Source organism: Brevibacillus sp. NPDC058079 (assembly GCF_042885155.1).
Lineage (GTDB): Bacteria > Bacillota > Bacilli > Brevibacillales > Brevibacillaceae > Brevibacillus.
Map to the genome: position 1 here is coordinate 110,020 of NZ_JBHVSO010000010.1, position 56,149 is coordinate 166,168.

The 56,149-nt window shown below is 37.6% G+C and carries 73 protein-coding genes (2 of these 73 running past the window's edge); 66 read left to right on the forward strand and 7 right to left on the reverse strand.

Features of this window, described 5'->3' with window-relative positions; all coding sequences use genetic code 11:
* The 3 genes in view from ACFVS2_RS25760 to ACFVS2_RS25770 are tightly spaced (at most 8 nt apart) and all read left to right on the forward strand, a layout consistent with a single transcriptional unit that may run on beyond the window.
* Positions 1-257 carry the 3' end of a 2OG-Fe(II) oxygenase gene (locus ACFVS2_RS25760; protein ID WP_390239129.1) on the forward strand. 499 nt of this gene lie to the left of the window's left edge, so only the last 257 of its 756 coding nucleotides appear in the window; the start codon falls outside the window, past its left edge; it ends in the stop codon at positions 255-257.
* Positions 258-259: 2 nt separating this feature from the next.
* Complete coding sequence (locus tag ACFVS2_RS25765; protein WP_390239132.1) at positions 260-2,017, forward strand: nucleotidyl transferase family protein; 1,758 nt, start codon at positions 260-262, stop codon at positions 2,015-2,017.
* A gap of 8 nt (positions 2,018-2,025) precedes the next feature.
* Positions 2,026-2,646 carry a hypothetical protein gene (locus ACFVS2_RS25770; protein ID WP_390239135.1) on the forward strand — a complete coding sequence of 207 codons (621 nt, stop codon included), beginning with the start codon at positions 2,026-2,028 and terminating at the stop codon, positions 2,644-2,646.
* Between the two features lie 156 nt (positions 2,647-2,802).
* Here ACFVS2_RS25770 and ACFVS2_RS25775 read toward each other — a convergent pair whose 3' ends face one another.
* The gene (locus ACFVS2_RS25775) at positions 2,803-4,215 is read right to left on the reverse strand and encodes a stalk domain-containing protein (RefSeq protein WP_390239137.1); all 1,413 of its coding nucleotides are present in this window, start codon (positions 4,213-4,215) and stop codon (positions 2,803-2,805) included.
* Positions 4,216-4,414: 199 nt separating this feature from the next.
* Between ACFVS2_RS25775 and arfA the strand changes: the two genes are divergently transcribed.
* The 16 genes from arfA (at position 4,415) to ACFVS2_RS25855 (ending at position 13,044) form a co-directional block, all read left to right on the forward strand.
* The gene (gene arfA / locus ACFVS2_RS25780) at positions 4,415-4,555 is read left to right on the forward strand and encodes an alternative ribosome rescue factor ArfA (protein WP_390239140.1); all 141 of its coding nucleotides are present in this window, start codon (positions 4,415-4,417) and stop codon (positions 4,553-4,555) included.
* A gap of 227 nt (positions 4,556-4,782) precedes the next feature.
* On the forward strand, positions 4,783-5,412 hold the full coding sequence (locus tag ACFVS2_RS25785; RefSeq protein ID WP_390239143.1) for a hypothetical protein: 630 nt from the start codon (positions 4,783-4,785) through the stop codon (positions 5,410-5,412).
* 3 nt (positions 5,413-5,415) lie between these two features.
* Positions 5,416-5,679, forward strand: coding sequence for a hypothetical protein (locus ACFVS2_RS25790; protein ID WP_390239146.1), 264 nt, complete (start codon positions 5,416-5,418; stop codon positions 5,677-5,679).
* A 22-nt stretch (positions 5,680-5,701) separates the two neighbouring features.
* Positions 5,702-6,286, forward strand: a complete 585-nt coding sequence (locus ACFVS2_RS25795; protein WP_390239149.1) for a hypothetical protein — start codon at positions 5,702-5,704, stop codon at positions 6,284-6,286.
* A 109-nt stretch (positions 6,287-6,395) separates the two neighbouring features.
* On the forward strand, positions 6,396-6,812 hold the full coding sequence (locus ACFVS2_RS25800; protein ID WP_390239152.1) for a response regulator: 417 nt from the start codon (positions 6,396-6,398) through the stop codon (positions 6,810-6,812).
* 39 nt (positions 6,813-6,851) lie between these two features.
* On the forward strand, positions 6,852-7,226 hold the full coding sequence (locus ACFVS2_RS25805; RefSeq protein WP_390239155.1) for a hypothetical protein: 375 nt from the start codon (positions 6,852-6,854) through the stop codon (positions 7,224-7,226).
* A gap of 253 nt (positions 7,227-7,479) precedes the next feature.
* Positions 7,480-7,857 (forward strand): hypothetical protein, encoded by a 378-nt coding sequence (locus ACFVS2_RS25810; protein ID WP_390239158.1) that lies wholly within the window; start codon positions 7,480-7,482, stop codon positions 7,855-7,857.
* A gap of 150 nt (positions 7,858-8,007) precedes the next feature.
* Complete coding sequence (locus ACFVS2_RS25815) at positions 8,008-8,307, forward strand: hypothetical protein (RefSeq protein ID WP_390239160.1); 300 nt, start codon at positions 8,008-8,010, stop codon at positions 8,305-8,307.
* Between the two features lie 176 nt (positions 8,308-8,483).
* Positions 8,484-9,239, forward strand: coding sequence for an HAD family hydrolase (locus ACFVS2_RS25820; RefSeq protein ID WP_390239163.1), 756 nt, complete (start codon positions 8,484-8,486; stop codon positions 9,237-9,239).
* 4 nt (positions 9,240-9,243) lie between these two features.
* Positions 9,244-9,852, forward strand: coding sequence for a hypothetical protein (locus ACFVS2_RS25825; protein WP_390239165.1), 609 nt, complete (start codon positions 9,244-9,246; stop codon positions 9,850-9,852).
* A gap of 16 nt (positions 9,853-9,868) precedes the next feature.
* The gene (locus ACFVS2_RS25830; RefSeq protein WP_390239168.1) at positions 9,869-10,459 is read left to right on the forward strand and encodes a hypothetical protein; all 591 of its coding nucleotides are present in this window, start codon (positions 9,869-9,871) and stop codon (positions 10,457-10,459) included.
* Between the two features lie 16 nt (positions 10,460-10,475).
* On the forward strand, positions 10,476-11,063 hold the full coding sequence (locus ACFVS2_RS25835; RefSeq protein WP_390239170.1) for a hypothetical protein: 588 nt from the start codon (positions 10,476-10,478) through the stop codon (positions 11,061-11,063).
* Positions 11,064-11,079: 16 nt separating this feature from the next.
* A complete protein-coding gene (locus ACFVS2_RS25840; RefSeq protein WP_390239173.1) occupies positions 11,080-11,673 on the forward strand; it encodes a hypothetical protein in 594 nt (197 codons plus the stop codon).
* A gap of 113 nt (positions 11,674-11,786) precedes the next feature.
* A complete protein-coding gene (locus ACFVS2_RS25845) occupies positions 11,787-12,425 on the forward strand; it encodes a class I SAM-dependent methyltransferase (protein ID WP_390239174.1) in 639 nt (212 codons plus the stop codon).
* Between the two features lie 52 nt (positions 12,426-12,477).
* Complete coding sequence (locus ACFVS2_RS25850; RefSeq protein WP_390239177.1) at positions 12,478-12,711, forward strand: hypothetical protein; 234 nt, start codon at positions 12,478-12,480, stop codon at positions 12,709-12,711.
* A gap of 27 nt (positions 12,712-12,738) precedes the next feature.
* A complete protein-coding gene (locus tag ACFVS2_RS25855) occupies positions 12,739-13,044 on the forward strand; it encodes a hypothetical protein (protein WP_390239180.1) in 306 nt (101 codons plus the stop codon).
* A 52-nt stretch (positions 13,045-13,096) separates the two neighbouring features.
* On the opposite strand, the gene ACFVS2_RS25860 is transcribed toward ACFVS2_RS25855, so the two are convergent.
* Positions 13,097-13,519, reverse strand: coding sequence for a hypothetical protein (locus tag ACFVS2_RS25860; protein ID WP_390239181.1), 423 nt, complete (start codon positions 13,517-13,519; stop codon positions 13,097-13,099).
* 250 nt (positions 13,520-13,769) lie between these two features.
* Positions 13,770-13,961 carry a hypothetical protein gene (locus ACFVS2_RS25865; protein ID WP_390239182.1) on the reverse strand — a complete coding sequence of 64 codons (192 nt, stop codon included), beginning with the start codon at positions 13,959-13,961 and terminating at the stop codon, positions 13,770-13,772.
* A 329-nt stretch (positions 13,962-14,290) separates the two neighbouring features.
* On the opposite strand from ACFVS2_RS25865, the gene ACFVS2_RS25870 reads away from it, so the two are divergent.
* The 28 genes from ACFVS2_RS25870 (at position 14,291) to ACFVS2_RS26005 (ending at position 32,949) form a co-directional block, all read left to right on the forward strand.
* Complete coding sequence (locus tag ACFVS2_RS25870; RefSeq protein ID WP_390239184.1) at positions 14,291-18,397, forward strand: RCC1 domain-containing protein; 4,107 nt, start codon at positions 14,291-14,293, stop codon at positions 18,395-18,397.
* 117 nt (positions 18,398-18,514) lie between these two features.
* Positions 18,515-19,039 (forward strand): hypothetical protein, encoded by a 525-nt coding sequence (locus ACFVS2_RS25875; RefSeq protein WP_390239186.1) that lies wholly within the window; start codon positions 18,515-18,517, stop codon positions 19,037-19,039.
* A 101-nt stretch (positions 19,040-19,140) separates the two neighbouring features.
* Positions 19,141-19,521, forward strand: a complete 381-nt coding sequence (locus ACFVS2_RS25880) for a hypothetical protein (protein ID WP_390239189.1) — start codon at positions 19,141-19,143, stop codon at positions 19,519-19,521.
* A gap of 31 nt (positions 19,522-19,552) precedes the next feature.
* The gene (locus tag ACFVS2_RS25885; RefSeq protein ID WP_390239192.1) at positions 19,553-19,822 is read left to right on the forward strand and encodes a hypothetical protein; all 270 of its coding nucleotides are present in this window, start codon (positions 19,553-19,555) and stop codon (positions 19,820-19,822) included.
* The gene (locus ACFVS2_RS25890; RefSeq protein WP_390239195.1) at positions 19,819-20,280 is read left to right on the forward strand and encodes a hypothetical protein; all 462 of its coding nucleotides are present in this window, start codon (positions 19,819-19,821) and stop codon (positions 20,278-20,280) included. The genes ACFVS2_RS25885 and ACFVS2_RS25890 overlap by 4 nt, the downstream gene beginning before the upstream one ends.
* 67 nt (positions 20,281-20,347) lie before the next feature.
* Positions 20,348-20,665, forward strand: a complete 318-nt coding sequence (locus tag ACFVS2_RS25895; RefSeq protein ID WP_390239198.1) for a hypothetical protein — start codon at positions 20,348-20,350, stop codon at positions 20,663-20,665.
* Positions 20,666-21,021: 356 nt separating this feature from the next.
* Entirely contained in the window at positions 21,022-21,954 is a 933-nt protein-coding gene (locus tag ACFVS2_RS25900) for a hypothetical protein (RefSeq protein WP_390239201.1), read from the forward strand.
* Positions 21,955-22,033: 79 nt separating this feature from the next.
* Complete coding sequence (locus ACFVS2_RS25905; protein WP_390239203.1) at positions 22,034-22,510, forward strand: hypothetical protein; 477 nt, start codon at positions 22,034-22,036, stop codon at positions 22,508-22,510.
* A 10-nt stretch (positions 22,511-22,520) separates the two neighbouring features.
* Entirely contained in the window at positions 22,521-22,856 is a 336-nt protein-coding gene (locus ACFVS2_RS25910) for a hypothetical protein (protein ID WP_390239206.1), read from the forward strand.
* 25 nt (positions 22,857-22,881) lie between these two features.
* The gene (locus ACFVS2_RS25915; protein ID WP_390239208.1) at positions 22,882-23,334 is read left to right on the forward strand and encodes a hypothetical protein; all 453 of its coding nucleotides are present in this window, start codon (positions 22,882-22,884) and stop codon (positions 23,332-23,334) included.
* A 26-nt stretch (positions 23,335-23,360) separates the two neighbouring features.
* On the forward strand, positions 23,361-23,507 hold the full coding sequence (locus ACFVS2_RS25920) for a hypothetical protein (protein WP_390239210.1): 147 nt from the start codon (positions 23,361-23,363) through the stop codon (positions 23,505-23,507).
* 149 nt (positions 23,508-23,656) lie between these two features.
* Complete coding sequence (locus ACFVS2_RS25925; protein ID WP_390239213.1) at positions 23,657-23,962, forward strand: hypothetical protein; 306 nt, start codon at positions 23,657-23,659, stop codon at positions 23,960-23,962.
* 122 nt (positions 23,963-24,084) lie between these two features.
* Positions 24,085-24,789 carry a phage lytic cycle repressor MrpR family protein gene (locus ACFVS2_RS25930; RefSeq protein ID WP_390239216.1) on the forward strand — a complete coding sequence of 235 codons (705 nt, stop codon included), beginning with the start codon at positions 24,085-24,087 and terminating at the stop codon, positions 24,787-24,789.
* Between the two features lie 155 nt (positions 24,790-24,944).
* Positions 24,945-25,376 carry a hypothetical protein gene (locus ACFVS2_RS25935; protein ID WP_390239219.1) on the forward strand — a complete coding sequence of 144 codons (432 nt, stop codon included), beginning with the start codon at positions 24,945-24,947 and terminating at the stop codon, positions 25,374-25,376.
* A gap of 59 nt (positions 25,377-25,435) precedes the next feature.
* Complete coding sequence (locus tag ACFVS2_RS25940; RefSeq protein ID WP_390239221.1) at positions 25,436-25,780, forward strand: hypothetical protein; 345 nt, start codon at positions 25,436-25,438, stop codon at positions 25,778-25,780.
* A gap of 207 nt (positions 25,781-25,987) precedes the next feature.
* Positions 25,988-27,049 carry an AAA family ATPase gene (locus ACFVS2_RS25945; RefSeq protein ID WP_390239224.1) on the forward strand — a complete coding sequence of 354 codons (1,062 nt, stop codon included), beginning with the start codon at positions 25,988-25,990 and terminating at the stop codon, positions 27,047-27,049.
* 147 nt (positions 27,050-27,196) lie between these two features.
* On the forward strand, positions 27,197-27,514 hold the full coding sequence (locus ACFVS2_RS25950; RefSeq protein WP_390239225.1) for a hypothetical protein: 318 nt from the start codon (positions 27,197-27,199) through the stop codon (positions 27,512-27,514).
* Between the two features lie 20 nt (positions 27,515-27,534).
* On the forward strand, positions 27,535-27,951 hold the full coding sequence (locus tag ACFVS2_RS25955; protein ID WP_390239227.1) for a hypothetical protein: 417 nt from the start codon (positions 27,535-27,537) through the stop codon (positions 27,949-27,951).
* 25 nt (positions 27,952-27,976) lie between these two features.
* A complete protein-coding gene (locus tag ACFVS2_RS25960; protein ID WP_390239229.1) occupies positions 27,977-28,405 on the forward strand; it encodes a hypothetical protein in 429 nt (142 codons plus the stop codon).
* 129 nt (positions 28,406-28,534) lie between these two features.
* Complete coding sequence (locus tag ACFVS2_RS25965; protein WP_390239231.1) at positions 28,535-28,807, forward strand: hypothetical protein; 273 nt, start codon at positions 28,535-28,537, stop codon at positions 28,805-28,807.
* A gap of 25 nt (positions 28,808-28,832) precedes the next feature.
* Positions 28,833-29,183: a KOW domain-containing RNA-binding protein gene (locus ACFVS2_RS25970; RefSeq protein ID WP_390239233.1), complete on the forward strand. Its 351-nt coding sequence runs from the start codon at positions 28,833-28,835 to the stop codon at positions 29,181-29,183.
* Positions 29,184-29,429: 246 nt separating this feature from the next.
* Positions 29,430-29,672 (forward strand): hypothetical protein, encoded by a 243-nt coding sequence (locus ACFVS2_RS25975; RefSeq protein WP_390239236.1) that lies wholly within the window; start codon positions 29,430-29,432, stop codon positions 29,670-29,672.
* A 62-nt stretch (positions 29,673-29,734) separates the two neighbouring features.
* A complete protein-coding gene (locus tag ACFVS2_RS25980; protein ID WP_390239237.1) occupies positions 29,735-30,250 on the forward strand; it encodes a hypothetical protein in 516 nt (171 codons plus the stop codon).
* A 5-nt stretch (positions 30,251-30,255) separates the two neighbouring features.
* Positions 30,256-30,471, forward strand: a complete 216-nt coding sequence (locus tag ACFVS2_RS25985) for a hypothetical protein (RefSeq protein ID WP_390239240.1) — start codon at positions 30,256-30,258, stop codon at positions 30,469-30,471.
* A 77-nt stretch (positions 30,472-30,548) separates the two neighbouring features.
* Positions 30,549-30,722 (forward strand): hypothetical protein, encoded by a 174-nt coding sequence (locus tag ACFVS2_RS25990; protein ID WP_390239243.1) that lies wholly within the window; start codon positions 30,549-30,551, stop codon positions 30,720-30,722.
* Between the two features lie 327 nt (positions 30,723-31,049).
* Positions 31,050-31,238 carry a hypothetical protein gene (locus tag ACFVS2_RS25995; protein ID WP_390239246.1) on the forward strand — a complete coding sequence of 63 codons (189 nt, stop codon included), beginning with the start codon at positions 31,050-31,052 and terminating at the stop codon, positions 31,236-31,238.
* A gap of 190 nt (positions 31,239-31,428) precedes the next feature.
* Positions 31,429-31,929, forward strand: coding sequence for a hypothetical protein (locus ACFVS2_RS26000; RefSeq protein WP_390239249.1), 501 nt, complete (start codon positions 31,429-31,431; stop codon positions 31,927-31,929).
* Between the two features lie 195 nt (positions 31,930-32,124).
* Entirely contained in the window at positions 32,125-32,949 is an 825-nt protein-coding gene (locus tag ACFVS2_RS26005) for a transglycosylase SLT domain-containing protein (protein WP_390239252.1), read from the forward strand.
* A 69-nt stretch (positions 32,950-33,018) separates the two neighbouring features.
* Here the strand turns inward: ACFVS2_RS26005 and ACFVS2_RS26010 are convergent, their stop codons facing one another.
* Positions 33,019-33,588: a hypothetical protein gene (locus ACFVS2_RS26010; RefSeq protein ID WP_390239254.1), complete on the reverse strand. Its 570-nt coding sequence runs from the start codon at positions 33,586-33,588 to the stop codon at positions 33,019-33,021.
* A 247-nt stretch (positions 33,589-33,835) separates the two neighbouring features.
* Here ACFVS2_RS26010 and ACFVS2_RS26015 point away from each other — a divergent pair, with 247 nt between their 5' ends.
* From ACFVS2_RS26015 to ACFVS2_RS26070, 12 genes are all read left to right on the forward strand, one after another.
* Positions 33,836-34,918, forward strand: coding sequence for an SAVED domain-containing protein (locus ACFVS2_RS26015; protein WP_390239257.1), 1,083 nt, complete (start codon positions 33,836-33,838; stop codon positions 34,916-34,918).
* Between the two features lie 13 nt (positions 34,919-34,931).
* Positions 34,932-36,305: a nucleotide-binding domain-containing protein gene (locus ACFVS2_RS26020; protein ID WP_390239260.1), complete on the forward strand. Its 1,374-nt coding sequence runs from the start codon at positions 34,932-34,934 to the stop codon at positions 36,303-36,305.
* Positions 36,306-36,665: 360 nt separating this feature from the next.
* The gene (locus ACFVS2_RS26025) at positions 36,666-36,866 is read left to right on the forward strand and encodes a hypothetical protein (protein WP_390239262.1); all 201 of its coding nucleotides are present in this window, start codon (positions 36,666-36,668) and stop codon (positions 36,864-36,866) included.
* A 77-nt stretch (positions 36,867-36,943) separates the two neighbouring features.
* A complete protein-coding gene (locus tag ACFVS2_RS26030) occupies positions 36,944-37,180 on the forward strand; it encodes a hypothetical protein (protein WP_390239265.1) in 237 nt (78 codons plus the stop codon).
* 131 nt (positions 37,181-37,311) lie between these two features.
* Complete coding sequence (locus ACFVS2_RS26035; RefSeq protein WP_390239268.1) at positions 37,312-38,211, forward strand: SIR2 family NAD-dependent protein deacylase; 900 nt, start codon at positions 37,312-37,314, stop codon at positions 38,209-38,211.
* 22 nt (positions 38,212-38,233) lie between these two features.
* Positions 38,234-38,569 (forward strand): hypothetical protein, encoded by a 336-nt coding sequence (locus ACFVS2_RS26040; protein ID WP_390239271.1) that lies wholly within the window; start codon positions 38,234-38,236, stop codon positions 38,567-38,569.
* Positions 38,570-38,836: 267 nt separating this feature from the next.
* On the forward strand, positions 38,837-39,046 hold the full coding sequence (locus tag ACFVS2_RS26045; protein ID WP_390239274.1) for a hypothetical protein: 210 nt from the start codon (positions 38,837-38,839) through the stop codon (positions 39,044-39,046).
* 222 nt (positions 39,047-39,268) lie between these two features.
* A complete protein-coding gene (gene tnpB, locus ACFVS2_RS26050; RefSeq protein WP_390239277.1) occupies positions 39,269-40,378 on the forward strand; it encodes an IS200/IS605 family element RNA-guided endonuclease TnpB in 1,110 nt (369 codons plus the stop codon).
* 309 nt (positions 40,379-40,687) lie between these two features.
* On the forward strand, positions 40,688-41,146 hold the full coding sequence (locus tag ACFVS2_RS26055; protein WP_390239279.1) for a GatB/YqeY domain-containing protein: 459 nt from the start codon (positions 40,688-40,690) through the stop codon (positions 41,144-41,146).
* A 58-nt stretch (positions 41,147-41,204) separates the two neighbouring features.
* Positions 41,205-41,666, forward strand: a complete 462-nt coding sequence (locus tag ACFVS2_RS26060) for a hypothetical protein (protein WP_390239282.1) — start codon at positions 41,205-41,207, stop codon at positions 41,664-41,666.
* Between the two features lie 45 nt (positions 41,667-41,711).
* Positions 41,712-42,098, forward strand: a complete 387-nt coding sequence (locus ACFVS2_RS26065; RefSeq protein ID WP_390239285.1) for a hypothetical protein — start codon at positions 41,712-41,714, stop codon at positions 42,096-42,098.
* Between the two features lie 134 nt (positions 42,099-42,232).
* Positions 42,233-42,433 carry a hypothetical protein gene (locus ACFVS2_RS26070; protein WP_390239288.1) on the forward strand — a complete coding sequence of 67 codons (201 nt, stop codon included), beginning with the start codon at positions 42,233-42,235 and terminating at the stop codon, positions 42,431-42,433.
* 433 nt (positions 42,434-42,866) lie between these two features.
* Here ACFVS2_RS26070 and ACFVS2_RS26075 read toward each other — a convergent pair whose 3' ends face one another.
* Positions 42,867-44,168 (reverse strand): type IV secretory system conjugative DNA transfer family protein, encoded by a 1,302-nt coding sequence (locus ACFVS2_RS26075; protein WP_390239291.1) that lies wholly within the window; start codon positions 44,166-44,168, stop codon positions 42,867-42,869.
* A gap of 273 nt (positions 44,169-44,441) precedes the next feature.
* On the opposite strand from ACFVS2_RS26075, the gene ACFVS2_RS26080 reads away from it, so the two are divergent.
* On the forward strand, positions 44,442-44,660 hold the full coding sequence (locus ACFVS2_RS26080) for a hypothetical protein (protein ID WP_390239294.1): 219 nt from the start codon (positions 44,442-44,444) through the stop codon (positions 44,658-44,660).
* Positions 44,661-44,861: 201 nt separating this feature from the next.
* Entirely contained in the window at positions 44,862-49,493 is a 4,632-nt protein-coding gene (locus ACFVS2_RS26085) for an RCC1 domain-containing protein (RefSeq protein WP_390239297.1), read from the forward strand.
* Between the two features lie 114 nt (positions 49,494-49,607).
* On the opposite strand, the gene ACFVS2_RS26090 is transcribed toward ACFVS2_RS26085, so the two are convergent.
* The gene (locus ACFVS2_RS26090; RefSeq protein ID WP_390239299.1) at positions 49,608-50,747 is read right to left on the reverse strand and encodes a hypothetical protein; all 1,140 of its coding nucleotides are present in this window, start codon (positions 50,745-50,747) and stop codon (positions 49,608-49,610) included.
* A 564-nt stretch (positions 50,748-51,311) separates the two neighbouring features.
* Between ACFVS2_RS26090 and ACFVS2_RS26095 the strand changes: the two genes are divergently transcribed.
* The 5 genes from ACFVS2_RS26095 (at position 51,312) to ACFVS2_RS26115 (ending at position 55,552) form a co-directional block, all read left to right on the forward strand.
* Positions 51,312-53,009 (forward strand): hypothetical protein, encoded by a 1,698-nt coding sequence (locus ACFVS2_RS26095; protein ID WP_390239302.1) that lies wholly within the window; start codon positions 51,312-51,314, stop codon positions 53,007-53,009.
* A gap of 171 nt (positions 53,010-53,180) precedes the next feature.
* Entirely contained in the window at positions 53,181-53,537 is a 357-nt protein-coding gene (locus ACFVS2_RS26100) for a hypothetical protein (RefSeq protein WP_390239305.1), read from the forward strand.
* A gap of 104 nt (positions 53,538-53,641) precedes the next feature.
* Positions 53,642-53,908, forward strand: coding sequence for a hypothetical protein (locus ACFVS2_RS26105; protein WP_390239308.1), 267 nt, complete (start codon positions 53,642-53,644; stop codon positions 53,906-53,908).
* A gap of 258 nt (positions 53,909-54,166) precedes the next feature.
* Positions 54,167-54,529 (forward strand): hypothetical protein, encoded by a 363-nt coding sequence (locus ACFVS2_RS26110; RefSeq protein WP_390239310.1) that lies wholly within the window; start codon positions 54,167-54,169, stop codon positions 54,527-54,529.
* 660 nt (positions 54,530-55,189) lie between these two features.
* The gene (locus tag ACFVS2_RS26115) at positions 55,190-55,552 is read left to right on the forward strand and encodes a hypothetical protein (protein WP_390239312.1); all 363 of its coding nucleotides are present in this window, start codon (positions 55,190-55,192) and stop codon (positions 55,550-55,552) included.
* A 300-nt stretch (positions 55,553-55,852) separates the two neighbouring features.
* Here the strand turns inward: ACFVS2_RS26115 and ACFVS2_RS26120 are convergent, their stop codons facing one another.
* Positions 55,853-56,149, reverse strand: partial view of an ATP-dependent DNA ligase gene (locus ACFVS2_RS26120; RefSeq protein ID WP_390239315.1) — the 3' portion only. It continues 546 nt past the right edge of the window; only the last 297 of its 843 coding nucleotides appear in the window; its start codon lies off the right edge, out of view; it ends in the stop codon at positions 55,853-55,855.

The window sequence follows — 56,149 nt, forward strand, 5'->3', positions numbered from 1 at the left end:
TTTATCTTAGTGATAATCATGATAGCGGATCTACCCGTTTCCTCAAAGATGATCAGATAGAACTTCCTTTATCTGATCGCAATTACGATGATTGGACGAAAGAAGCTGGAGAAGAATTGGTTATTCATAAAGTAAATCCCGAAAAAGGGGATGCTTTGATTTTTGATCATCGAATCCTTCATGATAGTGAACGCGTGAAGGGAGAACAAGTGAAAACAATCATTCGGACGGATATTATGTATAGGAGAGTGCGTTAAAGATGAAGCCTTTCCATTTTGAGAAAGATTCGACTCCACTATGGGAGTATCTCGGCTTAAACGGAGAGTTTACAGGGAAAGAGGTTGAGATAGCTACTGCCTCTCTTACAGAGGAGCAAAAACAGTGTGAGCAGATCAGACTCGCATGGAAGGTTCTTCTTGATCCCTATTACGCTGAGACTTATCGATACTATCAATCTATGCCTGCATTGTATCACTCAGGATTCTTCGTAGATTCTAATCCTGATAAAACGATATACAATCTTGATTTCTTAACTACACCTTTTGACAAAATCGTAGATGGCATATCAAATCATCCGCCTAATGGGAAACCCTATATTGTTGTTTTGACAACGGGATCGTTTTCGCCTATTCATAAATGTCATTTGCATTTGATGGATATCGCAAAATACACAATGGAAGAAGCGGGGTATCAAGTTGTTGGTGGGTATCTTTCCCCATCTCATGATGAATATGTTTCTACAAAGGATCAGGGGAGAACTGCGTTACACATAGAAAAGCGAGCATATCTCGTTGAAACGGCTATTGAAGGTAATTCGTGGTTGTACCTCGATAAGTGGGAAGGGTATTACAATCGGTATGCAATTAATTTTACCGATGTCATTTTTCGGTTAGAAGCTTATCTGAACCATCATATCCCTACACCAAACGGGATTAAAGTGTGTTACGTGTTTGGTGGCGACAATGCTTCGTTTGCAAGAGCTTTCGTGAAAAATGGAATTGCTGTGTGTGTGAGTCGAACAGGTTATGAGAGTAATTTTGAGGCAATGAAAACAGAAATGAAAGCGACGAGAAATGTAGTGTTTGCTCAAAGTAATATTGAAACTGCTATCTCTTCAACATTAGCAAGGGGTGGTCACAGGGAATTTCTTGACGAGAAAATACAAGACTTGTATTACAACTTGTTGCATAAGGAAAAAGATACGTCTAAAGAAGATGTCTTCGCCATAAGAAATGACCTTTCAAGAGCTTTGCCATTAAGCGATGATGACATGCAGGAAACCGTTCGAAGTATGTCAGATATCCTTATCTCGTCTTTTGATGGGAAAATGAGCGTTGCTGTGATTTCATGTGAGGAGCAGCAGAAGCAAGCAGAGGACTTAATTGAGCAAATAGGGATGAAAACGATTAGTTTGGACGTATTTATCCGAGGAAACGTTAATTTTGACATCTCTCGATTATTTGAACTCGGAACGATGCAATTTCAGTCGAAGCGTCTGACGAATCGCCCAAATACACTAAGCCTTGAACAACAAGTTTGTTCTTTTCCTCCTGGAGAGTATGTGCTAATTGAAGATGATGTGGTATCTGGATATACCATTCGCAAAATGTTTGAAATGCTTCCTCCAGAAGTTCAAGTAAGAGAAACCATCATTCTTAGTCATCTGGATAACTCAAATAAGGATAGAAAATTCTTTGACATTGTGGATATGCGTGATTTTGTGTTCGGAGCGAAGCACAGTGGTTTGGTAACAACCTTGCCTAATGGCTCTGTTGTCCGAGTACCTTATGTCCTGCCCTATGTCTCGCCTATCAGTAGAGCGAGTGTTCCTATGGGAAGAGAACTCAATTTTTCGATTAAAATGTGGGAGTTTAATCGCGATTTCTACACAAAACATCCACGAAAGCTAAAGGAAATGGATGAAAGTTTAATCGTCCTCATGAAATATCTTGGATTTTCTGAGGAAGCGTCTATGGTCGATGTTATTGATTGGCATTTAGAACGATTAAAACAATAGGTGAGAAAATGAATGATATCCATATTGAATTTGCTCATATTTATAAGGATCAACCATTCGGTCAAGAACAAATCAAAAGTGTCTCGATCATGATGGACATGGTTCGTAAATTGAATGAAGAAGGTAGGAGTGTTTTGACAACAGTTCTTGTAGATGATTACCATCTTTCCAGTGAACCGTGGAGTGATGACTACTTGCTTGAACAAATTGGTGGATTAGGACACACTCCTGATTTTATTGCCTATGAGGGAACCTTTGCTGAGCTTGCGAACGAAATAATTGATGATCTCCCCGCTTCTGTTAAGGTGGTGGAACCATTTCACAGAGATCAAAAAGAGGTTCTTTTCTATGTATCTGGAGAATGTAAGTTTGCTTTGAAAGATATTTATAAGGATCGGGAAGAAATCAAATGTGTTACCCTGAGTTGTGCTTGGATGATGGCTAAGCTGGGCTTAAAACCCTTCCCATCAAATGGTTTGAAAAGGATTCGAGAGCGGGATATAGAAAGTAAACAGATTGTAAGCGTGCTCCCTAAACAATACATGAAAGTCGAAGAAAATGTGATGAAGCTTCTTGGTGTATTGGGCTACGATGAAGAAAAGGAACGTATCCATTATAACTTTTATTGAACCATTGAAAAAATTGAATCCATGATTGGAGTTGGCAGTCAAGGGATTGCTGAAGTATTTGATGCTACCAATCCTGAGAAATCAAAGTAATCGTAAGGGAATTTGAAAAGATAAAAAACAAAAGGTCGCTATATGAACATAGTGACCTTTTGTTTTTTATCTTGAGTGTGTAGAAACTTTGTTGATGTTGATTTTCTGAGTGAATCCATCCCACACAACTTGTGCACCTAAGTTTTCTGCAATGAATCGAAGGGGAACCATCATTCTATTATTAACGATCTGTGGTGCAACAGGAAGGTTGACGGTTTGTTCGTCTATTTTTGCAGTTTTTGAGCCTGCACTGAGCTTCACAGTCTTTTCATTGAGGGTCAAAGTTGCGACCTGTGTGTTATTGTCGTAGACAATTGGAACTCCTAATCCGTCAGCGATGAAACGCAAAGGAACGAGTGTTGTACCACTTTGAATAAATGGAGCGGTGTCAAGTAAGACAACGTTGTTAGAACCAATTCCATTTTCAGTAAAGAGCTGAGTTCCATTAGTAGAACCTACTTGAAGAGATACTTCAAGTTTCTTCGTTACGAGTGTTGGTACTTTCACAGAAGTCGAATCGGACTTTTTCGAAGTAGTTTTTTTTATTTCAATTTCATCTGATTCGTATTCGCGTTCCACCATTTTTTTAACAGTAACTTCTTCTGTAATTGTTTCATATTCAACTGGAGGAGTTGTAGTAACTACAAGCTTTGCTGGTGCCACAGGTGGAACAATTGGATCAACAGGCTTTGTTGGTTCTACAGGTGGAACAATTGGATCAACAGGCTTTGTTGGTTCTACAGGTGGAACAGTTGGATCAACAGGCTTTGTTGGTTCTACAGGTGGAACAATTGGATCAACAGGCTTTGTTGGTGCCACAGGTGGAACAATTGGATCAACAGGCTTTGTTGGTGCCACAGGTGGAACAATTGGATCAACAGGCTTTGTTGGTGCCACAGGTGGAACTGCTGGATCAACAGGCTTTGTTGGTGCCACAGGTGGAACTGCTGGATCAACAGGCTTTGTTGGTACTACAGGTGGAGTTGTTGGTGTAGTAGGTTTTGGAACTTTAATTACCTTTTTTTCTTTATGTTCCTCTTGAACCCTTAAACTGACTTCAATTACATAATCGTCATCAGCATCTGTAGGATTAGACAAACCTGCATCTTTAAGGAACTCAATTTCCAGTTCATCATCACCATGAACGTCTTTAGGAATTTCAATTTTTACCGTACGACCAGAAACGCTTACATCTTTTACTTCTTCACCATTAATTTCAACATCCTCTTCATCAATTTTTTTTGGGATTTTCCATTCTTGAGGAAATTTGATTTTAATGATTTCTCCTTTCACAAGAGTTGCTTTGTCCATATCAAGTTCAAGAAAGACAGAGGATTTCTCTCCTGCAATATAAGAGCCTAAATCAACGTCAATCTCCTCGTCATAGTTATAGGCTTTTGCAAATGCAGGCATTGCACTTGTTGCGATCAATGATGTTGCTAAAACTGCCATTAATACTGGTTTTACAATACGTTTCAAGGGTAAAGCCTCCTTTCAAATTTTATTATTCGATTGTGGATCATATACTTTAAAATCGATTATTATAACCAAATTACTGTTTGATCTTTTTCTTTTCAGAAGGATTTGATATAGCATGACAAAAATTCATGTGTATAATATACTTATATAATTATAGAATTAACGTTGTATATAAACAAAGAAATAGGGGAGTGATAGAATGAAGAACAAAAAGAAAACGATTGGTGAAATGACGAATATCCGTCAAGTATGGGGCATCAAGCCTTCTACCCAAATTGTAAAGAATAAAAAGGGAAAAGGTTCTTATAATCGCCAAGCGACCAAACAAGTTGCTTGGTGATTTTTATTTAAGAGGAAATGTTCATGCATTATGCATAGATGTAGAGTTTGAACAATTAGGATAGATGGCAAAGGAAAGGAATACTGAACCTGGAGATAGTGACTAAAAGACATTGGATGTGATTCTACCGTCTTTTGTTTTTATAAGAGAGGATCTACCCGAATAAGATAAAGGGTTTAGTCAGACATTGGATTATCCTCGGATAAATGTTAAAAGGAGGCATTTTTATGGGTTCGATTTATCGAGATGTAGGAGATGCGTTAAAGCATATCTACATGGAGATTCCAGAAAATCTGGATAATCTATCCGCTGAGACGATGCGAGAGATTCTTTGTGATATCAAATTAACAGCACAAAGCGAGTATGCAGCTTATGCTTACGCGTTAGGGTGGGCAGAGAGTTCGGCAGATGCGGTTCAAAACCTCATAAATGAACAGCGTGAGTTTGAAAAAGAAGAAGATATCATCGCGGAACCACTTGCTAAGACGTTTCTGATTATTACAGAATGGCTATCGAACAAGATAGGCATTCCGCAAGAAGTGGAAGATTACATGATTGATGAAACAGATAAGGCAATTCAAACCATTAAATACAACTGGATTCCTAAATCACAAATCGTATCCAGAAAAGATGTTGAGTGGATTCAAACACCACCAGCAGATTGTATTCCATGGCTTCGCGATAACATTAAGCTTGGTGATCATGTACAGATTCAACATCGGGTAATGGGAAAAGATTCTACTCTCGAAGAGGGGTTCATAGAAGGAATTAGTTATTGTGATGTTTCGATTAACGGCAAGGTGTTATTGGTCGGATATATGGAGAAAGTAACGAAGTTTGTAAGACAGGAGGAGTGATAGATGCTGTTTAGGACGCTGAAAAAGAGGATCAAAGAATTGCTTAAACTTGATAGAGCCGAAAATGGAACTGCCGTTATTTATGAAGAAGGTAAAATGTATAACGATTCACAAGTTATTCTTTTTCAGAACCAAAACGAGGTCGAGATTTTTAAACTCGAAGAAGAGAAGAGACGGATAGAGGCTGAGATCGAGCAAATTAATGTGAGATTAAAACCCTGGGAAGAAGAAATGCGAAGAAAACATAGAGAACTTTGGAATTATTAAATAGGAAGGGGATAGAAAAGGGATGAAAATAGGAAAAGAAATGAAAATGACTAATCGAGGACTATGGGAGAAACAAGGGAGAAAGAATGCATGTCGCTTGTGCGGGCAGTTCATCGATAACGAAGAAAATTATTACTTAGTGGTTGTTCCCTATCCATTTGCAAATGCACATCCAAACTTCATCGTTCATGCGCATGAGTGGGAAGAATTTCAGGAAGGGATGACAGATCTTGAGGCATTGTTTGCAAAACTATCGGGAACAGAGAAGCCTAAAACTTACAATCATACAATCCCTGATGAAGACAAGGTTGAAGCCTTTCGCCGTGTCCTGCGAAAGAAAGGTTATGTAATTTTGAAAGAAACAAGCAATCGTATTTACTTTACCTTTTCGAGCAAATCAGCACAGTTCTATTTTGAGAAGCGATTTTGTTATGTAGAAAATATGAAGACGAATAGCGACATTTTTGACCGAATTTTTACATTAGACAACGTAACTCGCTTAGAAGAAGAATGGAAAAAAGAGCTTGGGCAATTGGTGGAAGAAGGTTTTCGGGCTGAGAAGTTTTTTGAAAAGGCAAAGGAAAATTTGCAAGCTATGATGAGATAGGAGCGAATTGTAATGAATCGTAATTTTATCTGGATATATTTATCAAGGTAAGCTTATTCAAATCAATTAATTGTCGGAATAGTTTAGTTGAAGATGAAGAGATAAATCCATGGAGCGTGAAGGGAATATGAGATTTCTCATAATTGAAGATGATGATTGTAAAGCGAAAAAAGTTTCCGACTGTTTAGATGATCATGAGGTTGTAAGAGCTAAATCGTATAATTCAGGCGTTCGAAAACTCATGCAAGATCAATTTGATGGTGTGATATTGGATATGGGGCTTCCTATATTTGATGATGGATCTGGACTCAAGTCAGATCGCGGAATCATGGTACTCATGGAAATGAGTAGGAAAAACATAATAACTCCTGTACTTGTTCATTCATGGAGTAAATTTGATGTTTCTGAGTTTCAAAATGTACTGGATTATATTGTTGCAGGTTTTTATAATATTCGTGATCAAGTAGGGGCATTTGTGAAAGCGGTAGAAATTCAAAGTGCGGATCATTTGGTTGAAAGTTCTTAATTCATTTCCAGTTTATCCTATTGAAAGGAGAACTCTACCATGTTGAGTGGGAAAAGCTTGAGTTATAATGAGTTGTCCCAAGAATGCAAGTTAGCTTTGATGGAATATTTACAGTGTGAAAGTTTGATTGAAACAGAGAGAAAACTTGAAAATAGTAGATTTCTATATGAAATGGTTTCAGTAGATGAAGCTAAACAACGTTGTATGCAACTAAGTGAAGATCTTTGGGGATGCAATGATTTTGAAGAATATCATCAGCTTTATGTCGCTGGAGGAGATTTACCTGACCATGGACAATCTAAATGGCCTTGCATTGCCCCAGGCATTAATGAATGGTTAGATGATGGATGGCATAGGTTTCACTCGTATATCATTGCAGGTGATAGATATATTCCTTTATTAACTATTCAATAATAATCAGGCTTCAGCGAGGAAAAATATACAGGTACATCTCAACAACAACAAATGAGAATGAAAGGCAGATGAGTTTTTATGAAGCAAGCAACCATACTGTTGTTGATCGATGAAATTCATAGAGTAAATGGTGCTCCGAAAAGCACATTAAGTGGATTGCCAGTATCAACAATCATAGACATATTCTGCAATCTGTTTGGAACAAAAGGAGTTCATCCGCAAAATTACCATATCAAATAAGAGGTGAATATAGTTGGATACATTTGATTTAAACGTGCAAATAAAGGGATATTACTGCATTGATGCTATATCGATAGATCAGGCGAAAGAACATCTTCCCGAAATGATCGATAAAGAGGAAGTGAACAACCTCCTTGGTACAGAAATTCAGATCTTAACAACGGATGTATTGAATTCAGAAGGTGGGAGTTCCTATACAGGTGAAGATGGTACAGAGGTTCATCCATTTGATACTTATTTCATCGTTCATGCAGTTGTGAAGGAAACCGGATCAACTAAAGAAGAGGCAGTTAACACTTTGATTAAAAAGTTAAAAACTAAGGCTTTGGACATCGAAGAGGTGTTTTTGATTAGTATTGGAATTGTGGTAGAAGGAATTGAAATTGAGTAGAAAAAAATAACAAAGTGTAGTAGGAGACTATGGCTATTTTAGCATTGTCTCCTTTTTTCATTTAGCTCGTCAGCTTCAACTGTATTTGAATGGATGAGAACATTGTCTCGTATGATAAAAATTATGAACGGAGTTAGGAGGGTATTATTGATGAACAAATTTAAAAAAGCGGCTTCTTTAGTCAGATTCGTGTCAGTAGGTCTAACTGTAGGGGGAGAATTAGGGGAGACGATTCGAGTAATAACAAAGCAGAAAACAGAGGAATTGAAAGCAAAGCATGAAACGAAGATGTTGGAGGAGCGGATCAAGCATACTGAATTGAGAAAAAAGCTTCAACAACTGGAAGGCGAAGATGGTTTTACTCCTCATAGATCCAATGGCACTACTGAAAAAGATGGTACAGTCGAAAGAAGAGAATATGCTTCACTTCCGAATCGGATGTTGAAGTGAGCAAGGATATGACAACGATTTTATTCGTTGTCTTTTTTATACCAATCAACTCGTTGCATATAAGCAATGATAATGCTACTATTGACTTAAAGCTCTGCAATATCACATTGATAAAGATAAATGGCAACTGCAAACATGAATGTTGTCATCGTATGTATAACGAGGAGGAATAAATTATGAAGAGAAAATTGTTAATTTGGGATTTGGATGACACCTTGATTTTTACGAATATTGAGTTTGAGAAAACCAATTGGTCATGTGCCGAAATTATTTCTAAAACAATCTTTGGGGATAATCGAGCAGTAAACGAGATTCTTCAACGTCAACGTAAAATTGACCTGGAGCTTGTAAGTGAGTATGGATTTGTACGCCCACGTTACTTACATAGTTGGCTTCGAACATTGGAGCAATTTTGTAAAGAAAACGAAATTACACCATCAGGAACAGTCGTTCAAGAGGTGGCAGACAACGTAGAGAACTTGTATGTCCGTAAAAATGAAAATATCCCTGAAGCTCTGGCTGTCTTGAAATGTTTGAAAGAAGAGGGTTATTCCATGGTTGTTTTAACGGCTGGAGATGATGAAATTCAGCGTAAACGAGTAGGTGAAGCAGGTGTGTTGGAGTTCATGGACGCAGTTTATGTATACCCCTACAAAACGCCAGATACGTTAAAAGAGGTACTTGCTAAATATGATGGTTATATTTGTCACATGATTGGTAACTCCCTGAAAAGTGATATTCATCCTGCATTAGAGAACAACATTTGGGGAATTCATGCTATTCGTGATACGTGGGAAGCAGATCATTTTGAGATTGATTCAAACCACGTCTTTTATCGATTGGTTCATAATCTTGCAGAGATTCCAGGTCTATTAAGGGAAATTCATGATGTAAATACGGTCAGTTATACGGTTTGTGATAGAGAGGGGTGAAATCGTGGATGCAATTCAGGTAATTGAATTAGGAAAAGAGATTGTAATACCTGAGATGAGTATATTCGGCATGTTACAGTTCCTCATTGTGGTTCTTTTAGCAATTTTCTTTTTTGCAGTTCTAATTGAATTTTGTCTTAATTTGGGGAAAGACACTTTGATATGGATATTCTTAATCTCTGGATTATGTGGAATAAGTTTTTTTGCTGTAAAAACCGAGGATTATTTAAAGCAGATGACAGCTTTTAATGTAGACGTAGAGAAATGGAAAAATGAGATTGCAAATCCATATATCGAATCACTTACATCTGAAAAAAAAGAAATAGTATTTATCAAAATTGAGGCAGAACTTGGTGCAAGGGCATCAAGTTACAGATATACCTCTAAGACTGAATCCGTTGAAAGAACCCCTGTAACGGTATCATTTAAAGATGGAAATAACGTTGTGACACGAACAGAATGGTATGAAACAACGATGGAGCTGGCTGATGATGAAGTGCCCTATCTGGAATACAAAAATTTAACCGTTAATTTAGGACACGGAATTATCCCTGGTATTTATAATGCAAAAATTCATTTGCCTAAGTCGTACAGATTTACTGAAATCAAATAAGGGGGATTAGAAGAAAGTGGATATAAATCAAGTTATTGAAATGGGAGAAAAAATTCCTGATCCATCTCTTTCATTACTGAATATCGAGATCTCTATCGCTGTGTTGTTTTTCGGTGTTTTTATCTGTCTAATCGGCTTATTTATGTTTGGTTCTGCTGCAACTACTTTAGGTATGGTTATATTTATTATCGCAGGCGGGTTTCTGTTTAACGGCCTATATCAAGATTGGACATCGAAAAATACGTATGGAGAACAGGTGGAGAAATGGAAGAATGAAGTAGTAGCTCCTTATATAGAAACATTGCCTAAAGAAAAAAGGGAAATTGTGTACATCAAAATTGAATCAGAATTGTCTTCCAAAACAAATCGTTTATATACGTATTCATCTCCTGAAATCAAATTAACCCCATTAACTGTCTCTTTTAAAGAAGGTCGGATAACAACCTTGACAAATTGGTATGACGCTTCGATGGAACTAACAAAAGAAGAAAAGGCTTATGTAGAGTTTCAAAAAGTTCCAAAAGATTTGGGGCATGGAATGGATGCAGGGTACTACAATTTGAGCGTTCATTTGCCAGAAACATATACGTTTACAGAGATCAAATAAAGGATGGGCTGTTCATATGGATATCAATCAAGTCATTGAAATGGGAAGTCAGATTCCTGAAACGTTTATGTATGGCAAATACACTATAGTTGGTTTGTTTTTATCAGTGTTTGGAGGAGCAATTTTTCTTAGTGGTGCAATTGTAAAAAGATATGTAGTTCCTGCAATTATAGGAGGATGTATGTTTTTTTTAGGGTCTGGTTTGTTTGTGGCAATGAAGGATATCGAAAAAGACGCACATGTTCAGGATGTGGAGAGATGGAAGAAAACTGTTGTGAAGCCATACATTGATTCGTTGCCAAAAGAGAAAAAAGACATTGTTTTTATTAAGATCGAATCACAGTTAGCAACAGAATCGGGAGGAAACCGTTGGTACATCGATAGTTCAGAAGTAAAACTAACCCCATTAACCGTTTCTTTTAAGGATGAAGATATCACCACTTTGACAAGTTGGTATAACGCTTCTATGAAACTAACAAACGAAGAAAAGCCTTATATCGAATACCAAAAAGTCCCCAGATATTTAGGACATGGAGTAGATGCTGGTTATTACAATGTAAAAGTTCACCTACCAGAGACATATACGTTTACGGAGATCAAATAAAGAAAGGGGATTTATGGTGGATCTTAATCAAGTTATCTATTTGGGAAATCAGATTACTGAGCAAAGCGGTCATGGATATGAAATTATATTTGCTGTGGTAATGATAATTGGTGTGTTGTTGCTTTGTTTTGGATTAAGCAATGACATTTGGGTTCTTTTTCTTACTGGGGTACTGCTTGTTATTGTCCCAATATCTTTGTTGGCTGTTTTTGGTGACATCTTTCAAACATATCAATTGAATGAATACCACAAGAGTGTAGCACAATGGAAACGAGAAGTAGTAAACCCATACATTGAATCGTTGCCAAAAGAAAAAAAAGAAATTGTTTTCTTAAAAATTGAAACGGAGTTGTCAACCGAACTGAAAGATAATCGTTGGTATACTTACAGTTCGGAAGTACAACAAACCCCATTAACCGTTTCTTTTAAAGATAAAGGAATCACTACTTTGACCAATTGGTACGATGCTTCTATGGAATTAACAAATGAACGAAAGCCTTATATCGAATATCAAAAAGTTCCTGAAGATTTGGGACATGGAATGGATAAAGGTTTTTACAACGTGAGAATCTACTTGCCAGAATCCTACACCTTTACAGAGATAAAATAAATAAAAGGGATTACCAACCTTATTAAGAGCAAAGAACGAATAGTCGTTAATGCAATCTGAACATCCAGCTGCCAAAGTCATATACGTTCGTCGAATTTTGAAAGGAGTTTGTATTGAGTACTTTTCAAAACGGTAGTTCATCCCATCGAAATTATCAAAAGATCAAACAATATGAAATCGAACAAGAATATTGGAATCGCCTCTACCATGCAAGTCAATCAAAATCAGAGATTGCCTGGTTTAATCCCTACTTGGATCTCTTACCAAAGCGAAGCCAGGTCTTTGAAATTGGTTGTGGTACAGGAGATTTAGGACAATTCTTGATCGATAACAATCACGAAGTAACGGGAATTGACTTGTCTGATGAAGCAATCTTGCGCGCTAAGGAAGCTGTTCCGAAGGGAAAGTGGTTTTCACATGACATCCGTAATCCTTTGCCTTTGGAGGATCATTCTTTCGATGTTATCATCGCAAGTCTTTCTCTTCATTATTTTGAAGACAGCCAATTAACTATCATTACAAACGAGCTTGAACGAGTAATAAAAAAAGATGGTGTCTTCGTTTTTCGCATAAACTCTACAAATGATCAGGAAGCAAACAATATGAACAACTCGATTAATAGGAGATATTTTAGTAAAGAAGAAATGGATCAATGGCTTTCCAATTGGAAAGTGCTTGAGGTAGGAGAGAAAAAATTAACATACTACGGAAAGATGAAGTGTTTGTGGGAAGGAATCGCGATTTGTAAATAACATATATAGAGAATTGACCTAAATATTTTGTCTTCAATTTGAGGAGGATCACATGGTTCTGTTTACAATCATTTCTTTTTTCGGTTTCTCAGCAGTTTTTTACCAAGAACTTTCCACTCGGAAACATTGGAAACGTGTTGAAGAGATTATTGCGGAAAAATATGAAATAGCAAAGCTGGAGAGAAAGTCAAAGAGAGAAGTATTCGTATATACTGGTGAGAAACTTGTCCACGTAGAGATTTCAAAGAAATACGAAATCGTTTTGGAAAAAGTATTAATTGCATAATTTTTAAACGGATAGGAGGTAAGTGCAATGAGTCTCACAGATATGATTCCAAAATGGCTGCTTTGGTCATTTGCCATACCATTTATGATTGCTTTGCTTCCAATAGGGGTTTTGTATTGTGGGTTGGGTATTTACTATGAAATTTGTAACAACAGAAAATTTCACACCTATAAACACGACATATTCTATTCGATGATACGTCCTGGCTTTTATGTCGGGTTATTTGTTTCGATACTTGTAATGTATTCAATCGGATTGTTGGTTGTTCTTTTCAAGAAGATATGGGGTATTAGAGGGAAAACAGAAGTCGAATATGAACCTGAAAATAAATAAAAAGAAAAAAGCTGAGTCCTACCTTGCAGGATCAGCTTTTGTAGTTAATTAATTAATAAAAATCATAAGTAGCCCATACATATCCGTCTTTGTCACGGATAATTTTGTCAGAGAAAATGCCATTTCCAGTACGAGCTGGTTCAGATAACACCTCTTTTTCAAATTCATCCCAGGTGTATTCGATTCCATGTTCCGCAACGATGCTGAGTCTATCTTTATTCTTCTCATAAAACTTCTTCATTTCTGCAACAGTCGTGTAGAAATGTTCATTTCGTTTGAGCAGGAGAGTACCATAAGCAGATTGACCGATATGGAGCGTTTCGGCTTCATATATACCGAAAATATCCTCAGAAGTTGGAAAGTTCAGCTTGCCGATGAAAAGTAAGTCTACGTTCTTTAATATATTTAATGCTTCTTCCAATTGTTTTTGAGATTCTTTTGCCTTCACGTCTTTAAAGTAGTAGTTTACGCTCATTATTATCGTCTCCTTGTTTATTCTTCGTTTAATTCGATTTAGATCTCCGTGTACGATTCACCTTCTAAAATCATGCCGCCATCAACCTTAAACTTCTCCTACATTCTGCTTCAACGTTATATACATATTCCACTTGTCTGTAGAAACAGATCACTTTTTATTGAAATTGTTACACCTCGTCAAAGTGTTCATAAAATCCGTCTTCATAAACCTTCAAACTTTTGCTCGTTTCCTTTTTAAAAAGATAGATTTACGTAACAATGGCTTCCGCAAGGCAAATACGACAATTCCACGTATTCTCCTTATGAGGTCCATGAGTGGTTTGAACATCTTCAGCTACGGAGAGATAGTTTCCGCTTTCGTCAACGATCCAATCTTGTACGACATGTGCTGACGTAATAAACTCTTTGTGCTCTGGATTGTTTGGACAAACTGCTTTCATGGTAAGCACTCCTTTTTAAGCAACCTGTTTTGAATAAGCGACCATGAGGTGATATCCACCAATCGCTATATCTGTTTTTTAAATTCTTGTCCTCCTTAAAAAATGATCGAAATAAATCAACTGTCTTTTTCTAACACAATTCATTATATGCAAATAAATGGCGTTCAATATATGGGGTTGAATTTAGGATTAAAAAATGAGCATTCTTGGTGAAATGTTCTGTTTAATAATAAAACCTGATTAAACAAAAAGCATGATTATTAAATAAATAACCGCATAGAATCTATGATTCAAAAATAGATTCGACCGAAAGGAATGATAGATCAACTATGAAGATGCAAAATCTAAAAGATGTGAAAAACGTATTAGCAAATTCACCAAAAAAATTATTTGGGACGATGTTACTTACAAGTATGATTTTGGGAGGTGTTTGGGGGAACTCAACCGTTGAAGCAAGTGCATTAACACAAACAAAAGTCTATGCATATGGCGTTAACTCCTATGCTCTAACACCTGATGGAAAAGCTTGGTCGTGGGGTGATGGATCAAGTATTGGAGTAGCAGTAGGTGAAAACGTAGGCAAGTTATTGGTTCCTACTTTAAATAAATATTCAGATTCAGACATTGTGAAAATAGCATATGGAGGCACAAATAGATTCACTTTCGCTTTAAAAGCGGATGGTACGGTATGGGCGGTTGGAACACATACTTATATTCCAACTTTACAAAATACCAAATATACTCCTGTACAAATACCAGGACTAACGAATATCAAAGATATTGCTGTCGGACAACAACATATGTTAGCTGTGGATGGAAATGGAGATGTATGGGCATGGGGAAATAACAGTTCGGGCTTATATGGAGATGGAACCAGCACAACTGCCAGTTCTCCGGTTAAGCTCACTACTATCTCAAAAGCAAAACAAGTTCTTATTACAAATGATTCGACTCACGTAACAGGTGGTACGGCTTCTTATGTATTAGATACAGATGGGAACGTGTGGGGTTGGGGAGTTAATGCAAAAGGAGAAATGGGTGACGGAACAACAACCTATCGAACAACTCCAGTAAAAGTAAAAAACGTCTCCAATATCACAGAAATATCAGCAGGAGCTGCTCATGTACTTGCCCGTAAGTCGGATGGTACGGTTTGGTCATGGGGAAAAAACTTTAATGGACAAATTGGAAATGGATCAAACTTTGCTATTTCAGATAATATGCCTATACAAGTACCTACTATTTCGAATGTAAAAGCCGTGTCTGCGGCTGGCGAGGTTTCTATGGTTTTAAAAAATGATGGTACGGTATGGGGGTGGGGTTCTTCAAAAGATGGCGAATTAGGTAACGGGACAACGGGATATCCTCAATACGTTACTTCGCCTGTACAAGCAAAAAATTTGTCCGATGTTGTTAGTCTTTCATCTGGAGGCGGTCATAGTTTAGCTGTGAAAGAAGATGGAACGGTATGGAGTTGGGGAGGAAATGGATATGGGAAATTGGGGATAAACGAATCGGCGGGAATTATTGTTGCTGAGCCAGTTCAAGTCCAATTCCCAGTTGTTGATACAACAGGCCCTGCCATTACCTTGACAGCATCAATTACCTCTCCTACGAATAAAGATGTGGTTGTCACAGTGAATGCGACAGATGACGGTGGGGTTGCAGTGAAAAAATATGCCTCTGGTAATCAGACGGCAAGTTATTTTGCATCGAACGGTACGGTATTGAGTGGAACTACATTTAACGTTGCAACCAATGGCATCTATACTGTCTATGCTAAAGATAAAGCAGGAAATGAGACTGTTCAGCAAATTACAATTAGTAATATCGATAAAGAATTACCCGTTATTAACTTAACACCTTCCACAACAGAGTTAACCAATGCGACTATGATGGTGACCTTTGATGTCGCAAATGAAAAAGAGCCATATATTCGAAAATATGCCGAGGGAAATCAATCTGTTTCCTATTTTTCTTCTAATGGGATAACGATTGCCAATCATTTGCCTGGATTTGGTCTGGATAAGAATGGCGTATATACAGCTTATGTGAAGGATGCGGCAGGTAATGAATCGGTAAAAACAATTGAAATCAAAAACATCGACATGCAAGCTCCTGAGTATAGGTATTCACAAGAAATCAAAGGAGAAAAAGCTATCTTTGAGTTTACGATTATTGACCAGATGTCAGGGGTGGATCGGGTAGAGATTACTCTTTTAGATAAAGATAATACAACAAAACTATCAAAGAAAGCATTCGAGTTTAATAAAGACAACATTTATCGTGTGGAGTATGAGAATCTGATTGAGCAAAAGTATTATTTTATAATCGAAGCATACGATAAAGCTGGAAATCGATTGTGGGTTAATGGAAACTTCGATGTAGACCTAACGCCACCGGATGCACCTACAATGACAGCGAGTACAAATGAGCCAACGAATCAAGATGTAGAGGTTACGATTAATTACCCATCGGATTCATCCAAGCGTTATAAAATAGGAGACGGAGAGTGGAAACTCTACACGCGTGGGCAAAAATCAGTAATAGTTCGTGAAAATACGATTATTTACGCACAATCAAAAGATAGCAGTGATAATACCAGTGAAATTGTAAGTTTGTCCATTACGAATATTGATAAAATTTCTCCAGATGCACCTTCTTTAGAAGTAAATGGACGGGTACTGAAAATTCAACATGGAGAAGATCGAGAATCTGGAGCAAAGGGAACCATATTCAATATTAACTCTCAAGGGTGGATAGAGTATAGGACAGAAGTAGAATTGCCAATGGGAGATGTAACTGTCGAAGCAAAGACGATTGATAGAGCTGGTAATGAAAGTGCGGTTACTACAAAAAGCTTTAAGATTTCAAATCCTGCTGACGACGCACTAAAACGAGCAGAAGAGGCAGTTAAAAAAGCCGAAGGCAGCAAAGACCAGAAGGATGTAGACAATGCCAGGGATTTGGTTGACAAGCTTCCAGAAGGCAAAGACAAAGAGGATTTGAAAGATCGTTTGGATGAAGTTCAAAAACAGATAGATGATAAGGCAGTTGAAGAGGCTACGAAGAAGGTTGAAACTGCTGAGAAAAGCAAAAATCAAGCAGACGTGAATGATGCAAGAGATGCTGTTAATAAACTTCCTGATGGTCAGGTGAAAGATGATCTGAACAAACGTCTGGATGAAGTACAAAAACAAATCGATAATAACAAGGCTATAGAAGAGGCTACGAAGAAAGTCGTAACCGCTGAAAATAGCAAAAAGCAATCAGATGTCAATACTGCAAGAGATGCTGTTAATAAACTTCCTGACGGTCAAGTGAAAGATGATTTGAACAAGCGTCTGGATGAAGTGCAAAAGCATATCGATAATAGCAAAGCATTTGAAGAAGCTACGAAGAAGGTTGTAACCGCTGAGTTCACCAAAAAACAATCGGACGTCGACATTGCAAGAGATGCGGTAAACAAGCTTCCAGATGGTCAAGTGAAAGACAACTTGAACAAACGATTAGATGAAGTCCAAAAGCAGATTGACGCGAAGCTCCTTGAAGATGCGACAAAGAAGGTCGTAACAGCCGAAACAACCAAAAGACAATCGGATGTAGATCGAGCATGGGAAGCGGTCAATAAACTTCCAGAAGGTCAAGCAAAAGAGGACTTGAAAGATCGTTTGATTGAAGTTCAGAAGCAGATCGACAACAAAGCATTGGAAGAGGCTACGAAGAAAGTCGTAATAGCCGAAACGAACAAGCGACAAACGGATGTGAATACAGCACGAGATGCGGTAAGCAAGCTTCCTAACGGGCAAGCAAAAGACGATCTGAATCACCGTTTAGATGAAGTGCAAAAGCAAATAGACAACAAAGCTGTGGAAGAAGCAACGAAGAAAGTTGTTACTGCTGAAAACACGAAAAAGCAAACTGACATTGACAAAGCATGGGATGGAGTGAATAAACTACCAGAAAGTAAAGCTAAGGAGGATTTGAAAGGTCGTTTAGAAGCGATTAAGACTGACACGGGTAAAGACGGAATCGGAGATGCTATTGATAAAATCAAAGATCCCGCCGTGAAGTCCTACCTATCCGGTTTGCTAACGGCTGTCGAACGAGCCGAGAAATACTCCATTCGAACCTATATCCAAACGGCTTGGGAAAAAGCAAAAGCAGTACCAGATGCAGTGAAGAATGACCCTAATTATCAGGTCATTTATCGGAATCTCTATGATCGTGCGGAGAAAATGAAAAATGCTTTCAATGATGGTTTGAGTGATCAGGAATTGAAAAAAGCGATTCAAAAAGCAACTGATTATGTAGGCTACTACGAACGTTATAAAACTTCTTACTACAATACAAAAGCGCAAGAAGCAATTGACGCTCTTCCAGAAGGAGATGTTCGCACAAAGCTTCAAGAACGCCTCGATGCAGTAAAAGTATAGGAATGGATGAAGAGTGGGATTCTTACCCACTCTTTTTTATGCTTCCATCAAAATAAAATCATATACAGAGATCTATCATATAGGGTTAGTGCAAAAACAAGCAAGGGGATGGAATCTATGTCTATCGAATTCAAAATGAGTGAACTTAAAGCGTATCCATTGCTTCCGCAGATTGAAGTTGGTATGCGGGTATTGGCTACAGATGAAACGAATTACGCTGGTTTGTTCGGATCTATTACCGAAATCCGATACGGTGATCAAAAAGAAACAGAAAACGATACCATTTTGGAGATTGTTGTAGATTTTGAACAACCAGAGAATCTAAATCTGGAAGAAACGAATCCAGGATTAAATGGCACTGGTATTGATCAAATCATTATGAGTGAAGAGGATCTTGGCTTTAAATTCTTATCAGAGGAGTTTATCGACTATAACTTCTACATGATGGCAAATAGGAAAATTGTTTGTCCCAATTGTCTATATCCTGTAGAGCGAGTAATCGAAGAACAGTATGAGGAAATTACTTGGACATTCAAAAATGGAGATTATGAAAAAGAGACAGGTGTTGGAAGGTCTGATGGGAAACGATGCGGAAAATGCAAGAATTTACTTCAAGATACAAACGAGTTCTTTGCATACTAATAAGAATAGAAAAGCGAGGTGATGAATCATCCCGCTTCTCCTAATCAGAAAGAGGGAAAAGCCTTTCTATAACAAGCCTTATGGAAGAAGGAGCGATATCTATGATCGAAGATAACAAAGGTCTGCAACTTCAATTTATTAAGGAGAAAAATTGCCCGATTTGCGGAACGCATATTGTAGTTGAAGAAAGCGTAGATGTAGATCGATTTGGTCGTGAACCGAAGATCAGAGAACACGTACATGGAGGGAAATGGGAGCATCGTCGATTTATTTGTGGAATGACACTCTCGTATTGTCCAAACTTCCAAAAAACTGAAGTCAATAAATACTCGAATTGCAAAAATAATCCCGTCTTAATTGAACGAATTAAGAAAAGAGAAGAAGCAAAGCAAAAGGTTTTGATGTTTATCGATGAAATTTATGATGTTGATGAAGACTTCAAGAAGAAGATGCATGAAGAAGTCAGAAGAATCTCTATATAATCTGACATGATATGGACCAAAGGAGGATAAGATGATTCCTAAAAAGATGGATTTCTTTACATTTGCTCTTAAATATAAGAAACGTGAAGTGTCTGTATTAGGAATTTCTCAAAATGTTATAGGTGATTCTTATTTAAAATTGGCAGATAACGATCTCCAGGAATATACATGCAAGATTAATCCACAAGGGTTCTTGAAATTTGCAGAAAGCAAAGGATATACCAAATTGGTTGACTTAGCGAATAGATTTTTAGAGGAAATCGAAGAGAACAAAGAAATTAAAAAGGGGTACAGTATATGAAGAAAAAAGAGGTCAGTAAGGTTAAGGTATATTCGTACCATGAATTGTGTATGAATTCCTATGGCGTACAAAATATGTTGATTGTTCAACATAATTTCCCGAAATATTTCTATGAAGGGGATTATATCAATTCATATTACTCAGATCGCTTTTCTTCGGAGGATTGGGAAAACGCATTACAGCATATATCACATGAGTTACACATTGATGAATGGGTAGAACTGGAAGCTGACGAAGACCTTTTAGATGAGCTTCTTCATTTTGCATCTGCTCTATTCAAACGGGATGTGACAGGTGTTCGAATCGTTCGATATACAAACGCTTCGAGCGGGTATCCAGTTTGGAGAATTGACGTTTTTTCAAAAGGGAGCGACACACTAAACGAGTATGACTATCAACCCAATTATGAAATACAATGGGGAGTAAATAAGCACGGTGAGATCGAATATTGGTTTTAATAATTTTTTGCTCAGCCATATTCGTTTTTGATGTGAAATTTTCAGATTAGAAAGAAGGGTGTATGAAATGAGTTTTGTACAAGTAATTTTTAAATTAGACCTCGATGAAAATAATGAACCAAAATACGAAGGAAAGATTTATACTAAAGGTCATGGCTATGACAATGGCAAAGAAGTACCGAAAGATTTGCTGAATGTATTAGATGTAAGTGAATCCACAAGATACAAAAGGATAAATGCTTATTTATCAGTGGAGCAAAAAAACAACATAATTCCGATTGTCAGAGAAGCAATCCAAGAAAAAATTCGAGTTCAAATGGAGGAGCTTCGAATCTTGCAGGAAGCACTAAAAACCATTCCAGAGTTCGAGATTGATCCAGAATAATTAAAGCAACAAAACCACAAAAGAAGATAGGGAAATGCCTATCTTCTTTAATTTTGTAAAAAATAATTTACTATAATGAAAACGCATGGTAAAATCTATGATAAAGACATGTACGTGAAAACAAAAAAGGAGATGTGAATACACATTGAGAATGTAAGTAGGAGTGAAGGTTATTTTATCACCGCCATTCAAAATCTGGATGTAAAAGATGATAGTAGGTGAAATTTTTCATATTGTTTATATTTATTTGATGAGTTGCAAGAGGAAGAACGTTTTCAGGTGAAAGGTTTATCTACTTTTCAAAAATCAAATGGTAGTAACAATTAAACTCTATTAACTGACAAAGGATGATGGTTGTGTTAATTAATCCAAATCGAGTAAATGAAATTTTAGTTGATTGTCTTTATAAAAAGGAGGAAATCGTAGATGGCAAGCCGATAATTCCTTACGTTGGAGTACAAGGTGTGCAAGGTGCCATTGGATTTCATCCAGAACGCTTACAATCACATAAACAGGAAATTTCGGACATGATTGAAAATTTACCGAAAGAAATTGATTCGGTGGAGGGTTTATCTTTTTTGAATGTTTGTCAGGATAAGGAAGGAAATCTATGGACAGGGATGCATAAAACGTGTGATGAACTCATCATGCTTGCCATTGGTCTTGAACTTCTGGAGTTCACGATGTCAAAAGAGCTATGGATGATGTGTCCAGGTGGAATGCCAATGATTCGAGTGAAACATCCTTCTGATCCGACTTACAAGGATATGTCAAAGTATCGGAATGGACGAGAGCGCTCCAAAGTAGTTCAGACATGGTTGCATGAGTTCAAAAAACCTTTCATGGATAACCTTCTGGAGGGAGAAACAGACTCTGAGAAGATCGTAGCGAGCCTAATGCGGGATTTCATGTTGAAGCATCCAAGCGAAATTACTGAAGCAATGGTCAACCGAGTGATACTTTGGCTCAATTCAAACACTGGTCGTACCTTTATCTCTAAAGCTTATGATGTCGAAGTTCCAGCTATTGTTCCAGAGTTGAGTCTTCTTCGCGTGTGGGGAAACGAATTCAAACAGATGGTATTGAATACTATCATTTATCGCGCACATGATCAGACAGGGCTTGTTTCAAGAGAATATCTCGATGCTCTTGATAGCGGGACAGGGGAAACGCCTGTAATCGTTGCTGATACATTAATTGGGTGGCTGAATAGTGCGGTTGGACGGTCATTTGTTCGTCAGGCGTTTAACATTGAAATTCCTAATGTTGCACCAGATGGAACTGAATAGTTAAAAGAATGGTATGGCTGAGGGAGTAACTGTATTAGGTTACTCTCTCTTACTACAGTGAAAAAGCGAGGAAATGAATATGGAGCCGCATTTGATTGCAGTGGATTCATCTGTGAACTATATGAAAATGTGCAAAGGTGCAGAAGTTATTCAAAAAATCAAGCGGAACGAAGAAACAGGAAACCAAATCTTTTACACAGGAGATTGGTACGTAATTGATCATCCCAAAAGAGGTTTGTGTATCGATAATATTTCAGTAACTCAGGGATTTGTAACGATGAGAGATTCTAAACCTGTTATTTGGCTCCCCACTATGAGCCAGCTTAAAGAGCTTTTTGGGGCAGGCGGAGAAGCTATACTCATATTTATTGCGATTACAAATCACTGGCGTTCAGATGCACCATATCTCGTTCATATTGATCATTCATCGGCCGAACAATTGATGCTTGCTTGGCTTATGAGAAAGAAATACGGTAAAAAGTGGACGGGCAATGAATGGGTCAAAGACGTATCAAAAAACGTAGATGAAAAGAGAGGCGAGTCATATGTTGGATGAATCTATTGTCATGTGTGTAGTAGCTTATGGAGACGACAAACTTGAACAAGGCAAAATGTATAAGGTGCTCGCGCATCCGATTGATAAAAGTAAATGGTATATCGTTTCGGAGAATAATGAATGGTCACTCCATGATAAGTGGCGGTTTGAGCATACGATTAATCAATACGCTGTTTGTGAAGAACACTATGGATTATTTCAACTACCTATTCTTGAGATTGGAAAGGTAGATTATACAGTCATCTTGCCAACTGGATTTGTCAGTAAAGTATCTATGGAGTCTTGTCGAGTAGAGAGCTACACTTATGCACAAAAGATTAATTGTGGAGATCTACGATTTCATTAAGCTGTTCTAAAAAGGAGAGATTGATATGAATGACATGGACTTGCAAAAATGGGCTGTAGAGAATGAACCATCCGAAGAGATGATTTATTATGGGGGTTATTGGAATCAAATCCTTTTTATTCGTGATCGATTAACTTATCTATTCTTTGGTTCGATTGTGAACGTGATTGGCACTCACGTTTCAAAATCGGTTCAGTTGCCAGTGGTTCAGTTTGATGTCGCCTCACTTGGAATTTCTTTTGTCATTCGAGGGAATTTCTACGATTGGAAGGTTTCTGTTGAATCTGAACGCCCGATTGAATGTGAGTTTTATGACTTATTCAACAAAGATGCTACATGGTCACATCATTATTGTGAGGGTTTCCCTTTGGATCGAATCTATAACTCTATCCTGGTAGACAATCGTAGATTTACGATAGAGCTAAGTGATGAGTTTGCAATGCATACCTTTTTCTGGTTAATTTCCAACCATTTATGAGATACCAAAGCAAAGGAAGTGGCATAATGCCGAAGGTTGTCATTAAGGAATATGACACGAATGTGGTAGTCAAAGAAATTTCTTGCGATTCCCAAAGGGAAGCTGAGAAAGTTGAGAACGGCGTTAATCGAAATTTAAACCATGATCAGTTTTACACAGATATTGAAGAGTAAACAAGTAATCACTCATCAAAGAACTACAACAAAATGAATATTCGAAAACGAGTAGTTGCATATCAGTAAAGAACCTCATAAGTCATTTTATGAGGTTCTTGTTTAGATAACTGTATGTTATTAAAGCAAATAGTGGAGGGGATACCATCGTGTTGTATCTAAACACTGAACGAGAAAGAGAAGCTGAACTTTTACTGGAACAAGAACTTTTCCTCGATAGAACAGGAATGCAATATGCGATACAAGTAGCAAACGCTGTAGAAGAGGAATTGAAAAAAGGTTATTGTCTTACAGAGGTGTGGGATAATAAATGGAAAGAGGCAGCCATTCCATGGGGCGCAAATTGGGGAGGAACTATTTATCATCTTCTTATCAAGTTTTGGTTCCATGGGGAAAGTCTTCGTACCTATTTAAAGGAAAAAGCTCCTGTTACATCGAGCGCAATTGGAATTTAGCGGATAAGTGACGAAGTTATGATTGAATTGTCACGGTTTCTGATACATGAGATAATATCTGGGAGATAACTTGATATGGATAATCCCTTTTTTAAAAATGCAAACGCAAAGGAGATCCAATTATGTCAGTTCATGATTTGAAATCATATCGGAACAAGAAAATAACGAAAGCCAATGTACTTTCACCTATATTCTCAAAAGCAATCATTGAGAAGATTATCTCAAAATGTACAAATGGACAAGATGCGGTTATAATTTCCCTACTTTTCTTTGAGGGAGCGTATGGAGAGGATGCAACAGAACTTCGTAATCTCAAAATGAGTGATGTTAATTATTCTAAAAATGAAATTACGCTCACAAACGAACGAGATGAGAAGAGAACGGTGAATGTATCCAATCAATCACTTGCGTTGATTAAGCGAGCCTTAGAAGAAACAGAATATATCAAAAGAAATGGCATCCCAAATGAAAGAGGGATGGAAAAAACAGCACTAATCTCCACAGACTATGTAATCAGACCTGCAAAAACCAAAGTTTCCGTAGCAGGCCCAGTAAATAGTCATATTATTTATGGACGATTGATGATGCTTGGAGATCCAGACATTCTCAACATTCCTCATTTGAAAATTCAAAACTTGAGACAGAGTGGGATGTTGCACATGGCAAGAGAAATTTATGAAAGAGATGGTGATTTTTCGACCAAAGAACAGATCGAGGAAATATGTAAAAAATTCAATGTGAAGAAGCGGAATAGTCAAGATGAAATGGAGTACGATTGGGAGTCTCTTGCACATTTGAAAACGATGGTGAAGACGTACAGACTCTAATGTAATAGAGATGTCACGAAAACTTCATTGGAAATCCAATGGAGTTTTTTATTTATGGATGACACAAATGTTATTTGTAGAAAAAAAGCATAAGATATAAAGTTTTATACAAAATAGGCGATGTTAAAATATCAAGATTTATGGGAGGCGATAACATGTATCACTCAATCAAATTGATTGCTGTAGATGGTTTTCAGATCTTTAGATGTAAGACAATCTTGGAACACGAGTCCGTGAAGTTGTTAGAAGAAGGAAGGAATCAAATCAAATTTTCCATTAGTTATGGTCTTAGTTCAAACGTAGAGAAGTCATTAAATGAAAATCAGCAGATATTCGATGAAGCTGAATCGATTTATCTTCTGTTTAGTGACGATGATATCACATATCAGGCGTTGCTTATATATGGAGTCAAGTACGCCAAAATAGATAGTCATTCATATGTATTTGAAGCGTATATTGTAGAGGCTCAAACCCCACATGTGTTACAAAAGATTGATTATCTTGTTCGTAAAGAGGAGAAGAAAAAAGAACGTGAGGCGTTAGAAAGACTCATGCAACAGGTAAAGGATGATCTTTGTCGTGAATAATAATAATAAATAATTGATAGAAGATATATGTATCGAGATACAAGGAAGGAGTGTAGCTCGTGGATGTTGTAAAAGGATATCTGGTGAAAGATTCAGATGGCACAACTACCTTTATATCGGATGAAGAGATATCTTCAAATCAAGGAGTGGGAATATCCTCTATAGAGAAAAGATTGATTCAAAATTGGTTTTCTCTTACCCAAAAGCATATACAAGTAGAGAAAAAGCCTTTTCCACTTTTAAAAACGTTCTTTACTTCTGGTATGACTGTATTAGCCTTATCGATCTTTACGATGCTCATTCATGATCACGGATGGTTATATGGAATCATGAGTAGTGCATTAATTATAGTGGTTAGTTGTTTAATCTATTGGTTGTTTAGCTATTTGACCACAATTGATTAGCAGTTAACGATGGACGAAATACCTGAAGAAAATATCGACAAATAATGAAGTAGATATTGTCCTTATTGTGGGGAGGATCTTCCAGAGGATACGAATCTACAATCCATAGAAAATTATGTGAAAAAGCATGGCATTTGTCCTCACAGGGATGACCAAAATCTTTTTTCAGAGTGGTTGACAAGAAGTGAAAAAGGAGTGAAATTTAATATGGAACAATTATCACAATTGGATAAATCCATTATCATTGCAACAAAAGCGCATAGCGGTGATGTAGACAAAGGTGGTAAACATTACATTTTTCATGCCATGCGTGTTGCGATGAATGTAGATAAAGTAAGAAAATACCCAGTTTTTCACAATGTAAGTGACGAAGTAGTTGAGAAGGTTTATTGCGTATGTTTTCTTCATGACACCATTGAAGATACAAAAAATAAACCGAATCCTATTACATTCGATGTTCTTCGTGCAGAAGGTATTGACGAAGAAATCATCGAAGGTGTGGATGGTATGACAAGGAGAGAGGACGAAACATATCGAGCATTCATCGAGAGATCCATGTTAAACATCCTATCTCGAATGGGAAAAGCATGCGATTTGCTTGATAATATGGACGAAAGCCGCTTATTACATTGTTCGATTGAAGAACAGGCAATGGCGAAGGAGCGTATTAAAAAACGATACAAGCCATCTTTAAAACGAGTCCTGGGAGAAGACGATCAAACCTTGATTGATTTGGTTACACATTTTAAAGATGAGTCAACCTATTCCACGATTTCACGGGATCAGATTCATTCATTTGTGGAGTGCTATAAGGAGAATACGCTTGAATTGACGACGACTCAAGCCAAAGCTATTCATATGGCGTTACAAAGTAACATAAGTGTTCTCGCTGGTTTTGCGGGTTCTGGTGTTACGGAAACATTAATAGCAATGATTCAATGTTTGAATGATAGTAAAGTAGATGCGAAAATTTATGTTTTTTCAGGAACAGAGAAAAATCGGTTAGTATTGACCCGTCGGTTGAACATGGGAGTTAAAAATGTTCACCATATTAAGGATGAGGTACTTACAGGAGATTTACTTGTCATTCATGAGCCAGAAGTAATGGATCGCTCAATGCTAATCCGTCTACTTCAAAAAGCTCAAAACATCAAAATTCTTTTCGTTACTGACTTTCAACAGCTGCCAAGAAAAGACGCTGTGAATCTCCAAGACTTAGTGACTCAAACATCGATCCCGGTTACAATTTTAAAAGAAAAATTAAAGTAAGTTGATAGTTTTTGCAGCTCGTCTCGTACATTGAGACGAGCTTTTTTATTTTTTACTTAGCATTGACAATAGACAACGCGTTAATTAACATGAAACTATAGGCAATGAAATAGAGTGAATACTATAGTTATAAAGGAGCCAATAAGCATGATCGAGAGTCTACGAATTATGCATGACTGGATAAGCAATCTAAGTGGAATAGAGGTTTGTCTTATTATTTGGACTTTTATTAGTTTTTTGTTCGTAGGGGTTGTTGCAGAAGAAAAAGAGAAAAAGTCAGCAGAAATTATGTTTACGCTTCCGAAACAAGTAAGGATCTATCACCTGATTCTTTGGCTTTTTTACCTGCCAAGAATGATTATTACGATATTGTTGGTTTTCATATGGAAATTTATTCTCATACCCTTGTTTAAAGTAATTGTGATGATCGGGAAAATTACCATTTGGAATAGAAAGACAGAGTAGGTTTTAAAAGGAGGATTAGAATGATCATAATGATTGTTGTAGCAATTATCGTATTTATAGCATGTATAAATAATTATGAAAACTTCGAAAAACAATTTCAAAATGTGTTCGTATTTCTGGTTCTATCTTTTATTATTGGATTCATTGTTTCTGCGCTTCTCATGATACCGATGAAATTCTTTGATTACAAAGAAGAGGTAAAAGGAGTTTATGAAATCAAATCAATTAATTCGAGTGCAAATTTCTATTTTATTGAAACAGATGGTAAAGGTATGTTCAAAGTAAGCAAGGACTCCGCCGAATTGAAAATAGGCGGGGACAAACATACCCTTACGGTTTTAGAGAATGTACCAAAGTCAGAAGTAATAAAGTGTCTATTAGAATTAAAAATACTATACTCTCCTTATTATGCAAAATATATCATTTCTACAAAATGACTACGTATTGAAAAGAGGTGGAAAAATGATACCAATGCTAATCATAGCTACAATCATTTTTAGAACTTGTTTGAAAAATAAAGAAGCATTTAAGGCAGAGTACCAGTCTATTGGTATATTTTTGATATTATCAGTTGTCGGGGGAGTCATGACTTCTGTTCTTCTTATGTTGCCAATGGCATCTATAGATTATAAAGAGAAAACAATAGAAATTTACGAAATCAAATCAATGATCACAAACTCAGATGCCTACATCATAGAAACAACGAATGCCGAGACGTTGAAGATTAACAAAGATTTGGTTGAGTTGAAAATCGCTATGGGCATGAACAAGCATATCTTGATTAAATCAGAAAGAGAACCAGAATTAGTGTTTCTTCAAAAACTAATTGATTATTATATAATCTTTTACCCTGGTAATATGAAATACAAGTATATCCTTACTACAACGTAATGAATTTCATAGTAGAAGATGAACAAAGCTCGTAAAACACGAGCTTTTATTTTTTGAAAAACGCATAGAATATAGTGTTTCGAAGGCAAAAGGGTAAATTTTATATTTTATTTTTAGGAGGATTTTATCATGGGAGCAGATCCAATTGCGCTGTGTGGTAACTGTAGGGAAGTGAAGTCAATATTCAATCTGAATGCCTGTGTGTATTGTATCAATGATTACTTTGCTACAAATATTGATGAGAAAAGTGGTCGAGTCATTACGGGAGAAAATCTTGCATATTCACCAGATAAAAAAGATTTTATTCCAGGATGCTTAATTGATAAACCGTGTGAGGAACTGGAGAGAATTGCAAAATGCGTTCGCAATGGTCATCGTCTACTGGTTGACCCTTGCCGTTAATACAAATGGGAGAGGAATGATCCACATGTTTCGTTTTAGAGTCAACAAAACTGTAATCATAAATGGGAAAGAAGTAGCGTTTGATTTCGTACCAGGGGATCATGTCAGAGTGAAATATGGTAGATGTCAAGAACACCGTAATATCGTAGGTGTGATTAAGAAAATTGAAGGTGTGGTTGCTACCATTCGTTGGCAAGGGAATGTTGTCAGAGGATCTGAGTGGACAGTCGATGCACTTGAATATGTAAAGAAAATGTGCCTTTTTTGTGATGGTACTGGTGGAGATGGAGTAGACATCGAAGACTATTGCCCTTGTCCTCAATGCGGTGGGATTGGATATGAAAATTGTAACTCTCAATTTGGAGTGAGTGCATGATATGACGCCAAATAGCATTGTTGAAGCGGAAAATAAGATTCGATTCAATTCTATTGAAACAGGAATCATTTTCAATGTAAAAGAAAAAAACTGTGGGAAAAAGAAGGCACCAAAGACTGTATTCATGTCAATGATGCCATTCAAAAAGGGTTGCTAAGAGGTACAATCTTTACTCACAACCATCCCAAAGGTACTTCGTTCAGCTTGGATGATTACAAAGTATGTATGGCACATGGATTACTTGAGATGCGAGCCGTTGATAATCAATACACGTACTCGTTGTCTTTTGAACACTCAAACGACCTGCTAACATTCAATGAACTCTGCTATCTCTATCTTGAAGTCGATAAAGAGCTGGAGAAAGAATGCAGAATGCGGTTGGAAGAAAATATTGATGATCCACTCTATGAAGACTACGCACATGAATTGTTCAAAAGACTTGCAGGACACATAGGTGGATTACAGTACAACCGCACGCCATGTAAATAGAGGGGATGAAGAAGATGATAGAAAGGACGAAAAGTCAAACAGACATTGCGGATATTTTGCGGATGGTAATGAGGCTCTATCGTTATATCCTGGAGATAGGGTTAGAGGAACAAGAGCGCCTCCTTCTTAAAAAAATCTCGGAGGTATCTAAGAATATAGAAGCATTTCAGGACATCTATGAGGCTTGCCAAGGCGTTCTCATTGAGTTTCCGACAGGGCTTCCAGGTGACTGCACCTTAATAGAGGAAGCTTCAAAACGGATGACAGTTCAATCGAGGGCGATTATGCCGAAACATCCGTTTGAAAAAGACATGCTTGTGTATGGTTGGATGGATAGAACAATCGAGGAGCTGTTTTCAAAGATTGATCGCACACACTTGAATCAAAACGAGCTGATTATCCTGAAAAATCTACAAATTGGAGTTCACAAAAGGCTCGTTGATAATCCTAATTTTAAAGGTAAAGAGCCTTACTATAAAAGGTGCTATAATGAATTTGTAAAAGCAAAGGTACTGTGGTTGGATCTTTTGGATAAGGATTTTCAGTCAACAATTGATTTTTTCGAAGATGAGGAGTGAACAACATGCCTAACTTTGAAATGGATTATGATGGCAGTGAATGTGGATGCCAATGGGTATGTTTTTGTCATTTAAAAGATGATCGAGGAAACATCGTTTTTCCTGAAAAAAGGGAAGTAACGGAGGAAGAAGAACGTGCAAGAAGGGAATTTAACCGCAGAGAAGAAATACGGTTATTTCATAAGTATCGGCACTTACTTCCATCTGATTTCCGACCTTAATTAAGTTAAAAACGAAACTATATTGCTTTTATGACTTAGTAAGGTACATCACGAGAGTTAGTAAGGAGGGTTCTAACGTGTTTTCAAAAGAAGGCAGAAAAGATCTGGTTGAATTTATTAAGTTGTACGTCAAGATTTACGAGTCTCAAACAAACACTAAGCCAGATTTTGAAAAAATAAAAGAAGTTTTTAAAGTGAGTGGGATCAAAGTGTCAGATTCGACAATTGTACGTGTTTTAAATGGTGAATAAACAAATTGTGATTTTTATTAAGAGGGTTGTTAATATGATATCGATTGAAAATGTCAATGACCTCAAAAATAGAGCAGTTAGTTCTGGCTGGCATTGTGAGAGTTATGAAAATGATTCCGAGTGTGGGAAACCTGCGTTGCCTGTTGGGTTTTATGGATTTACGGAATTTTATCCACCATATTTATGTCCAGAATGTGCATTACGAGAATCAAATAAGGTTTGACTTAATTAATGTGTTTTTGTATTGAGACAACGTTCTTGTGGTTGCGCCAAAGCAACAATAATAGAAAACGCATTAGGAAGAAATCTAAACAGGGAGAGTTGAACATGAGTACAATCCAAAAGCTCAGGGACAATGGATTCTCCTATATAATTGAGGTAGTAGATACATCAATACTGCATCCAAACATTGAATGTGAGGGAGAACTATTTTTAGGAGAGCTGAATGGAAAGCAAACGCTCATGATGGTCAAAGAGCGGGACATGGACAATTCCGATGGTGAAGAGTGGCAGTAGCCTTTCCAACCAAGACATGCGTCTATTATCTTGAGAAAGAAGAGGATGAGACTTTTACTTGGTGTTGGTACACAGATTTATAAAGTGAAAAGTCGTCAGATACAGGTTAAAGCTCGTTATAAAACGAGCTTTTCTTATTGCCAACGGAATGTGCTATGATAGAAGAAAGAAATAGTAAGAGGGGAAATTTATGTTAAAAAGAATTGGTACGAGAGTAGAAATGAACGAAATTCTGGATCAAGAATTAGAGATACTTCGCTCTACGAGCTTGTACATGGATGGGCGTTCAGGTCATCCAGTTCGTCTGTATTTTACGGATGACTCTTCTACAAAAATCGATGTGCGGTTTTATTGTGTGTTTACAACAAAGCCTCATTTTTTTCTTCTGGTTGGTAATCCTGATAACGATCTCTATACTCTATATACATGGGAAGTAAACATTAACCATGAAGAGATTATACAGGTAGTATATCAATCCGTACTTGCAAGTTATCCAAAGTTAATAGGTGAGTACAAACTATCTATTGTCACAACAATCTGCAAAGTGTGTTATGAAGAATTTAGTAAATTTGATGCTCAGGTACAAGAAGAAATTCAGGAGGATTGTTTCACGGTTACGGTTATTCAAGATCCACATTTGCTTTTACAAGATGAGGAGTATATTGAGGAAGTCTGCAAAAGAAGTCGTTAGTAACGTTCATGAATTGAATACTCAAAGGGAAACGAGTCCGTCATGTAGGCGGACTTTTTCTTTTTATGTATTTTTCGATTTGATCAAAACATATCGCACGAATCATTCTTTGTATTTTGATTTTATCTGCATAACATAAAAGATTCTAAAGGACAAAAGGGTGATCTCAAAATCAACATTTTGGAGGGATAAGATATGAATAGGGCGAATGATCAGAAGAAACGAGGTTACATCAAAAGAGCAATGAGAATCCTACTATTCACTTGTCTTCTTGCGGGAGCGATGGTTTATGGGCAAGCTGGTGGAGAGCAAGAAATGAAAGGCTCCACACGAATCAGTGGAATGTCTGAAAACCCAAAGACTCCCTTGATGTATGAGACATCTATAAGAAGTTTGGCTGAATATCAGCCATCAGAACACCTGCTTCCAATAAAAAAAGCAGATGTAAAACAAGTGGTAGTCGCCGCCTCTATTGAGAAACCCATACAGACAGAATGGGAAAAGATAAATAGGCAAGCGACTGTAAAAAAAGAAGCAAAACCAGGGGTGAGCAGTTCAAAAGATTTGAAAACAACAAACGGTTTTGTGTATAATCCAAATATTCCAATGCCTAAAAAGCATCAAGAATACCTGTATAAGCTTTGCCAGGAACGAGGATTGAACTACAAAATAGCTTTAGCAGTCATCAAGCATGAGAGTGGATTTGATCCAAATGAAATTAGTGAGACCGATGATTATGGATATTTTCAGGTTAACATCATCAATCACGAAGATTTAGCAAGTCAACTGAATACACCCAACAAACCTTTAGATCCTATCATTAATCTCAATTGGGGGACATCGAAGCTTTCCTACTTATATAGCTACTGGAAAGAACGCGGAGTAAGCGGTGATCAATTAGACACTTACGTTTGGAGTTCTTATAACCGTGGAATTAAAGGATTTAAAGATAACGGAGTAGCTGTAAAGTACGTGAAAAGTGTACGAACATCTTTGGATGAGATCCAAACCATTTTATAAAAATGAATAAACGTTGCTCAATAGAAAGAGGGGATCATTCTCCTTCTTTTTTATTGAATAGCGTGCTTGTTATCGGATTGTGTGTTTGTTTTGTTCGTTACGTTTGAGAATCCACGAAACATATTCCAGGCTTTCTGTGTAATCTTCCTCATCTTCTACCACGAATTCGCTACAGCCATTTGCAATAAAACACCATTCATCTACAACTTTCAAAAAAGGGCAAACGACAGGTTTCACTTCTTGAGGTAATGGTAGTTCATGATACCAGATTACTGATAGATCTTTACACTTGATAGAGATATCATTTGATTTGTAAGTGGATAAGATGTTCCCATCTTTTGTAATCCAAGCTGCAAAATGGGACGCATCTAATAATTCAGCATGCGAAGAGTATAGATTTGCCCAAGTGTATTTTGTGCCGATGATAGCAACGGTTAAATCATAGGATTCTTGAGGAGACAAATTCTTCTCACTAAGAATACGATAAAGACGATCAAAGCAAGCTTCATAATTGGGAAAGGAAATTCCTATGGTTGGGCAATAAGCATCAAAGGATTGATTTACAACTACAATTTGATGACCATTTCTTTGGGCAATATCAATGAGTTTTAGAAGTCTTTTTTTCTGTAAATCATTCACACTTTCACATCTCCCTGTAATGAATATAGGTAGTATTACCAAGTATAGGGAAAATATAAGTGCGAGAAGAAAACCAACTCTGTTTCCTATTAAACTTCGTTGTAACAATGGGCGTTTGTTGGACGAGAAGTCAGATAATAAAGAATTTTTATAAGTGATTTACGGTTGGAAGCTCCTATGATATGATGAAATTTCACTTGAAATTTGTAGTGCAACTTCTCAATGGAAAGAGGGATGCGTCGATTTGTTGTGGAGAACCGTATGGAACAAATTGAAGGTTTGGTTTCGAGATTGGTATGACAAAAAGATCTCAATGCTTCTAATTTGGACTGGTTGTACATTTCTCTTGGGGTTTTCAGCTCCATGGTGGCTGAGTCCCATTCTTCCAATTATGAATGAAGCATTAAATTTTAACATCGCGATACCAGATGATACAGTTGAGGTAATTCCCTTAGTTCTTAAAGGGATTTTTAGTTTTGGTTTAATCGCAATCGGAATTTGGTATCGGTTTCGAATTAAAACGAAATCCAAAAAAATGCTACAGATCCGACATTCATCTGTTGAAGTTGTAAATTTCAACGATATTCACGCCGACTTAGATGATTACGAAGTCGTCCCCATTACTATTAACCTACATCAAGACCTCGCTAAGATTGACCACTTTCAATTAAAAATGGCATGGAAGAATCAAGAACATGCTGTCTCAGAACTCCTTGTACATATCCACGACCCTTCAACGAAAGAAGTTGCCTACATGGGAATGGCTCACATTCCATTCCAGTTTCTATTGGGCTATCAGCTTGCAGATAAGTCGAGTATCGATTTTTATGAGTGGAATCGAAATGAACTCGCCTGGAAGCCAGTCATAGAAAAGAACCACCAATACCCTGAATTGGTATTGCTCAAAGACGAAAGCAAACAATCCGCTCCCGATGTGGAAGAAATAATCATAAAGGTGGGCATCACCTTTGAGATCTTTGACTCACAATTAGAGGGACTTGGCATTGATCATCTGAACTCCTATTACTTCAAGCTTGAACCTCCGCGTGTGGATGCCATTACCTGTGTCCAGCAACTGAATCAGTATAAACACCAATTTAGAACGTTACTTACGGACGTTCATCATCGGTATCGAGGTCTAAAGAAAGTGCATATCTTCTTTTCTGCGCAACCATCGGTAGCATTCAAATTCGGTAGCACCATTTCTCCAAGAATGGATTCCAATAAGGAATTTTGGATATACAACTATGTTGGTTCTTCTCAGATTAAATATCCTTGGGCATTGAAACTCTCAAAAGAAATGAAAGATGAAGCAATCAAGATTGTGTAAGGGGAGATAGGCAATGGGGATGTATGATCTGAGTAGCATGTTCCACAATTTTTACAAAAAGGAAGTTGTTCTTCCGAGAACTGAAAAAACGAAGCTCTTTGAGAAAAAGGATCTAAACTTGAAACGCTTAAAAGATGGCTTAGCGGAATATAACACGGAAAAAGGAACCGATTATAAGGTTGCAGAATCTATTGTACAAGGTAGTGTTGCAATGGCAACTGTAATCAAAAATGAAGAAAATGATTATGACATTGATGTGGCTGTTGTGTTTGAGAAAGACAAAATTCCTGATGGAACACAATCTGTCAAAAACTTTGTGGTTGAGGCATTAAAGAAAAAATGCACAACGTTTAAAGTGGCTCCACACGCAAAGACAAACTGTGTGAGAATCGTTTATGCTGATGGGTATCATATCGATTTCGCAATTTATCGCCGTTTTAAAGATGACGAGGGGAATTATCAGTATGAACATTGTGGTAGTCAATGGAGAAAACGTGATCCGAAAGCAATTACTGCCTGGTTTATCAAAGAAAACAAAGATAAGAACTACCAACTTCGTGAACTCGTTCGGCTACTAAAGATGTTTTCAAGATCAAGGGATCACTGGGAAATGCCTGGTGGTCTTGTTCAGAGCGTCTTGACAAACGAAAAATATGCTGACTCCTACAGTCGTATTGACGAGCGGTTCTATCATACACTTTTAGCGATTAAAGATAGGTTGGCAGAAAACATGGATGTTGTGAATCCCACGGATTCTTCGCAAACGCTACGACTGATTCAAAAAGATGATGTGCGCATTAACAACTTGTACAATCGGTTGGTGACCTACTTAGCGAAACTGGACATTCTTTTCGAATCATCATGCACGAAAGAACAGGCTTTGGAAGCATGGCATTCCTTTTTCAATCATGATTTTTGGAGTGAAGAGGGAGCACAGGAGACTGTTTCAAAATCCATGTCTCTTGCTTACTTGTCGGAGAGTGAAGATGATCAAGTTTATAAAGAGACGGAAGAATTTATTGAGTATCTCTATCCAATCGATTTAAAATATGACGTAAGACTGGATTGCACCGTTACTCAGGATGGGTGGAGGCCCGCTTTCTTACGCGCCTTGCTTCGAAATAATGAGCGTTTAAAGCCGAATAAGAAGCTGGACTTTAGTGCTACAACCAACGTTCCCTATCCGTACGAGGTGTATTGGAAAGTGAAAAACAAGGGTGTCGTGGCAAAACAAAAGGATCAAATACGAGGTCAAGTGATTCGAACAAACTCTCTCGCTCATACAGAGCACACCAGATTTAAAGGCGAGCACTTTGTTGAATGCTACATCGTTAAGAATGGAGTATGTGTTGCAAGAGATAAGATCGAAGTTCCTATCACAAATTAAATACTGCATAACCTCAACTACAAATTAAGCTCTCTTATAAAGAGAGCTTTTTTCTTTGTAAAAAATAATTTACATCAAGAGTTTCGTGTGTTAAAATGGTGATTATAGTCAATAAATAAGAAGGTGTTTCCTGTGAAATGTGATAGCTGCGATTCCACGCAAAATGATAATGTCTATCCAATTAATACGGTGAAGAATTGCAATCCTTATTTCAATATGAGTGAAGAAAAGAGAATGGAGTATATTTGCAGCTCCTGTATTCGAGTGTATACGGTTATACCAGGAATGAACCATTTTGGATACACTAAATTCCGAGTCGAAATGGACTGGTACTTTCCTAAAGAACAGGATGTATTTATCATGGGAGAAGCCTATGTAGAGCCATTTGGTAAGAATGGTTATATCGTGAAGCTGACTCAAGGAATTGGAAATCATCTTCATGAAATGAATTGGATGTTTCAATTGCTGGTAAAAGGTGAAACGGTAACTGGGGATCAAGCAAAGAAATATCGAGATTTAGCGTTGGAAATTGTTGACATATACAAAAAGCGGATATTCTGATTATTGCGTTTAAATTTGAAAAACAGCAGGGTCAGAACTTTTTTAAATCTATCTGTGAGAAAGAAAGGAAGATTACATTGAATTGTGAAAACGAAGCTTTAGATTTAGTGAAAAAGCTGTTCGTTAATAATGACGAGTATGATTTTAAAAATGAAAAAGATGCCAATCAATTTGCCAAAGAACTATTATCGTGTCTTGAAAATACGTATAGTTCAGAAGGATATCATCATAAATACAAAACGTTAGAAGCATTCATGTATACTCATCACGCAGATAGCGTAGCTTATTGGCTGTTCGAAGAAAAGTATTGCTAACGGGAGACGTTTTAATATAAAAATCCGAATAACTGACATTAAAGTTGGTAAATATCACGATCTTTTGGTTTGATACATCAAGAAAGATCTCTCGCCCGTATAATCATGAGAAGGAATGAGGTGTAAAATGGATGGATCCGATAAAAACTCTTGCCGAATGGATTAGGCAAGCTAAGAAAATCAATGTCCTAAGTGGAGCGGGGATTAGTACAGAATCAGGCATACCTGACTTTCGTTCTTCAACGGGTGTTTGGACGTATGACTTATCAAGACAGCAACTAATGTCGCTTTCCTACTTCAATCGTCAGAGAGAAAAGTTTTGGGTAGCCTATAAAGATATCTTCCACATTAAACTCGCTGGAGATTTTCAACCGAACTACGGGCACGAATTTCTTTTCGAATTAGAGAAGCAGGGGAAGAATATCAGCATCTTTACGCAAAATGTAGATGGACTTCATCAAGCTTCTGGAAGTACGAGGGTTTATGAAGTTCATGGTAGTATGCGGTTAGCGTATTGTACCAACTGTGGCGAAGAGTATGATTTGGAGTATATCAGAAGAGAAGAGGTTCCTGTTTGCAGAAAGGTGGAAGTAAAAGAGAATGTATGTAACCACTACATCCCTCTCTCTGGACATCCTTTTAACTTTGTGAATTGTACTGAGTGCGGAACACGCCACGATCTACACCATGCATCAACAGAGGGAATTAGATGTAAAGGGAAGAAGAAACGAGAAGTGAAGTGTCATCACATTTTGAAACCTGATGTCGTTCTTTTCGGAGATTCCATTCGTTATTACCAGGAGGCTAAACGTAGCGCCGTGCAAGCTGACTTGCTATTAGTTCTTGGATCATCCCTTCAGGTCGGCCCGATTAATGAGATTCCTATGTTTTATCCGCAATACAAAAACAGTGTTATCATCAATAATCATTCAACGGATTTGGATAGTTTTTTCAAATTGGTCATTAACGAATCCATAAGTGATACATTTCGTCAAGTATCTGACTTGCTTGAGATAAACCTATCAACATGATTGCTGATTGGGGGCGGAACAAATGCGGACAGTTGAGGAAATGGTAAACCGAGTCAAGGATGAAAATGAACAAGTCTCTAAGGGGGTCAAGCCTAACTACGTGGTGTTTAGTGAGCAAATTGGATATCCCTGTGTGACAAAAGAAGTTTCTGAATTCTGGTATTGGTATATGAAAGAGAATGGTGTAGAAACACAAATCGCTGATGTAAGCCAATACAATTGGGACGAAAATCCTGCAAATTTTAGACATCACAATACCGCTACAGAAGAAGGGAAATTCCGCTTGTTTCAAGCTTTAAATCCAAATCAAGTAGCGGATAACCGTTTGAAGGGTGAGAAGATGGAACATGAAAATTAAAATTGATTTGGAATGTGAATGCGGGAATAGATTATCCTTTCCCTTGAAAAGAACAACGAATAAATTGGAAAGTGGCAAAGTATATGAGGATTTTTCTTCTATTACTAACAGCATCAGTGAAAATCAGTCTTTTTCGGCTGATCAAAACCAGCCTGATACCGTAACTCTTTCTTGTAAAAGATGCGGAATAACTCACAATTTGTCCATTTGATAAGAACTTGTCACTTGCTGATTGAAAGTAATTCACCTATAAACACGGAGGTTGTTATGAATTGTTACGAAGCAGAGAGAATGATCAAAACATTTGATTTACTGGTTGCAGTTGATTCTGAGTTTCATTTGACTCGAAATCGAGTATATGTAGCCAGGAGTACAGGAATTGGAAATCTCGTGACTGTAGTGAATGACAAGGGGATTGAAGAAACTTACTCCACCGAGTATTTTCAGTTTTATCTTGGCGAGCCGATTGGGTTTTGACTAACAAGCGTAGGATTATAGTTCTATTGAGGAAGGGAGGGAAAACATGAAGGCATTAATTTTAGCTGACTTGCAATGGATTGAATATGAACAGTGGAGTACGTTTTTATCTAAATCAATCGAGAAGACTCCCTCTTCGATAAGGGGGAGATGAATCGTCATCTTTTTGTACATAAGAGGCGAACGTATGTGCTATAATCGCCAAAAGGAGGTGATCGTTTCATGCTGACCCACAAAGCCTTTCGCTTTCGTATTTACCCTACGCAAAAGCAGATGTCCCTGATCCAGAAAACCATCGGATGCTCTCGTTTTGTCTTTAACCACTTCCTGAATAAATGGAATCATACGTACCAAGAGACAGGGAAAGGGCTAACCTACAACACTTGTGCCACGGAGCTTCCTGCCCTAAAGAACAGCTTCGCATGGCTCAAAGAAGTAGACAGCATTGCCTTACAATCCGCTGTTCGACATGTAGCGGATGCCTTTACACGCTTTTACCAGAAACAAAATGAAAAACCTCGTTTTAAAAGCAAGCGAAATCCTGTGCAAAGCTACACAACCAAATTCACGAACGGCAATATTGCTATTGATGGCAACCGCTTGAAACTCCCAAAGTTGGGGTGGATGCGTTTTGCCAAGTCCAGAGAAGTCGAAGGGCGTATCCTTTCGTCTACGATTCGTAAGAATCCAAGTGGAAAAACCTTTGTTTCCATCCTTTGTGAAGTAGATGTTCAGCCCCTCTCGGAAACGGATACCGTCATCGGTGTGGACTTAGGTATCAAATCGTTTGCCGTTTGCAGTAATGGAGAAGTCATTTCCAATCCGAAACATCTGCGCACCTATGAGAAGCATCTGGCTTTTTGGCAACGGCGTCTATCTCGCCGTACAAAAGGCGGTTCAAACTACCAAAAAGCGAAACAAAAAGTTTCCCGTATTCACGAAAAGATCGCGAACTGTCGACAAGACTTTTTACACAAACTCTCGACCAAGTGGATTCGTGAAAATCAAACGATCTGCCTGGAAGACTTACAAATCACCAACTTGATCAAGAATCATAAGCTGGCAAAGTCTATCGCCGAAGTGAGTTGGGCAACGCTGCGCACCATGCTGACCTACAAAGCCGCTTGGTATGGGCGTACGATCAGTGTTGTGTCGAAAAATTATCCATCCAGCCAGCTTTGTCATGTCTGTGGAACGCGTAATCCCGCAGTCAAAAATCTTAACCTACGGGAATGGACATGCCCAGATTGCGGCACCCAGCATGATCGTGATGACAATGCCAGTAGGAATATCAAGCAAGAAGGACTGCGATTGTTGGCAATGTCCAACTAAACTGCGGGAACCGTAGGGATCGCTTGCTAAGAAAGAGAAGGTTGCTTCTCTGTTCGCAAGAATCCCCCACCGCTACAGGTGGTGGGAGTGTTCAACAAGGATTTGTTGGTCTGACTGATTATATGGAACGTTGTCATCCACGAGTTCTGTTTCATGGACATCACCATATTAATTCAATCGATTACCATAATAAGACCAAGCTCGTTGGGGTTTTCGGTGGAATTATTTGTGATTTTGAATTGATGGAAATTGAACACGTCTTGAAATTAACGATGTAATTAAAAACATAGAGAAAAGAGGAGAAATCAAATGACACAAGTAGAAAAAAGCAAAACGCAAATTCAACTGGAAGCAGATATGAAAGAGGCAATGAAAGCAAAAGCGAAAGAATCCTTAGCGACGATTCGATTGATTCTTGACCGACTACAAAAGAAAGCGAAAGAAAAGCTTGTAGACTTTGTTAGCGACGAAGAAGCGGTAAGCGTCATTCAAACCGTTAAAAAGCAAGTACAAGAGGAAATCGAAGGATTTCAGAAGGCGGGGAAGATTGAGAAAGTTGTTGAGCTTCAAGCGAGCTTAGAGTTGATTGCAAAATATCTCCCAGCTCAAATGAGCAAAGAAGAGATTCAAGAAATCGTTAGGGGTATCGTAGAAAAACTTGGTGTGAATGCTAACATGGGGACTGTCATGAAGGAAATCATGCCAATGGTTAAAGGCAAAGCTGATAATAAGCTTGTAAATGTAGTCGTAACAGAAGCATTAAAATAAAAATGAATGCCCACCCTAAGAAGTGGGCTTTTCCTTTATACTAAGAGTAGGGGGAAGGATGAATAAAATGAAAACATACTATCACGTTAGTCGAGAGATACACAAAGAGATTCAGATATTCGTCCCAAAAATTCCAAATTCATTCTTAGTTACGGGGAATGAGAATAGATGCATTAAACGTGTTTGTGTCAGTGAGCATATCATCGAGTGCATGAATGCGATTAATTACTATGCTGACAAAGATATGTACGATCCTCTTTCAGAAACATACAAGCCTCTTCGAGTTTACAAATTTGAACTGGATGAAAGAGAAGTTGTTCCTCCAGAAGAGGTGTATCAGCAAGGTGTTCATGATGCAATCATCAATAAAGAATGTTGGGTCTTGAATGAAGTAAGACCTACGAAAACCTTCATCATTCAACCTACGTATTTGGCTACAGGAAATATTTCACCAATTCATATCGCCTATATGGATTTTGAAATCGTAGATGAAGACCTGAATGTTGTGGAACCCGAATAGTGTTTTGAAGGCAACGCCAATCGTCTGAATGGGAGGGACTGAATATTGTTCCATCGAGTATCGTTAGATGAATTTGAACCAGTTGTTCAACTATTTGAAGAGGATAATAAAGGAAATGTTCATGCGTGGGTAGACATGAATCGTCTGTTTATTAAAGGCGATGAAAATGAGGTGATGATCCGGTTTAACAAAGTGATGAAAAAAATCACGATTGCCAGAATCCAATTTCAACATAGCAGGATGGGGTACGGATCAAGATTGCTTCAAATCTTAAAAGAATATGGAATCGTTAATGGATATGAGTTCATTGAGCTTGAAAGCATGTTGACCGAAGAGATATTGTCATTTGCAACTAAACATGGGTTTCAAAGGAAAGAGGATGGCTTAACTCCAACCGAGTATATCGGAGATTGGTATTTATCTATTAGGTAATCCCATTAATGTTGTAAAAAGTGATTTAAAGATTGTATCTTGATGTAAAAAAACACCTGAGAACGAATAGGAAACGAGATTCATTTCGTTTTACCTGATTATTAAAACGCCCTGAGAATAAAGAGGTGTCTCCTTTGAAAGAGTATGGTAAGGCAAAAAATATTAGAATCAACATTTTTGAAGATAGTTGGATTGCGAATCTTGAAAATGAAGTAAACGAGTTCTTTCGAAACAATCCTGACAACGAAATTTTGGATATATACCTTGAACGAGGACGAGTACCTGGTGTACCTGACAAACTTCTCGTAATTAGTAGAACACAAGGAGAAGAGTAAATGGTTAGGAAGGAGGGATACATTGAGAAAAGGGACAGGCGAACATAACATCATGCTCCGCCTATAAGAGAAGCTATTTCATGATCCCTTGGATTCTTTTGTAGGCAGAGCTTCAAGCCAAGGGGGTATGATGTTGTGAAACCGAAGAATACAAATCGTAGCCGAGCCTATTATCGGCATCATCGAAAGCGGGTCATAAATCGGAGAAAGTTGATAATTATGCACAGCTATTGGTATGTGAAAAAAGAACAGTATGGACGACTTTCCAAAGGGAAAGTTCATTGTTCTTGTTTAAGCTGTTCTCCTAAAACACGAACTGCTGGTTATCCAAGATCACAGCAAGCTATTATGGAAAAGTTCAATTCATGTTTATACTGTGCGTAAATTAGAAGAAGACCTCCAAATAAGGGGGTCTTCTTTTGTTGCAGCAGCCTCATTGAGCCTGTGACAATTGAAGTAAATTCAATTGATGTTGAAACTCTTTATTGTACCGTTTGATTCTTTTTTGTAGAAACGCAGTTTCTTCCACAGATAAAGGAATGCCGAAAGCAAAGCCCGTGTGTTGATATGCATTAGCATTCGGATCAAGAACTTGATAATAAAACTCGCATTTATCTTTAACTGTAACGGGAACATTGTTTGTATTACTTAGGTTATTAGGGAAAATTTGATCCCGAAACTGGTCGTTAATCATTGTTCCTTGCATCAAAATGATATTTGGAAAGTTGGCAATCAGCGAAGTGTTTTTGTATTCCCTATTAATGTGTTCGAACAATACGCCGTTATCTGCTTCAGCTACTATACGGAGACAACGATTTGTTCCAAATTGAAACAATTCATCGAGGATAGGTTTAATGCAATACAAATTTTGGATATAGAGCAGATGATTAACAGGTTTTACTTGACGAAAAACAACATTTTGAAAATGGAGTGCGATCAGAGTTTGTAATTGACTACAAGCAGTAGTTGAAAGTTTTGTTTCGTCCGTGTGAATAATAACCACTTCTTTGTTTTGTAAGTGTTGGTTGAAATCCAGTTCTAAAAAAGTTCCACTCTCATTTGTATTAAATATCTGCGCAAGCGCTTGATTTGATAACAATTCTACTAAAAATGATCGTACAGTTATTGAGTATTCGTAGGTTTTGCTCTTTTCGTTAAGATACTCATTCGAGAGCCAGGACGAGATGAGATCGTGTTCCTCTTTCTTTGTGCCATCTGAAGGAGATAATTGGTTGAACTTGATAATTGTTTTTCTGCTAAATCCATGAACATTGGAAAGGAATTTTTGCAGGGTGAAAAGGGTTGTATTATCACCGTAAAGTCTTTTTAATACCTTAATCGCGTAAGTAAGTAACGTAGTTGCATTGCTCATATAAAATTCAGGGGTATGTGGGTTTTGAATCCGAAAAAAACGGATAAAGTTAGCAATAACATCCTCTACATTTCCTCTAAGTGGATTAAATTTCACGTTGTAGAGAGTCGGATTAAAATAGAGTATTTTTCTTCTGTTTTTCTTGGCAAGGGCATAAGCGACACTTGTTACTTTCCCAGTATGATCAAAAATGGTTACTCCTTGTCCTTTATTTGCAATTACCTGATTTAAAAATGGACAAGTCACTATGTCATGTTTTCTTGAGTGATCACCTCCTAAAATTAGTAGATTCCCATTGTTTAATAGTACCTCTTCGTTTGTTTCGGTATTTTTACCTAATATTAATTTTGAGACTTCTCTCATTATTACTTCCCCCTTTAATTTAAGTTCATTGATTATAGACAAGAATGATTGAAGTTATTCATCAATCTTTTGCTTTGAAAATCAAAGATCAGTATCAAGAAAGAGAGTATTGTTCTAAGAGAGGGGAATTTTGCTCTGTAGCACCTTGCTTTCGCTCCATACGTTGTTCATAAAAGCAAAATTTTGTTTTTTCAAGGCTCTTTTTGCAAAATTTGTTGATTTTACGGTATACTTAATTTGTAAAAAATGCGAGTTTAATTGAGAGGTGAAATCATGGAGTCTGGATTGGTCAAAATGCCTTATGCAATATGGACAAACACACACTCTGACGACGATTATGAGGTTTTTTATAAAGGTGACATAGTAAAATATACATTTAGGGAAAAAGATGTGTTATTAGAAGCGATTGAGGAACATGATTCGAGTTGCTGGATTTTAAAACACCATGAGTTTGAAAGAGATTTGCGACCACACGTTGCAAATAAAATATGACTTCAAACAATTAAGAGTCTCTGAAGAAAAGAGACTCTTTTTTTATCTTTCAACAGCAACAATCAATACGAAAACAGCCTTTTTTAAATCGAACGTCATAGGAGTGTATAGTTGTGTTGAAATAGTTGTATTGAAATGATTTTTGCATATGATCCCTAAGTAATAAATTTTCAAGTTTGATATGAAAGGGGATTAATAAAAATGCAAAAACAACAAAATTCTAATAATAAACGCTTCCCAAAACAGGATAAACTGCGGGCAAATAAAATGTTAGTATCACTTCTTGCCACATCTATGTTGTTTGGGTCATTACCTTTTTTCCAGCCAATAAAAAGTGAGGCAATTACACAAACTTATGCAAACCTAATCTCACCAGGATTTACGCATTCGATGGTCGTTCAGCCAAATGGTACTGTATATGGTTGGGGAGATGGCCAATATGGGAGAACATCAGGTAGTGGTATTACAAATGTAGTTGCTGTTGAATCTGGAGCATGGAATACTCATGTATTAAAAACCGATGGAACTGTATGGGGCTGGGGATTTAATGCAGTAGGGCAAATTGGTGATGGAACAACTGGAGCGAAAAACAAACCAACTCAAGTCAAAGATTTGACCAATGTAGAATCAATATCATATGGACATGGATACGGTTTGGCCTTGAAATCGGATGGAACCGTTTGGGCGTGGGGTGCAAACTCTGACGGAACAGTTGGGAACAATTCAACAAGAGATCAACCTTACCCTGTACCTGTCTCGGGTCTTACCGATGTTGTTGCAATTGATGCAGGAAAAGGTCACGCGCTTGCAACTAAATCAGATGGCAGCTTGTGGATATGGGGTTCTACTTCCGCAGGTCAAAAATTAGTACCATTTCAGTTGACGGCTATGAACTCTGTCAAAGAAGCAAAAGCTGGACAAGGGCATGATATCGTTGTAAAGAGAGATGGAACGGTTTGGACTTGGGGTTCAAATGGCTCAGGTCAATTAGGAAATGGAACGAATCGACCGCCTGCTAACTATATGATGCCAGCTATGGTTCCTGGATTATCGAATGTAACATCAGTCGCAGCAGGTTCGGATCACTCATTAGCTTTGAAATCGGACGGAACCGTTTGGGCATGGGGATCAAATGCAGCGGGGCAGATTGGAATTGGTACTAATGTGAATGCTCTTTCACCTGTCCAAGTAAAAGGTCTGAGTAACATCATTGCGATTGATGCTAAAGATGATTTTAACTTAGCGATCAAATCGGATGGAACAGTTTGGGGATGGGGAGAAAACACATCAGGACAAGTCGGAACTGGAAATACAGCTCCCGTTACAACACCTGTGCAGCTAAGTGGCATAAATTTATCGTTGGTAAAAAACAAAGATGAAGTCCCACCAACTATTACATTAACACCATCTGTAACAAGCCCAACGCAATCAAGTTTTACCATGAATGTTAACGTCACGGATGTTGATAGTGGTATTGAGGTTGTTAAATGGGCAAATGGGAATCAACCTGTAAGTTACTTTGCATCACAAGGCTCAGCCTTTACAGGGAATTCTTTTGTCGTAATGCAGAACGGCACCTATACTTTTTATGCGAAAGACAAATCTGGGAATGAAGCTGTAAAAAGCATTACGATATCAAATATCGATACGAAATTGCCGACAGTCTCTGTAACCAAAACACCTTCTGGCATCACGAATGGAACGGTTCAAATTTCTTTACAGGCAGTAGATTCTGAGACAGGTGTCAAGCGAATTAAATTGCCGAATAATAGTTATATCAATGGATCGACTGCTTCATTTACAGTAAGTGAAAATGGCTCCTACCTGTTTGAAATTGAAGATAACGCAGGGAATATCCTGAAAGAAACGGTAGTAGTCGACAATATTGTCAAGGGAGAACTATCAAAAGCCACCTTCGTCGCTGACAAAACGACACTCACTAATGGCAATGTACGTGTCACTATTGATTATCCCACTGATGCAAGCGTGAAGGAGTATAAGATCGGTAGTACGGGAAATTGGGTAGGGTATAGTAGCCCAATCTTGATGGTAAACAATGGTGTGGTTTTCGCTCGATACAAAACGACAGATGGAAGAGTATCTCCAGAGAGTAATTATGCTGTAACGAATATCGATAAAGACTCCCCGATTTCACCCAAAATTGTAACCAATGTTTCAGGTCCTACAAATCAGGATGTTCAAGTAAACATTGAGTATCCGTCTGATGCTGCTCGCAAGCTGTATAAAATCGGTGGTAATGGAGCATGGACAGACTATACGAATCCTATCACCCTGACTTCAAACAATACGGTATATGCAAAAGCGTATGATGAGGCTGGTAATGAGAGCGGGGAAAGCACATTAGCTATTCTCTATATTGACAAAATCGCTCCGACTCCACCAACTTCTAAGTTCGTAAGAGGGAATCTGAATCTTACAGATGGAATCGATAGCGAATCTGGTGTGAAAGAAACGTTAGTAAAAACAGAGACGATTCGCCCTAAAATGATGTTAAGAGCAGCCAGATCAGATTCGTTTTTAATGACTGAAGAAGGATGGGAAGTATACAATCCGAATAAGAAAATACCAGATGGAAAATATCGTTTTTCCTTTAAAACTGTAGATAAAGCAGGAAATGTGAGTCCTGTTGTAACGATGGAAGGAATTATTTACGCCAATGCTCTTTCTCAATCGGAGAACGCAGTAAATAACGCTGAAAAACAAAAGACGCAAGAAAAATTGAAAGAAGCAAAAGATATCGTAAACCAGCTCCCTGATGTACCAGAGAAAAAAGAGTTATTAGATCGTTTGGACGAATTGCAAAAAGAGATTGATAAAATTGGTGTTGATAATCTGCTTAAAGAAGCCATAAAAAAGGTTGAGCAGGCTGAACAGTACAAACGTGATCCTTATATCAGCGATGCTCAAAAAGCCATTGATAAATTAGCTGATGGAAAAGATAAAACTGATTTACAAGAGCGCTTAAATAAAATTAAAAAAGAGATTTCTGACAAGGATCAACAAGATAAACTAAAGGAAGCAACCAGGAAAGTCGAGCAAGCAGAGCAATACAAGCGTGATCCTTATATTTCTGATGCCCAAAAGCTAATTGATCAACTTACAAATAGCCCTGAAAAACAGGCATTGCAGGATCGTCTCGATAAGATAAAGAAAGATATATCAGATAAAGATCAAAAAGACTTGCTGAAAGAGGCAACCAGAAAGGTTGAGCAAGCGGAGCAATACAAACGAGATCCATATATCACAGATGCTCAGAAACTCATCGATAAACTTACCGCAAGTCCTGAAAAACAAGCATTGCAGGATCGCTTAGATAAAGTAAAGAATAAGGATTCTGATGAAGATCAAAAAGACTTACTGAAAGAGGCAACCAGAAAGGTCGAGCAAGCGGAGCAATACAAGCGTGATCCATATATCGCAGATGCTCAAAAACTTATCGATAAACTTACCGCAAGTCCTGAAAAACAAGCCTTGCAAGATCGCTTAGATAAAGTGAAAAATAAGGATTCTGATGAAAATCAAAAAGACTTGCTGAAAGAGGCAACCAGAAAGGTCGAGCAAGCGGAACAATACAAACGAGATCCATATATGACAGATGCTCAAAAACTCATCGACAAACTTGCCGCAAGTCCTGAAAAACAAGCCTTGCAGGATCGCTTAGATAAAGTGAAAAATAAGGATTCTGACGATAATCAAAAAGACTTGCTGAAAGAGGCAACCAGAAAGGTCGAGCAAGCCGAGCAATACAAACGAGATCCATATATCACAGATGCTCAGAAACTCATCGATAAACTTGCTACGAGTCCTGAAAAGCAAGCATTGCAAGATCGTTTGGATAAAGCAAAACTGGGTAATGATGATGGAGAACAAAAAGACTTGCTTAAAAACGCTACAAGAAAAGTTGAACAAGCCGAACAATACAAGCGAGATCCATACATCGCAGATGCTCAAAAACTCATTGATCAACTCAAAGATGGACAAGACAAGCAAGCGTTACAGGAGCGTTTGGATAAAGTGAAAAGTGAGGCACAAAACAAAGATCAACAAGAGAAGCTCGCTGAGGCAACCAAGAGAGTTGAACAAGCAGAGCAATACAAGCGTGACCCCTATGTAAGCAATGCCCAAAAATTGATTGATACTTTACCAGAGGGAAAAGAAAAGGCTCAATTACAATCTCGCTTAGACATCATCAAGAATGAGATTGCGAATAAGGAATACAAGGCTAAGCTGTTAGAGGCGACCAAAAAAGTAGAACAAGCTGAACAGCACAAGCGCGATCCGTATATTACAGATGCGCAAAGAATGGTTAGCAATCTACCTGATGGTTCCGATAAAGATGCTCTGCAATCCCGCTTAAATGCTATTGAGAAGGGATCTGGAGAGGCAAAACCACTTCCAATGAGCGATTTAGATCAAAAGATTGAGAACATCAAAGAACCTATTGAAAAAGAATTGTTTAAAGATGTCATCAGTTCCGTATATCGAGCAGAGAGATACTTCTCAAAACAAAACATTGAATATGCGATTGAAAAAATCAATAGCGTACCAAGCGAAACTCGTACAAACAATCAATATCAGAGTATTTTCGATGAACTTCAACAAAAAGTAGATAAGCTTAAAGCGGATTACAATAATAGCATCAGTGATCAAGCTGAAGCCAAAGCAATTTCCAAAGCGACAACTTATGTTGAATTGTACGAAAAACATAAGTCTCTGAGCTACAAAAACAAAGCCAAGGAATGTGTTGATGCCTTGAAATCGGAATCGGTTAAAGATGGTTTGCAAGCTCGAATCGATGCTGTAATTAAGTAACGAAAAAAGGGAGCATTAATTTGCTCCCTTTTTTGTTATTGGTGATATACATATTGAATCAAGATGTTTTCTTAATTAATTGAGAGGCTTACACTTACAGAGGATGTATTCAGGCTATGAAATCGAATAATACAAAGTCATCTCTTCAAGGTTGGATAGTACCTGGACATTACTTTCGAAACACTGTTCGTCAGTTCGCCAATCATCAATTCGAGTTGAAATATCAACTCCATCAAAAAAGTAGAGCTGATTTTTTTTCCTTCCTTGTAAATAACCAGAGGAGTCCGAAGAGAAAAGAGGATATTTGAACAAAATTTTCGATGAACCCCCGAGCCAGTGGAAGTTTTGAAGAGGGTGACGCTTGAATATTTCTTTAAATAATTGATCCTTCACTTCGTTCATCAGGCGAGGTCCCGCTTTTAATCCCATATGCACAGTGGCACCAATTCCTATGACAGCATGATCTTCATTCACCAGATTATCTAACGTAATCCAATCGCTTTGTTTCCAGTTATCAATATTACAATGCCAAATCGGAATAGGAGCAATCCCCGTCAGTTTTTTGAGTGTATCAAAGTTTTGCTTTGATTTCTCGGGATTATTTGTGACATCCATGTTGAAGTATCCAAATATATACTTCTTATAGGTTTGGACAAATGCAGCATACTCAGAAATGGTAATTGGATCGACTGCTTTTCCTTTTTCTCTTGCTTTGTAAGCAGAGTATTCTCCTGAGTCCAATAGGAGTTGCAAACCATACTGTGATATATAGTCTAATAACCTCTGATTGTTTTGCTGACGCAAATAATAGTATGAACAAAGAATATGCCTTCCACCACTTTTAACAACGGTTTCTAAATCAGAGATGCTTGCTCGATCAAGACCTGAGAAGAAAAAGCGAACCCCTTTGATTGTTATACGAAGTAATCCTTTGGCTGTACGCGTGATTTTGGCTATTTGAATTAGGATTCTTTGAAGTAATCCCATTAGAGAAGAATTCATATGAGAGTATCGTTCTAATTCTTTCCTTGTTGCTGTTTTTTTGAATAAGAGAAAAGAAATTGCTTTGCGAAGTCTTTTTCTCGATATTGATTGAGTTGAAGTGCTAAATTCTGTACGTATCTTTAAGATTTGAGAGTCCGAATCTACCAGAAAGTTGTTTTTGCCTGCTCCTGTCGTAAAATGCATTTCATTTTGTATTTTTCGAACAAAAGTTCGCTCCATTCGTGTTGCTTGAATGTCAAAGGTATTCACATATTTCAACTCCTGCTTCGTATGTCGTTAACAAAATACAGTTCGCTGTAGGGATCAATCAGTATTATTGAGAATTAACAATGATTATAGATCATTTTTCGAAAGATTGACAATAGTGAATGGTCTAATGTATAAATAATATAAACAACAGATTTTCAACGGAATTCGGAATGATGAAGGAGTTTTTTGCGTAGGATTTTCTTTTTTGACGGAGTGCCAAGTGGATGTGTCAAAGGATATTCAACTAAATTCGAGAGGTTGATTCTCATGGAGAAGGATCATAAAACTACTTGGTTTGAAGGGTGTATTCTTCTGTTGATACTTTTTGGAATGTGCTGGATTATGAAACTAATTTTACCGTTCGGCATTATTACTCGATGAGATAAAAAGAAGCGCTAAATAACGTTTGAAGGATTAATCACTAAAAATAACCCTACAAATGAAAGCCGCCAGAGTAAATCTGAGCGGTTTTTTTCTATTATCAAAATTGACTATAGTCCATACTGATGGTAGTATACGACTATAATCATTTTTGAATAATTGTCTAAAGGGGGATTTTCTTCTATGTTGTTTTGGTTTTGTGTGTTATCGGCTATTAGCTTGTTCTTAACACCTTCGTTTTGGCAAGCCACAGGTGAAAATCGAGCAACATTAATCAATTGGCAAGTTGTAAAGATTGCATTGGCAGGAATCGTTGCTTTTTTCATAGGCTATGTAGGATTAAAAGATCAAACGATTTCCGCTGTTTTTTCAACAATTCCCATTCTATATGGGGTGTTACTTTTCGGAGATATTGTAATCTTGAGCAATCATAATGGAAAAGCAAACACGTCTATTATGGTTACATTAGGAATAGTAGGAGTTATTAGCCTTGGGTTTTGGGTCACTATGACATTTTTCTATCCTCTGTTTATAAAACAAGATTTGTATTATCTGGTACAAGCAGAAGAAAAAACTGAAAAAATTCAAGCAACAAACATCGAACATATTCCATCCGTTCCAATAGAGTCCGCTCATTATAAAGGTGAAAAGTTGATTGGACAATTAGCTAATTCATCTTACTACCAGTTAGGAGAACTAACACGACAAAAGATCGATGGGGAAGAAGTATGGATTGCCCCAATTGAATATCAAGGGTATTGGGAAGCCAGTAAAGCGGGAAGTATTCCTGGTTATGTGAAAGTATCCGCAGAACGGAAAGATGACATTGGTGAATTGGTAGACAAATATGAAATGAAATATGTACCATCTGCTTATTTTGGAGATAATTTAGAACGACTTGTTCGAAGTCAATTTCCACAAGATATCATTATCGGAGGCGGATTTGAACCCGATGATGAAGGAAAACCTTATTATGTAATTGCCGTGGGACATTACGGTAAATACCGTGCAGGGACAACAGTAGATGGAGCTGTTCTTGTCGATCCGCAAACAGGAAATATGAAGAAATATGATATTAAAGATGTTCCTGATTTCGTAGATTTTGTGATTCCTCCAAATCTGGCATCTGCTTACAATGAGTGGCTGGCATCATACAAACATGGTTGGCTTAATACTTGGATGGGTAGACAGGATATCAGTGAAGTGCGGATGTGGAATACAGGCGAAGAAGTAATTGGGGTTTTTGGTCCAGATAAACAGATGTATTGGTTTACCGACCATTCATCGCCAGGAACAAACTCTTTAAAAGGGTATACACTCATGAATGGGCGAACAGGCAAGCTCACTTACTACAAGGGTTCTAATGGTTTCGCAAATGGGAAAGCGGCATTGCAAGCTGTTCATAATAGTTTTAAGAAAGAACAATGGACGGGGACAAATCCAATCTTGTACAACATCTATGGAACAGACACTTGGTTTGTTCCTGTAATTGATGCAAATGGATTGCTTCGTTCTATAGCTCTGGTTAATGCTCAAAATCCACAAATCGTTGCTACGGGTGAGTCTAAGCAAGAAGCATTGAACATGTATAAGTTCAAATTGGCGACAGAGGGAACACAAGAGGGGGATACACCAACGGATAGTTCTGCCATAAAAGAGATGTCAGGTAAAGTTCTTCGTGTTGGTTCCATGCAGATTGGTGAAACAACCGTGATCCAAATTCTATTAGACAACAGCGAAAAAGTCTTCAATATCAACCCGAAAGAATCAACTTATGCGACTTTCATTCGAGAGGGAGATCAGTTGAATATGAGCTTTATTGATACGAATGAAGCAGTAGTATCTGTCGAAAAAGTTCATAACGAGACACTAAAACGTTAGGACTGTTTCATGCACGTCTTAACAAGCCATATGGAAAGGAATTATCAGTCAGGATAGAAAACTCTATCCTGATTACTCTTTCAGCAGATAAAAGTGAAGCAATCCCGTTCGCTTGGTTTGCAGCTATAGTAACATTTTATTAAAAGTTTCATTGGAAAAGAGGATTTTGTCATGAAACGGTATATCGTTGTTTTCTTTAATCGATTCGTTAATAAAATTCAAATAGAAGTCATCGATGCGACAAATATATTCAGAGCGGGTCGATTGTTTTACAAAAAACGATCAAGAAAACAATTTCACGCGTGCATTGAGACTATTCACGAGATGGAACTGATAACTCCAAAACAGGAACAGGAGAAAAAATTCGATAGCTGGACAAGTAGACACGACGTACTAACGCGAAGTTGTGAAGTATGCCGATTGGAAAAGGAGAATGCAGAATATCGCAAAATTTTGGAGTATATTGCTGATATTTCATTGGATAAACGATGCGAGAAAGCCGCGAAGGACGCCTTGGGGATCAAGTGATTTATCCAAGTAGGCAGAATCTATCACTCCGAAAAGAGAAGTGGATGAAGCCGAACGATGAATAAATAAATTGGATTCTATACGAATAAGGGAGAGAGAACGATATGAGTAGGTTATCAGTAAAAGTTGTTGGTAGTTTTCTTGGTAACTGTCTTGTTATTACTGATTCACATTCAAAAAAGTATATCGAGATCATGGCAGTGCAATTAAAAGGCATCATGGGTGGTTCCAGAACAAGCGGTTCGTTGCCGCATGGTGGTTATGAGGTTGATGGAGAAAACATCACGATCTACCATGATGAAAACAGAGCGCAACATGAAGTTACCTTTACGATGAAAGAATTAGAGGAAGCTTTGAATTGCAAGTCATGAACCATAAGGCTGATCGTATCTGGAGGACAAAGATGCATTCAGAACAGGAGGTTGTATATGGGAGAAGCACGCAGACGAAAAAATGCTGGAAATACGGAGCCAAATCCTAATTGGCGACGTTCCATGAGTAAGGAAGAAATTAAGGAGATTGTCCAGAGAGCGGTATCCACTTCTCTTCCTGGGATCGTTACTATGTCCCAAGACATGATCAGAAAAAGTTGATGGAACCAATTTTGAAGGATATAGGAGGGTAAATATATGAGTGATTTTCGTCAGACCGTAAAATTGACGGCACGGTATAGAGGAGCGCTAACAGATGCAATTGCGATTTGGGAGAACATGGACGATTATGACGATCCTGCTCAAGTCATAGAAGAGGTGATTACAACCTTGAAAAATGGCTTGCAAAAGGGGTTGAAGCCAGGAGATAAGGTAATCACATTGGAAACAGGAAAACAATGGACACTTACAGACATTCAGTATGAACACAATCGTTATCAGGTAGAAGGTATAAGCGGTTGGATTTATGGAATAGATAATCTCCAATATGCACTTGATTATTGGGTTGACTTTGCTTTACAGAATTATCGAGAATCACATTCTATTCCCATGAAAAAATGAAAAATGTACTCGATGAAAGAGAAGAGGGATGTTCATTGGAAGAAATATTGAAGATTCTTTTTTACGTTCCTCACATCCCCCCAGAATCAAAACGGGATTATGCCGCTTTGTTTTGGTATGGGGTGACGTTGGTACTCGTTATTCGATCAATATTTAACGATAAATGATAAGTTCTTTAATAAGAATCAGAAAATTGGGGGAAATGTTTATGAATTGAACCATTGAATGGTTGAGGATTGCGTTAACGAATCAGATAGACAATGTGACACATGGTTCAAGCAAGAAATTTGCATGTTCAACTGAGGAAGAAAAACGCATCTCTCTACAAGCAATTAATGGCATGATTAAAATGCTAAAAGAGTGTGAGGAATCGACTGGATATTAAAGGTTACGCTGACTGCAATTGTTCAGGCGTTTGAAAAATTGGATGGTAATATTTACTCGGAGAATTATGTCAATCAGGTTATAGTTTCCTTGTGATGTCTGGTGACACTATCATACAGAAATGAATGAACAATAGCACTGCTCTTGATGAAGTACGTGAAATTATAAGTCGATTCGAATTAAAAGCAGCCTATGTACGTTATATGGTCATGAATGTAACGAAGAAAATAAAAGAAGAATCAAGTTAGCAATCTGTTTTGAAAAGGAGACTTTTGTATGCGTACCCAGCACAAGAGGAAATATCGTCTGGTAAGAAAAGAGTTTAGAAGAGAGTTGTTTGAAATTGCAAAAGAGAATCATACTCTTGCAATGTTAATATTTCAAACCTATGTGGCAAGTCAACACCGTACTCACATTACAAAGATTTGGGATCTTTTAGGTTTTCATCATAAAGAAGCTTACAAGGATTACTGTGACAAATTATTTGGAAAATACTTGTCTGGTACGAATGATCTATGGAAATCGTTACACTTCGCGGGGTATAAAGAGATCCGAGAAAAATTCATACGCAAAATTCCCGAAAAGTGTGCAATGGGGGATGCATTAGCTGTTGCCTATAAAGTTTTAAAGGGAACGTGATCAGATGCCAAAAGGATTTCGTTTATCATTGGAACCCCATCCGCCAAAGAGACACATATGTTGGCGGCGCTGTTAGATGTTCATGACAGAAGAAGAGAAACAAGTATTGGAGAAAGATCAAAAGGTTACATAATAAATATTATGTAACCTTTATGAGGTGATTATTGATGTGATAGCTAATCTCTCAGGATGATGGAAGTGTTGTTCAAGGGATTTAAGATGATCAGAGGGAAGAATAGTTTGTTCTTCATAGTGAAATTCTTTTACTATGGCAAACAAAAAACTCCCCAATGTGGGGAATCACGATACAAATTCAACAAAACTTGGTGATCGCATCAAACCAGACTTCGTATAACTCTGAAATTTCACCTTACACTTAATTACTGGTTGAACATATCTCCAACTATCAGACTCTTTAATCGTTAGCTTTTTTGAGTGATGATAGAAGTCTTTTCTTGCAGTAGGATTCACATACTTCATAGAGCCAACATAAACACCCTCTTTGGAAAGTGACCATGCAAATTCTTTTTTGTTGACTCCCGTGATCGTCACTGTTTCATACTGATAGTTTTTTGTTTTTAACCAGCTTTCACTTCT

Excerpts from the sequence above, each read along its gene's own strand:
- ACFVS2_RS25950 (WP_390239225.1), top strand. The coding sequence starts at position 27,197 with ATGATCGAGAGTCTACGAATTATGCATGACTGGATAAGCAATCTAAGT.
- ACFVS2_RS26035 (WP_390239268.1), top strand. The coding sequence starts at position 37,312 with ATGGATCCGATAAAAACTCTTGCCGAATGGATTAGGCAAGCTAAGAAA.
- ACFVS2_RS26085 (WP_390239297.1), top strand. The coding sequence starts at position 44,862 with ATGCAAAAACAACAAAATTCTAATAATAAACGCTTCCCAAAACAGGAT.
- ACFVS2_RS26020 (WP_390239260.1), top strand. The coding sequence starts at position 34,932 with ATGGGGATGTATGATCTGAGTAGCATGTTCCACAATTTTTACAAAAAG.
- ACFVS2_RS25855 (WP_390239180.1), top strand. The coding sequence starts at position 12,739 with ATGAGTCTCACAGATATGATTCCAAAATGGCTGCTTTGGTCATTTGCC.
- ACFVS2_RS26055 (WP_390239279.1), top strand. The coding sequence starts at position 40,688 with ATGACACAAGTAGAAAAAAGCAAAACGCAAATTCAACTGGAAGCAGAT.
- ACFVS2_RS25975 (WP_390239236.1), top strand. The coding sequence starts at position 29,430 with ATGCGAGCCGTTGATAATCAATACACGTACTCGTTGTCTTTTGAACAC.
- ACFVS2_RS26115 (WP_390239312.1), top strand. The coding sequence starts at position 55,190 with ATGCGTACCCAGCACAAGAGGAAATATCGTCTGGTAAGAAAAGAGTTT.
- ACFVS2_RS25945 (WP_390239224.1), top strand. The coding sequence starts at position 25,988 with ATGGAACAATTATCACAATTGGATAAATCCATTATCATTGCAACAAAA.
- ACFVS2_RS25790 (WP_390239146.1), top strand. The coding sequence starts at position 5,416 with ATGCTGTTTAGGACGCTGAAAAAGAGGATCAAAGAATTGCTTAAACTT.
- ACFVS2_RS25970 (WP_390239233.1), top strand. The coding sequence starts at position 28,833 with ATGTTTCGTTTTAGAGTCAACAAAACTGTAATCATAAATGGGAAAGAA.
- ACFVS2_RS26100 (WP_390239305.1), top strand. The coding sequence starts at position 53,181 with ATGAAACGGTATATCGTTGTTTTCTTTAATCGATTCGTTAATAAAATT.
- ACFVS2_RS25865 (WP_390239182.1), bottom strand. The coding sequence starts at position 13,961 with ATGAAAGCAGTTTGTCCAAACAATCCAGAGCACAAAGAGTTTATTACG.
- ACFVS2_RS25915 (WP_390239208.1), top strand. The coding sequence starts at position 22,882 with ATGAATGACATGGACTTGCAAAAATGGGCTGTAGAGAATGAACCATCC.
- ACFVS2_RS26045 (WP_390239274.1), top strand. The coding sequence starts at position 38,837 with ATGAATTGTTACGAAGCAGAGAGAATGATCAAAACATTTGATTTACTG.
- ACFVS2_RS25850 (WP_390239177.1), top strand. The coding sequence starts at position 12,478 with ATGGTTCTGTTTACAATCATTTCTTTTTTCGGTTTCTCAGCAGTTTTT.
- ACFVS2_RS25980 (WP_390239237.1), top strand. The coding sequence starts at position 29,735 with ATGGTAATGAGGCTCTATCGTTATATCCTGGAGATAGGGTTAGAGGAA.
- ACFVS2_RS25995 (WP_390239246.1), top strand. The coding sequence starts at position 31,050 with ATGAGTACAATCCAAAAGCTCAGGGACAATGGATTCTCCTATATAATT.
- ACFVS2_RS26005 (WP_390239252.1), top strand. The coding sequence starts at position 32,125 with ATGAATAGGGCGAATGATCAGAAGAAACGAGGTTACATCAAAAGAGCA.
- ACFVS2_RS26110 (WP_390239310.1), top strand. The coding sequence starts at position 54,167 with ATGAGTGATTTTCGTCAGACCGTAAAATTGACGGCACGGTATAGAGGA.
- tnpB (WP_390239277.1), top strand. The coding sequence starts at position 39,269 with ATGCTGACCCACAAAGCCTTTCGCTTTCGTATTTACCCTACGCAAAAG.
- ACFVS2_RS25820 (WP_390239163.1), top strand. The coding sequence starts at position 8,484 with ATGAAGAGAAAATTGTTAATTTGGGATTTGGATGACACCTTGATTTTT.
- ACFVS2_RS25910 (WP_390239206.1), top strand. The coding sequence starts at position 22,521 with ATGTGTGTAGTAGCTTATGGAGACGACAAACTTGAACAAGGCAAAATG.
- ACFVS2_RS25905 (WP_390239203.1), top strand. The coding sequence starts at position 22,034 with ATGGAGCCGCATTTGATTGCAGTGGATTCATCTGTGAACTATATGAAA.
- ACFVS2_RS25770 (WP_390239135.1), top strand. The coding sequence starts at position 2,026 with ATGAATGATATCCATATTGAATTTGCTCATATTTATAAGGATCAACCA.
- ACFVS2_RS25805 (WP_390239155.1), top strand. The coding sequence starts at position 6,852 with ATGTTGAGTGGGAAAAGCTTGAGTTATAATGAGTTGTCCCAAGAATGC.
- ACFVS2_RS26040 (WP_390239271.1), top strand. The coding sequence starts at position 38,234 with ATGCGGACAGTTGAGGAAATGGTAAACCGAGTCAAGGATGAAAATGAA.
- ACFVS2_RS25880 (WP_390239189.1), top strand. The coding sequence starts at position 19,141 with ATGATCGAAGATAACAAAGGTCTGCAACTTCAATTTATTAAGGAGAAA.
- ACFVS2_RS25960 (WP_390239229.1), top strand. The coding sequence starts at position 27,977 with ATGATACCAATGCTAATCATAGCTACAATCATTTTTAGAACTTGTTTG.
- ACFVS2_RS26025 (WP_390239262.1), top strand. The coding sequence starts at position 36,666 with ATGGGAGAAGCCTATGTAGAGCCATTTGGTAAGAATGGTTATATCGTG.
- ACFVS2_RS26105 (WP_390239308.1), top strand. The coding sequence starts at position 53,642 with ATGAGTAGGTTATCAGTAAAAGTTGTTGGTAGTTTTCTTGGTAACTGT.
- ACFVS2_RS25860 (WP_390239181.1), bottom strand. The coding sequence starts at position 13,519 with ATGAGCGTAAACTACTACTTTAAAGACGTGAAGGCAAAAGAATCTCAA.
- ACFVS2_RS25785 (WP_390239143.1), top strand. The coding sequence starts at position 4,783 with ATGGGTTCGATTTATCGAGATGTAGGAGATGCGTTAAAGCATATCTAC.
- ACFVS2_RS25935 (WP_390239219.1), top strand. The coding sequence starts at position 24,945 with ATGTATCACTCAATCAAATTGATTGCTGTAGATGGTTTTCAGATCTTT.
- ACFVS2_RS25815 (WP_390239160.1), top strand. The coding sequence starts at position 8,008 with ATGAACAAATTTAAAAAAGCGGCTTCTTTAGTCAGATTCGTGTCAGTA.
- ACFVS2_RS26095 (WP_390239302.1), top strand. The coding sequence starts at position 51,312 with ATGTTGTTTTGGTTTTGTGTGTTATCGGCTATTAGCTTGTTCTTAACA.
- ACFVS2_RS25985 (WP_390239240.1), top strand. The coding sequence starts at position 30,256 with ATGCCTAACTTTGAAATGGATTATGATGGCAGTGAATGTGGATGCCAA.
- ACFVS2_RS25800 (WP_390239152.1), top strand. The coding sequence starts at position 6,396 with ATGGAGCGTGAAGGGAATATGAGATTTCTCATAATTGAAGATGATGAT.
- ACFVS2_RS26080 (WP_390239294.1), top strand. The coding sequence starts at position 44,442 with ATGGAGTCTGGATTGGTCAAAATGCCTTATGCAATATGGACAAACACA.
- ACFVS2_RS26075 (WP_390239291.1), bottom strand. The coding sequence starts at position 44,168 with ATGAGAGAAGTCTCAAAATTAATATTAGGTAAAAATACCGAAACAAAC.
- ACFVS2_RS26060 (WP_390239282.1), top strand. The coding sequence starts at position 41,205 with ATGAATAAAATGAAAACATACTATCACGTTAGTCGAGAGATACACAAA.
- ACFVS2_RS25885 (WP_390239192.1), top strand. The coding sequence starts at position 19,553 with ATGATTCCTAAAAAGATGGATTTCTTTACATTTGCTCTTAAATATAAG.
- ACFVS2_RS25765 (WP_390239132.1), top strand. The coding sequence starts at position 260 with ATGAAGCCTTTCCATTTTGAGAAAGATTCGACTCCACTATGGGAGTAT.
- ACFVS2_RS25835 (WP_390239170.1), top strand. The coding sequence starts at position 10,476 with ATGGATATCAATCAAGTCATTGAAATGGGAAGTCAGATTCCTGAAACG.
- ACFVS2_RS25920 (WP_390239210.1), top strand. The coding sequence starts at position 23,361 with ATGCCGAAGGTTGTCATTAAGGAATATGACACGAATGTGGTAGTCAAA.
- ACFVS2_RS25795 (WP_390239149.1), top strand. The coding sequence starts at position 5,702 with ATGAAAATAGGAAAAGAAATGAAAATGACTAATCGAGGACTATGGGAG.
- ACFVS2_RS25965 (WP_390239231.1), top strand. The coding sequence starts at position 28,535 with ATGGGAGCAGATCCAATTGCGCTGTGTGGTAACTGTAGGGAAGTGAAG.
- ACFVS2_RS25875 (WP_390239186.1), top strand. The coding sequence starts at position 18,515 with ATGTCTATCGAATTCAAAATGAGTGAACTTAAAGCGTATCCATTGCTT.
- ACFVS2_RS25895 (WP_390239198.1), top strand. The coding sequence starts at position 20,348 with ATGAGTTTTGTACAAGTAATTTTTAAATTAGACCTCGATGAAAATAAT.
- ACFVS2_RS25930 (WP_390239216.1), top strand. The coding sequence starts at position 24,085 with ATGTCAGTTCATGATTTGAAATCATATCGGAACAAGAAAATAACGAAA.
- arfA (WP_390239140.1), top strand. The coding sequence starts at position 4,415 with ATGAAGAACAAAAAGAAAACGATTGGTGAAATGACGAATATCCGTCAA.
- ACFVS2_RS25890 (WP_390239195.1), top strand. The coding sequence starts at position 19,819 with ATGAAGAAAAAAGAGGTCAGTAAGGTTAAGGTATATTCGTACCATGAA.
- ACFVS2_RS25870 (WP_390239184.1), top strand. The coding sequence starts at position 14,291 with ATGAAGATGCAAAATCTAAAAGATGTGAAAAACGTATTAGCAAATTCA.
- ACFVS2_RS25955 (WP_390239227.1), top strand. The coding sequence starts at position 27,535 with ATGATCATAATGATTGTTGTAGCAATTATCGTATTTATAGCATGTATA.
- ACFVS2_RS26000 (WP_390239249.1), top strand. The coding sequence starts at position 31,429 with ATGTTAAAAAGAATTGGTACGAGAGTAGAAATGAACGAAATTCTGGAT.